The organism is Pseudomonas sp. Irchel s3b6, assembly GCF_900187415.1.
Taxonomy (GTDB): Bacteria; Pseudomonadota; Gammaproteobacteria; order Pseudomonadales; family Pseudomonadaceae; genus Aquipseudomonas.
This window is the reverse complement of record NZ_FYDM01000002.1, coordinates 283,229-336,921: the sequence shown is the minus strand read 5'-3', so window position 1 is coordinate 336,921 and position 53,693 is coordinate 283,229. Positions and strand designations below refer to the sequence as shown.

The following is a 53,693-nucleotide window of genomic DNA, read 5'->3' as shown; positions in this document are numbered from 1 at the left end:
TCAGCAATTACCCCGCCAGGCGCTGGATATCGATCAACTGTGCTGGATCGATGCCGGCGATAACGGTGGGGTGGTGGAGCGTTATCAGGTCTTTCATTTGCCGGCGCTGTTTGTGGTGCGCGACGGTGAGTTTTATGGGGCGCTACAGTCGCGCTTGACCCGCACCGAATTGAACACGGCGGTGGGGCTGGCGCTGAGTCGGGATCCAGAGGAGTTACCGTGATGAGTGCAACGATTCAAAAGCCGAAAATCGGCATTATCGGTACCGGGGCGATTGGTGGCTTCTACGGCGTAATGCTGGCGAAAGCCGGGTTCGACGTGCATTTTCTACTGCGCAGCGAGTTTTCGGCGGTGGCTGAGCACGGCCTGCAACTCAACAGTGCGCCGTACGGTGCCGTGACCCTGAACCCGGTCCAGGCCTATTCCTCGGCTGAGGACATGCCACCCTGTGACTGGTTGCTGGTCGGTACCAAGACCACCGGCAATGCCGCGTTGGCACCGACGATCATCAAGGCCGCCGCAGCCGATGCCAAGGTGCTGTTGCTGCAAAACGGCCTGGAGGTCGAAGACAGTCTGCGGGAGGTGCTGCCGGACAGCCTGCACCTGTTGGGCGGCCTGTGTTTTATCTGTGTGCATCGCGCAGGTCCCGGCGTGATCGAGCACCAGGCGCTGGGTGCGGTACACCTGGGTTACCACAGTGGCCCGGCGCAGGCGGAGGAGCCTGCGCGTCAGCAGATTGTGGAACAGGGCGCGGGCTTGTTCCGTGCCGCCGGTCTTGATTCCCAGGCCATGGCCAATCTTGCGCAGGCGCGTTGGCAGAAACTGGTCTGGAATGTCCCATACAACGGTTTGTCGGTATTGCTCGGTGCGAGCACCACGCCATTGATGGCGGATGAAAACAGCCGTCAGCTGATCCAGGCATTGATGGCCGAAGTGGTGCAGGGGGCGCAGGCGTGTGGCTACAGCATGCCAGCGGGGTACGCCGAGCATTTGTTCAAGGTCACCGAGCACATGCCCGATTACTGGCCGAGCATGTACCACGATTACCTGAATAAACGACCGCTGGAACTGGCCGCCATCTATGAAAGGCCCTTGGCGGCGGCCAAGGCTGCCGGTTGTTCGCTACCGAAAATCGAAGCCTTGTATCAGGCCCTGAGCTTTATCGACGGGCGTAACGGCTGAGTCTTTCAGCCAGGGGGAGTACGCATGGCAAACGGGATAGACAACAGACTGGTGTTGGCGATTTCTTCGCGGGCGCTGTTCGACCTGAGTGACAGCCATCAGGTCTATCTGGCCAGTGGCGTCGAGGCGTACCGGCAATATCAGATCGAACACGAAGACGAAATCCTCGAGCCGGGCGATGCCTTCCCCCTGGTGCAAAAGCTGCTCAACCTCAATGCCAGCCTGGGCAAGGCGCGGGTCGAGGTGGTGCTGGTGTCGCGCAACAGTGCCGACACCGGTCTGCGCGTGTTCAATTCGATCCACCATTACGGGCTGGCGATTTCCCGGGCGGCGTTTGTCGGTGGGCGAAGCCCGTACCCGTATCTCAAGGCGTTCGGCTGCGACCTGTTTCTCTCCACGCATGCCGACGATGTGCGCAGTGCACTGGACGCGGGGTTTGCCGCGGCGACCATTCTGTCCGGGGGTGCCAGCCGTGCCGCCAGCGAGGAATTGCGCATCGCCTTCGATGGTGACGCGGTGCTGTTTTCCGATGAGTCGGAGCGGGTCTATCAGGCCGGTGGCCTGGAAGCCTTTCAGGCCAGTGAACGTCAGGCAGCACGAGAACCGTTGCGCGGTGGTCCGTTCAAGGGGTTTCTGGCTGCACTCAATGCCTTGCAACGGGAGTTTCCCGAAGACCGTTGCCCGATCCGCACGGCCTTGGTGACAGCCCGTTCGGCGCCGGCCCATGAGCGAGTGATTCGTACGCTGCGCGAGTGGGATATCCGACTCGATGAATCGCTGTTTCTCGGCGGCCTGACCAAGTCGGCCTTTCTCGAGGCCTTTGCCGCCGATGTGTTTTTCGACGATCAGGCGGGTCATTGCGAGCTGGCACGCGAGGTGGTGGCCACCGGTCATGTGCCCCATGGCATCAGCAATGAACTGAAGGTTTAAGCCCTTTGTTCAACGCTTTACCCGGAATGTCGTACTCGCTGTGGCACTGCTAAGCTGAATCAAGCTCCGCCATCTTGGCATTCGAGGAGGCCACATGATTCATTCGATTCTGTATGCCACTGACCTCGGCCTATACGCTCCCTTTGTGATGCAACATGCACTGGCGCTGGCTCGGACATTCAGAGCCGATCTGTATGTAGTGCACGCCGTTGAACCCATGGGTCTGTTTGCCGAATCGGTGTTGCAGAGCTATCTGGATGAGCAGGCCCTGAACGAATTTCACAGCCAGGGCTTGAGTACAGTGATGGCCAATATCGAGCAGCGCGTACTCGACAGTTTTCGCGAAGAGTTGGGGGAGGGGCAGCAGGACCTGGCGCTGATTCAATCGGTCAGAGTGTTTCAGGGCGACCCGTCGCAGGTCATTCTCGAGCAGGCACAGAAGCTCTCGGTGGACTTGTTGATCCTGGGTAGCCACAGCCATGGGGCAGGGGGCGAAACGCCGTTGGGGCGCACGGCCGCGCGGGTCTTGCAACTGTCCCAGGTCCCGGTTTACCTGGTGCCCTTGTCGCAACGCCGACGCCACGGAGATATTTGAGGCGAGAACGCTGGCCTTTTGATGAAAAAGTTCTAGATTTATTCTTCAGGCCATTCATATAGTTATATATCGTCGCTGATGCCCGTGGCGTCTATCTGCTTTGAGGGATTCATATGAAGCTTCAACAATTGCGCTACATCTGGGAAGTGGCGCACCACGACCTCAACGTTTCCGCTACCGCCCAAAGCCTGTACACCTCGCAGCCGGGCATCAGCAAGCAGATCCGTCTGCTGGAAGACGAATTGGGCGTCGAGGTCTTCGCACGCAGCGGCAAGCACCTGACCCGAGTGACCCCTGCCGGTGAGCGCATCATCACCACCGCTGGCGAGATACTGCGCAAGGTCGAAAGCATCAAGCAGATTGCCCAGGAGTTCTCCAACGAGAAGAAAGGCACCCTGTCGATCGCCACCACCCACACCCAGGCACGTTACGCGCTGCCGCCGGTCATCAGTAATTTCATCAAGCAATACCCTGACGTTGCCCTGCACATGCACCAGGGCTCGCCGATGCAGATCGCCGAAATGGCCGCCGACGGCACCGTGGATTTCGCCATCGCCACCGAAGCCCTGGAGCTGTTCGGTGACCTGGTGATGATGCCGTGCTACCGCTGGAACCGTTGCGTGGTCGTGCCCCAGGGGCACCCGTTGACCAAGCTGCCGAAGCTGAGCCTCGAAGCCCTGGCCGAGTACCCGATCGTGACGTACGTGTTCGGTTTCACTGGCCGCTCGAAGCTCGACGAAGCGTTCAGTCACCGTGGCCTGACCCCGAAAGTGGTGTTCACCGCGGCCGACGCCGACGTGATCAAGACCTATGTCCGCCTGGGCCTGGGCGTCGGTATCGTGGCCAAGATGGCGGTCGACACCAAGCTCGACAACGACCTGGTGGTGCTCGATGCCAGCGAACTGTTCGAATCCAGCGTGACCAAGATCGGTTTCCGCCGCGGGACATTCCTGCGTGGGTTCATGTGCGATTTCATCGAGAAGTTCGCCCCGCATCTGACCCGTGACGTCATGGCCAAAGCCATCCAGTGCCACAACAAACAGGAACTGGAAGAGCTGTTCGCCGACGTTGAGCTACCGGTTCACTAAAGCACCTCGGTGACAGTGAACTGTTGCCGAGTGCCCGCCACCACAATTTCTACCTCATCATCCTCGAACTTGCCCACCAGGCTTTTGCCCAGCGGTGAGTGCGGGGTGATGACGGTAATCGGCTGCCCCACCAGGCAGACCTTCAACCCCGCCCCGTCAGGAGCCAGAAACAGCCATTGCTGGCGCCCGTTTTCGTCTTCAAGACCGAGCAGGGTGCCGACCTGGATGCCTTGTTGAGCGTTATAGGCCCCCAGGTTCATGTTCTGGCAAAGCACCAGCGCCTGGCGAATTTCCTCCACGCGCTTGGCCTGGCCTGCCGCCAGGTAGGACGCCTCCAGGCCCAGGGTGTCGTACTTGTTTTCGGCTATGTTTTCTTCATGGGTGGCGGTTTCGTAGGCGGTTTGTGCCGCGCGCCGGGCAATCTCGAGATCGGCTGAGAGCTTTTCCAGAATCAGTTGGTGGACCGTTTGTTTATTCATGATCAATCGCAGAATTGCAGGACATTGGCACGACTTTTTTCGTTGGGGGCCGTCTGGTCTTGTTGCAGCCAGAACTGGCATTTGGGGTTGGACAGGTTGCGGGTGTTGCTGCGAGCCTGATCGAGCGACTGCTGCTGCGCCTGTTTACGCAGATTTTCCTGGTACTGCTCGAACAGCGCGGGCGCAGGTTCGACCGCCGATGGTTTGGGCTGCGTCAGTTGCCGGGTCGCTTCGGCCAAAGGAGCCAGTTGCTCGCCGGGCAAGACCATCGACAATAGCCAGCAGGTCAGTGCGATGGCCAGGAATCCCAGCCATAGACCCAGCGCGATGCTGACAATCAATTGCCGTGGATCGAGCGTGATGGCCAGCGTGCGACGAGCGGGTGGGCGGTAGGGCATGACGGCCTCCTGGCGCGGATGTCGGGCAATCGATGATTGTCGCATGAAGATTAATCGACCTTGGCACTTCTGCGCACGACGATTTATGCGGACAATTGAGGTCTTTGCCCCACGGAGCCCGGAATGAAAGTCGACTGGGATATTTTTTGCACGGTTGTCGATAACTACGGCGACATCGGCGTGACCTGGCGCCTGGCCCGACAGTTGGTGGCCGAGCATCATTGTTCGGTGCGTCTGTGGGTCGACGACTTGCGTGCGTTCGAACGCCTGTGCCCAGAGCTGGACATTAACATGGCGCGGCAATGGCAGCAGGGCGTCGAAGTGTGTCATTGGCCGTCGCACTGGCAGCCGACGGATGCCGCCGACGTGGTGATCGCGGCATTTGCCTGTCAGTTGCCCGGTGCTTATATGGAGGCAATGGCGGCCCGTGAAACCACCCCGCTGTGGATGAACCTGGATTACCTGAGTGCCGAGGACTGGATCGTCGGTTGCCATGGCCTGCCGTCGGTGAAGCACAAGCATGTGCAAAAGTACTTTTTCTTCCCGGGCTTCCAGGCCGGTACTGGAGGCCTGCTGCGCGAGCGCGATCTACTGCTGCGCCGCGAGCAATTCCAGGCCGACCCGCACGCCCGGCAGGCGTTCTTGCAAGGGCTGGGTGTCGAGCGTGCCGAAGGGGCAGAGTTGATCTCGCTCTTTGCTTATGAGAACGCTGGTCTGGCCGATTGGCTGGATGTCATGGCGGCCGGCGCAAGAGCCACTCATCTGCTGGTGCCCGAAGGACGAATCCTCGGCGATGTGTCGCGCTGGCTGGGTGTCGACGGATTGTCGGTCGGGGCCCGGGAGGTACGGGGTGCCCTGACCGTGCAAGTGCTGCCGTTCGTCCGGCAGGATCAGTATGACCTGCTGCTGTGGAGCTGTGATTTCAACGCGGTGCGTGGAGAGGACTCATTCGTCCGGGCGCAGTGGGCCGCTCGTCCGATGTTGTGGCATATTTATCAGCAGGAAGAAGACATCCACCTCGACAAGCTTGAAGCTTTTCTGGCGCTCTATACCCAACGCCTGTCGCCCGCGGCGCGCACGGCGCTAGAGGGGTTGTGGCGAGCGTGGAACACGGGTGAAGGAATGGCCCCGGCATGGGCTGCGGCACGGGAGCACTGGCCAGAACTGCAAAATCACGCCCAGGCATGGTGTCTGGAACAGGCTTTGCAAGCCGATCTTGCTGCGGCGCTGGTGCAGTTTTACCTAAATTGGATATGATACGCGGCCTAGATTTTTGTAAATCCCATCCAAATTCGGATATTCGCAATGAAAACTGGTAAAGAACTGAAACCCGGTACGGTGATCCGTCTCGAAAACGACCCTTGGCTGGTTCAGAAAGCTGAATTCACCAAGTCCGGTCGTAACAGCGCGATCATGAAGACCAAGCTGAAAAACCTGCTGACCGGTTACAAGACCGAGATCGTTTACAGCGCTGACGACAAACTGGACGACGTGATCCTCGACCGCAAAGAAGCGACCCTGTCCTTCATCAGCGGCGACACCTACACGTTCATGGACACCACCGACTACACCATGTACGAGCTGAACGCCGAAGACATCGAAAGCGTTCTGCCATTCGTGGAAGAAGGCATGACCGACGTTTGCGAAGCCGTATTCTTCGAAGACCGTCTGGTTTCCGTAGAGCTGCCGACCACTATCGTGCGTCAGGTTGACTACACCGAAGGTTCCGCTCGCGGTGACACTTCCGGCAAGGTGATGAAGCCTGCCAAACTGAAGAACGGTACCGAGCTGTCGGTTGCTGACTTCATCGAAATCGGCGATATGATCGAGATCGATACCCGCGAAGGCGGTTCTTACAAAGGCCGTGCTAAATAAGTGCAGTTCTTGTAGGCAAGAAAAAGCCCGACCATTGAGTCGGGCTTTTTTGTGCGCGTCTGATCGGTACGAGCACTTAAACGGTGACGTGCAGGCGAACGTCGACGTTGCCGCGAGTGGCATTGGAGTAAGGGCAGACCTGGTGCGCGGCATCGACCAGGTTTTGGGCATCGCTCTGCTCCAGGCCTGGCAGGCTGACATGCAGGTCGATGTCCAAGCCGAAGCCACCAGGAATCTGACCGATGCCGACATGAGCTGTGATCGAGGCGTCATCGGGAATCTTGCGCTTGGTCTGGCTGGCGACGAATTTCAGTGCGCCGATGAAGCATGCCGAATAACCGGCAGCGAACAGTTGTTCGGGGTTGGTCGCCGCACCGCCGGCTCCGCCCAGTTCTTTCGGGGTGGCGAGCTTGACGTCGAGGATGTTGTCACTGGAAACGGCGCGGCCATCACGGCCACCGGTAGCGGTTGCAACAGCGGTATAGAGCGTTTGCATGGTATGAGCCTCTTCGGAGTTTACGTTTTTTGCGCTAAAGGTTTGCGCGCTAAGTAACCGCCAAATAAATGTATCGCTCAAATATCTTGCGCGCAAGATATTTTTTCGATTGGCTCGAGCGAAATGGTATCTACCGATCTGCGCGGTTTTTGGGGGGAGGCTGGTTTGGCAGTACAGGCGGTGTATCAGGAGCACCGCATGACTGTGTTCGCCTGCTAGACCGCTGCCAGGCAGCGGGGGTGTCAGAGGCTGTCTTGCAGATGGCTGCGCAGGTTCTGCAGATCGGCCTGCAGCTTGCGCATTTGCTCCAGGGTCTGGCCGCTGGCGCCGAGAATGCAGGGCGGAATGTCACGGGCTTGGTCTCGCAACGCCCGGCCTTGTTCGGTGAGCTCGACGATGACCACCCGCTCATCTTCACGACTGCGGGTGCGGCTCAGCAGGCCCTCTGCTTCCAGGCGCTTGAGCAAGGGCGTCAGCGAACCGGGGTCGGTCAGCAGGCGGTGACTGATTTCGCCGACGGTCAGCCCGTCCCGTTCCCACAACACCATCATTGCCAGATATTGCGGGTAGGTCAGGCCAAGCGCTTGCAGCAGGGGTTTGTAGACCTTGGTCATCAGCAGTGACGTGGAGTGCAGGGCAAAGCACAGCTGGTTATCCAGCAGTAGGTTGTCGCAGTTGTCCGGGGTGTTGCGAGGAGGGGTCATGTCTTGGCCTTGATCGGTGATCGTCATGAATCTAGCGGGCGAGTGTTTAATGCGCCAGATAATTTTCAGCTAGAGCCGGCCGAAGTCTCGTTGCAGCGCCATATCCCAGGGGGGCACCGGGCTGAAGCGGCTCTTGAGGTATTCCAGCAACAAGCGACTACGCGAACTGGCCTGCTGCTCGAGGCGTAAAGCGTAGATGCCGGTGTTTTCCGGTTTCGGCAAACCGCCTTCGCAAAACAGCGGCAGCAATTCACTGCGCAACAAGTATTCGCCGCACAACCAGGTGGGCAGGTGGGCGATGCCCAGGCCGGCGAGGGCTCCGTAGAGCAGGGCTTCGGCGTTGTTGGCGCTCAGGCGAATGCGTGACGGGCGATGCAATTGCAGTTGCCCATCCACTTCGAAGCGCCAGGCGAAGGGCGGCGCCAGGCCCGCCCAGTCGAGGCCATCGTGCTCACGCAACTCTCCCGGATGGCGGGGTGTACCGCGACGCTTGAGGTAGGCCGGGCTGGCGCAGGCAATCCGCACCATGCAGGCCAGCGGGGTGGCGACCATGCGTGTGTCTGCCATTTGCCCGGCGCGCAGTACCAGATCGACCTTGCCCAGGTTCGAGCCGTGCATGTCGACGAAGCTGTCGATCAAGTGCAATTGCACGTCCAGCCCGGGGTACAGCCCCAGGAAATCGGCGATCACCGGTGCCAGGTGCCGACGTCCGAATGCAGCGGGCGCGTCGACCCGGATCAGGCCTTCCGGCGCGCTGCTCATGGATGCGGCCTCGGCGCGGGCCAGGCGCAATTCGCTGACGATCCGCCGTGCCCGCTCGGCAAACGCCAGCCCGGCGGGCGTGGCACGCACGGCGTGGGTACTGCGTACGAACAACTGGCTGCCGAGGGCGTTCTCCAGGCTGTCTATGCGCCTGGCCACGGCTGAAGGTGTCAGCGGATGGCGGCGAGAGGCGGCCGAAAAGCTGCCGGTTTCCAGTACGTCGAGAAAAAGCCCCAGTTGATCGGTGAGTGCGTTCGGATTCATGGTGCTGTGCTTGTGCTAAGTTGGCATAGCCATTGTGCGTTGCTGTGCGTTTCCCCGCCAGAGCTGACTGCGTAGCATGTATTGCCTGATGCGAGAGGAAATCGCCCGTGATTGAATTAATGATCTATCTGGCACTAGGGGCCGCACTCGGCACCGTGGGTGGCTTGTTCGGAATTGGCGGTGGCTTGATCGCCATTCCTGTGCTCGGAGTGCTGTTCGGTCTGGACCAGCAGTTGGCACAAGGTACCGCGCTGGTGATGGTGGTGCCGAATGTCATGCTGGCGCTGTGGCGCTATCACCAACGCAATCGTATCGAACTGCGTCATGCGTTGCCGCTGGCCTCGATGGGGTTCTGCTTCGCCTGGCTCGGCTCGATCTGGGCGGTCGGGATTGATGCCCAGGTGATGCGTATCGGGTTTGTCGCCTTTCTAGTGGCCTTGTCGGCGTACAACCTGCTGCGAATGTTCATGGCCAGCACCCCGGCCACTGGACAGATGCGTTACGGCTGGCCGTGGTTGGGCGTACTGGGCGCAGCTTCCGGAGCCATGGGTGGATTGTTCGGCGTGGGCGGTGCGGTGGTGGCGACACCGGTGCTCACCAGCCTGTTCGGCACTACCCAGGTGGTCGCCCAAGGGTTGTCGCTGGCGTTGGCCTTGCCCAGTACCGGCGTGACCCTGGTGACCTATGCGGTTCACCAGCAAGTGAACTGGAGCATCGCACTGCCGATGGCGCTCGGTGGTTTGCTGAGCATCAGCTGGGGCGTGAGGATCGCCCATGCCCTGCCGGAGCGATGGCTGCGCGGGCTGTTCTGCGGTTTTCTCGTGCTGTGTGCGGTGATGCTCGCCTTTAAAGTTTGAAGCCCTCGACGATGTGTTCCGCCAGGCACTCGGTGATCGGCGAAGGGTGATGCAGGTTGCGCACCAGCATGATGCTGGCCTCGGGTAGCTGGGGCAGCCCTTCAGCCTCGCCGAGGATGCGCATGTCTTGAGGAATGAGGCTCTCCAGTTGCGCGGTGATCGCCAGGCCTGCGCTGACCACCGCCATGATCGCCGACAGGCTCGAACTGTTGTAGGCGATCCGGTACTCGCGTCCGGAAGCGTCCAGCGCATTGCAGGCCCAGAGACGGCAGAAGCAATCACTGTTGAACATCGCCAGCGGCAAGGGGGTTTGTTCGATGGGGTTGTAGCACTGCGCCTGGGCCCAGACGAAGCGCTCCTTGCGTAGCAATTGGCCGATCTCGCTGCCGGGTTCGCGGGTAACGATCGACAAGTCGAGGTCTTGGCGCAGCAGGAGCTGTTTGGACGACTCGCAATGCACTTCGATCTGAATCAGTGGGTAGGACTGGGCAAAGCGCGAAAGGATGCCGGGTAAAAACCGCATCACGTAGTCATCGGGCGTGCCGATGCGCACGGTGCCAACCATGTGCGGCTCGCGCAGGGTGTTGAACACTTCGCTGTGCAGTTTGAGGATGCGCCGGGCATATCCCAGTAGCACCTGGCCCTCGGCGGTCAGTTTGACCTGGCGGCCGTCTCGTTGAAACAGCTGGCGCTGCAACACGTCTTCTTCCAGGCGCTTCATCTGCATGCTCACCGCCGATTGCGTGCGGTTGACCAGCTCGCCAGCACGGGTGAACCCGCCTTGGTCGGCGATGGCGACGAAGGTGCGCAGGACGTCGGTATCGATACTGGGGTAGGCCAATTGATCAATCTCCGAGATGTGTTTCATTAGAAACATTCGTTGGATTGATCTTAGTCCTGGCGCGAGACTTGAGCCATCCACAACGGAGGGCAAGACGATGAAAGGTCAAAAAGGTTACGTGCAGCTGGACCATTTTTCACACCATGGCTTCTCTCTGCACCACCTGCTGGACAAGCTCACCCGCTGGCATCAGCTCTACCGTGAGCGCACGCTGTTGGCCAGCCTGAGCGATGAAGCGCTAAAAGACATCGGCTTGAGCCGGGCGGATGTCGAGCAGGAATCCGAGCGGCATTTCTGGGAGGATCCCATGGGTCTGGGCAAGTAACCGCCAGCGTCTGTTGAAATGTTCGGTCACTGCTTCATCGCACCGTGCGAAAGCCCTTGCCATGGAGCTTGTGCCGATCAGGAAACAGGCAGTCATAGACATTCCCTAGGCCCGATTCTGCACCTGTACAAGACTGCGCCCTCAATTCTGAGGAGTACCGTCATGGAGCGACAGCAGAAGCTAATGAGTGTGGGAACCCGGGCACTGCGATTGACGCTGGGTGCGTCCAGCCAGGGGCTGTGCAGGGCTTTGGCGCAGTTGGGGCGCTGGCGACAGCTGAGCCAGGATCGTGCCGAGCTGGCTCGCATGAGTGATGATCGGCTGCGGGACATTGGCCTGAGCCGGGCGGATGTGCTCAAGGAGTATGCTCGTCCTTTCTGGGATGATCCGTTGCAGCGATGACCGGGCTCATTGGCGTTTTGTGAACCTGGCACTAAGGTGGAGGGAGCCTTCATCACGAGTTATCGAATGAACGGTTCTCTCTGCTTTTCCTTGAAACAGGCCCGGCGCCTGGCGCTGACCGCCCAAGGGTTCTCCGGGCGCCAGCCGCCAGCGGCGGTCAAGTCAACCCGGCTCAATCAGTCGATCGAGCGGCTGGGCGTCCTGCAGATCGATTCGGTCAACGCCCTGGTGCGCTCGCATTACCTTCCCTTGTTCTCTCGCCTGGGCCATTACTCAACCGACTTGCTTGACCAGGCCGCCTGGAGTCAGGGGCGGCGACGGACGTTGTTCGAGTATTGGGGGCATGAGGCCTCCTTGCTGCCGTTATCGATGTATCCCCTGATGCGCTGGCGCATGCAACGGGCAGCGCAAGGGCAGGGCATTTATCAGCAACTGGCGGTCTTCGGCCGGGAGCAACAGGTGACCATTCGTAGAGTGCTGGCCCTGGTTGAGGAGCGCGGGGCGCTCGGTGCCGGCAGCTTGTCCACTCGCCAGGAACGAGCTGGCCCTTGGTGGGACTGGAGTGCCGAGAAGCATGCGCTGGAATGGTTATTTGCCGCCGGTGAAGTGACAGTGGCGGGGCGCCGGGGCTTTGAGCGTCTTTATGATTTGCCGGAGCGGGTCATTCCCGCACAGATCCTGCAGCACCCCCTGCTCGGGGAAGCTGAAGCCCAGAAGGGGCTGTTGTTGCGCGCAGCCAGCGCCTTGGGAGTCAGTACGGAAAAGGACTTGCGCGACTATTTTCGCCTGGAGTTGGCGCCGTGTCGGCATGCGCTGGGCGAACTGGTCGAGAATGGCCAGTTGCAGGTGTGCCAGGTGCAGGGCTGGAAGCAACCGGCCTATTGCCTGCCCGATCCTTCGGTGCCGCGCACTGTGGTTGCCAGTGCATTGCTGTCGCCGTTTGATTCGTTGATCTGGGAGCGCAGTCGAACCGAGCGGTTGTTCGATTTTCGCTATCGGCTGGAAATCTACACGCCGCCAGCCAAGCGAGTTTATGGCTATTACGTGCTGCCGTTCCTGCACCGTGAGCGGATTGCCGCGCGGGTTGATCTTCGGGCAGAGCGGGCATTCGGCTGCCTGGCGGTGCATGGGGTCCATGAAGAGCAGCAAGGCCTGGACGAGGAGGGGATGCTGGCGTTGGCGCTGCACCTGAGGCAGCTGGCGAATTGGCTGGGGCTGGCGCGGATTCAGCTCAATTGCCCGCGCGCCAGTGCGGCGCGGTTGCGGGTGGCGTTGGCCGGCATGGGCGGTGACTGATCCGGCGCTCGTGGCGAATCAGTTAGCCCGGGACCGCCTGACTCAGCGCCGAACCTGCTTCAGGGTTTCAGCAATCAGGAACGCCAACTCCAGCGACTGATCGGCATTCATCCGTGGATCGCAGTGGGTGTGGTAGCGATCCGACAAACCGTCTTCGGTGATCGGTCGTGCGCCGCCGATGCATTCGGTGACGTTCTGCCCGGTCATCTCGATGTGAATGCCACCGGCGTAAGTGCCTTCTGCTTCGTGAACCTGGAAGAACTGCTTCACCTCACCAAGGATCTGCGCAAAATCCCGGGTCTTGTAACCGCTGCTGGCCTTGATGGTGTTGCCGTGCATCGGGTCGCAGCTCCAGAGTACGTTCTTGCCCTCGCGCTCCACGGCGCGGATCAATGGCGGGAGATGGTCGCCGACCTTGTTTGCGCCCATGCGGGCGATCAGGTTCAGGCGGCCCGGGTCGTTGTCCGGGTTAAGCACATCGATCAGGCGAATCAGATCGTCGGTGTTCATGCTTGGGCCGACCTTGACCCCGATCGGGTTGTTCACCCCGCGCAGGAATTCGACATGGGCACCGTCGAGCTGGCGGGTGCGGTCACCGATCCACAACATGTGGGCCGAGCAGTCGTAATAGTCGTTGGTCAGGCTGTCGCGGCGTACAAAGGCTTCTTCGTAGTTGAGCAACAACGCTTCATGAGCGGTGAAAAAACTGGTTTCGCGCAATTGCGGCGAGCTGTCCATGCCGCAGGCGCGCATGAAGGCCAGGGTTTCATCGATGCGGTCGGCCAAGTGGCTGTATTTCTCGGCCAGCGCCGAGTTGGCGATGAAGTCCAGGTTCCATTTGTGCACTTGATGCAGGTCGGCAAAACCGCCCTGGGCAAAGGCGCGCAGCAGGTTCAGGGTGGCGGTGGACTGGTGGTAGGACTGCAGCAGGCGTTCCGGATCCGGTACGCGGCTCTTTGCGTCGAAGCCGATGCCATTGACGATGTCGCCACGGTAGGCCGGCAGGGTGATGCCGTTGATGGTTTCGTCATTGGCCGAGCGCGGCTTGGCGAACTGTCCGGCCATGCGCCCGACCTTGACCACCGGGCAACCGGCGGCGAAGGTCATGACGATCGCCATTTGCAGCAAGACTTTGAACGTGTCGCGGATCTTCGCTGCCGAAAACTCGGCAAAGCTCTCCGCACAATCACCGCCCTGCAACAAGAATGCCCGCCCTTGGGTGACTTCGGCGAACTGACGACGCAACTCCCGGGCCTCACCGGCAAACACCAACGGCGGATAACTGGCCAGGCTTTGCTCGACGGCCTGCAAATGCGCCGCGTCAGGGTAGTGGGGTTGTTGCTGGATCGGCAGGGCGCGCCAGCTGTCAGGACTCCAGGGTTGGCTCATCACGGTCTCTAGTGTTTACGCTCGGGACCTCATGTTATCAGTAATTAGTGCGTGACCTGTTCCCGAAGCTTGGCGGACAATCGCGCCTTTGCCGCGCTGAGCGCAATGAATGATTGCGTTGCCGTGGATCCGTCCGATAACGACCAGGAGATGAAATGACTGAGGAGCGCGTCGAGCATCTGCTCGCCGAGGTGCATGATGAATTCGGCATGATCCGGGTGCTGGAAGTGGCGGATTATCGCTTTCTCGAATTTGGCGATGCGATCGAGCAGAGCTGCGTGTTCACGGCTGATCCGAGCTGGCTCGAATATGACTACACCCGCGCCATGCTGATTGGCGCCCTGTGCCATGAGCAGCCGGAAAGCGCGCTGTTTCTTGGGTTGGGGGCCGGTACGCTGACCCAGGCGTGCCTGAAGTTCCTGCCGCTGGAAGACGTCGAGGCCATTGAACTGCGCCCGGACGTGCCGCGTCTGGCCATCCAATACCTGGGGCTGGATGACGATCCCCGTCTGTACATTCGTATCGGCGATGCGCTCGAGCTGCTGGAGACGGCCGAGTCGGCCGACCTGATTTTTGTCGACCTCTACACCGATGTCGGGCCGGGTGTTGGGCATCTGGCCTGGGGCTTTCTGGAAAACTGCCAGAAGCGCCTCAATCCGGGCGGCTGGCTGGTGATCAACCAGTGGGCCACCGATGACGGCAAGCCCTTGGGCGCTGCGCTGCTGCGCGGGCTTTATCACCGGCATTACTGGGAATTGCCGGTGAAGGAGGGCAACGTGATCCTGCTCGTGCCGTCCGACCTTGATCAGGCACTGGACATGCAAGGGCTGACGGCCCGTGCCGAAGCCCTGGCGCCGCGTCTGGGTTACTCGTTGCAGTCGTTGATCAAATGCATTCGCCCGGCGACCTGAGTGATCTGTGAGTGCTGTCGCGAGCAAGCTTGCGACAGCACTCTGACTGGCAACTGCCAAACTAAACCCCTTTGAAGTTACCGGGGCGCTTTTCGATCAGCGATCGTATGCCTTCCTTTGCGTCTTCACTGTTCAGTAGCTTCCTGGCCAGCGCCGGCAGGCCGAGCGCCGCCGCCGCTTCACCTTCCAGGTGGGCCTGGCGCGCCGACTGCAAGGTGGCCTGGACGCCCAGCGGTGCCTGGCGGGCAATGCGCTCTGCCAGCTCGATGGCGCGGGGCAACAGCTCTTCGCTGGCCATGACCTCCTGCACCAGCCCTAGGCGCAGCGCTTCGTGGGCATCGAATTCGTCGCCCGTCAGCAACCAGCGCATGGCGTTGCCCCATCCGGCTACCCGGTGCAGGCGCAAGGTGGCACCGCCAAAGGGGAAGATACCGCGCTGCACTTCCATCTGCGCAAAACGTGTATTGCTGGCGCACAGGTTGATATCGGCTGCCAGCATCAGTTCGATACCGATGGTCAGGCAATAACCCTGCGCCGCAACAATCACCGGCTTGCTGACCCTGGGTCCGATGAAAATACCCCAGGGATCGCAACCGCCGGTCGGAACTTTCCAGCTTCCGGTCAATGTGGCGCTGGCACTCATCAGGTCCAGTCCGGCGGTAAAGTGTTCGCCGTGGGCAAACACCACCGCGACCCGAGCCTCGCTGTCGGCCTCGAACTCACCATAGGCCAGGCTCAGGGCGTTCAGCAGTTCCAGGTCGAACGCGTTGCGCTTGGCCACCCGGTCCAGCCCTATCAGCTGGACATGACCGCGCCGTTCACGGCTGACACGACTGCAATCGGGTTGATTCATGGGGTACGTCCTCGGGCGGGGAAGGGGGGTATCAGGCGCAAGGCCGCAGCCTGAAAGATGAACCGTTTAAGCGTCGTGACCAGCAGGGCCGGGCCTTTGAAAAATAGACCGTGACGCGATTATCCGCAAAACCTGTGACACTCCTGCGTTCATGGGGTTTTGGCGATAAAAAAAGCTCCCTTTTTTGGCAAATTCCGGTATAGTGCGCGCCGGCCTTTAGCCGGGCCGCGTTTAGGTTGCGCAATTCCCCGAAGTCAGCTTCGGCTGCACGTCCGCACAGCGGACTCTTCCTTGACGATTCTTTTCATTCATTCGTTTTCGCAAATCCCCGCCGACAAAGCTGCCAGGGCGACTCTTGAGTCTCAACACGGCATGCGCAGCTTTGGAGCATGGGTCTTTGCGGATGCACTTAGAGGCAGACCCATGACCCAGGAAACCGGCGGCTTCGCCGCTTTTAATCTTAATCCGAATATTCTTGCAGCCGTCACCGCGACTGGCTACGAAGAGCCATCGGCTATTCAGCAGCAATCGATCCCGATCATCATGGCCGGTCACGACATGATTGGTCAGGCGCAAACCGGTACGGGTAAAACCGCTGCGTTCGCCCTGCCGATCCTGCATCGCATCGATCCTGCAAAGCGCGAACCGCAAGCCCTGATCCTGGCCCCAACTCGTGAGTTGGCGCTACAAGTTGCAACCGCTTTCGAAACCTACGCCAAGCAAATGCCGGGCGTAACTGTTGTGGCTGTCTACGGCGGCGCGCCGATGGGCCCACAATTGAAAGCAATCCGTAATGGTGCACAGATTGTTGTCGCCACTCCGGGTCGTCTCTGCGACCACCTGCGTCGTGACGAAAAAGTCCTGGCTACCGTGAACCACCTGGTTCTCGACGAAGCGGACGAAATGCTCAAACTGGGTTTCATGGACGACCTCGAAGTTATCTTCAAGGCCTTGCCTGCAACCCGTCAGACCGTGTTGTTCTCGGCTACCCTGCCGCAGTCGATCCGTGCCATCGCCGAGCGCCATCTGCGCGATCCGCAGCACGTGAAGATCCAGACCAAGACTCAGACCGTTACCGCGATCGAACAGGCTCACCTGTTGGTTCACGCTGACCAGAAGACCTCGGCTGTATTGAGCCTGCTGGAAGTCGAAGACTTCGACGCGCTGATCATGTTCGTGCGTACCAAGCAAGCGACCCTGGACCTGGCCAGCGCCCTGGAAGCCAAAGGCTACAAAGCCGCTGCGCTGAACGGTGACATTGCCCAGAACCAGCGTGAGCGTGTGATCGACTCCCTCAAGGATGGCCGTCTGGACATCGTTGTGGCGACCGACGTTGCCGCTCGTGGCCTGGACGTACCGCGCATCACTCACGTGTTCAACGTTGACATGCCGTACGACCCGGAATCCTACGTTCACCGTATCGGCCGTACTGGCCGTGCCGGTCGCGAAGGTCGCGCGCTGCTGCTGGTGACTCCTCGTGAGCGCCGTATGCTGCAAGTGATCGAGCGTGTAACCGGTCAAAAGGTTGCTGAAGTTCGCCTGCCGGATGCACAAGCTGTTCTCGATGCTCGCATCAAGAAATTGACCAACAGCCTGTCGCCGCTGGTGGCTGATGCTGAGTCGACTCACGGTGATCTGCTGGATCGTCTGACTGCCGACATCGGTTGCACCCCGCGTGCCCTGGCCGCAGCCCTGCTGCGCAAGGCTACCAACGCTCAAGCGCTGACCCTGGCCGCGATCGAGAAAGAACGTCCACTGGTGCCGAACAATGCACCGCGTGGCGACCGTCCAGAGCGTTCCGGTGATCGTCCGGACCGTGGTGATCGTGAGCGTCGTGCCCCGATCCCGCTGGCCGAAGGTCGTGCACGTTGCCGTACCGCGCTGGGTGCGCGTGATGGTATCGCTGCCAAGAACCTGCTGGGCGCCATCCTCAACGAAGGTGGCCTGGCTCGCGAAGCAATCGGTCGTATCCAGGTGCGTGACAGCTTCAGCCTGGTCGAGTTGCCGGAAGATGGTCTGGAGCGTCTGCTGACCAAGCTGAAGGACACTCGCGTTGCCGGTAAGCAGCTGAAACTGCGTCGCTACCGCGAAGATTGATCCGCTCTCGAGCTGATTGATCCTTCATGAAAAAATCCCCGACTGGTTCGGGGATTTTTTTTGCCTGCCGTTAGCCGAAGCGGTAAATGTCCATGCCGAGTGCGCCCAGGGTGAATCCCTGGTGGGCGATGCTGAAATCGCCACCGGCGCCACGGGCGAAGTACAGCGGCAACAAGTGTTCGTCGCTGGGATGGCTGCGAACTGCATGGGGTGCTTGCTGGCGATAATCGTGCAGCGCGGCTTCGTCGTTGGCAGCGAGTTTTTCGATCATCCAGTCCCTGAAGGCCTTGGCCCAGGGTTCGACGCTCTCGGGGCCGGCATGCCAATCCAATTCCTGCAGGTTATGGGTGATGCTGCCGGAACCGATCAGCAGCACGCCTTGTTCGCGCAGACTCGACAACACATGGCCGACGCGGGTTTGCAGGGCCGGGCCAAGGCGGCTGGGGAGCGAGACTTGCACCACGGGAATGTCGGCGCGGGGATACATCAGTGACAGAGGCACCCAGACGCCGTGATCGAACGGGCGTTCGCTGTCGAGTTGCGCGGGCAGGCCATCGGCCTTGAGCCGGTCGGCAACCTGTGTCGCGAGCGCTGGCTGGCCAGGTGCTGGGTATTGCACCGCGAACAGCGCAGCGGGAAAACCGCCGAAATCGTGCCAGGTGCGCGGTTGTTCGCCGCTGCTGACGCGCAGGTCCTGGCTTTCCCAGTGCGCGGAAACGATCACGATGGCGCGGGGTGTCGGCAACTCGGCCGCCAGGCGGGCCAATGCAGGGCCGCTGGCACCTGGCTCCAGTGCCAGCATGGGGGAACCGTGGGAGATAAACAGGCTGGGGAGCATGAAGGGTGTCCTGAGGGTTAAGATGACCTCATCTTCAGTCAGGTCAATGATCTAAATCTAATATAAGTTTTAGTGCAAATTGATCGAATTTTCAGGTGATTTATGCAGTCGGAGTTTTGGCAAAAGCGCTGGGCGCTCAATCAGATCGGTTTCCACCAGGCTGATGTGAATCCTTATCTGCAGCGCTACTGGCCACAGCTGAACTTAAAGGACGAGGCGCGGGTGCTGGTGCCGCTATGTGGGAAAAGTCTGGACCTTGTGTGGTTGGCAGGGCAGGGCTATCGGGTGTTGGGCGTCGAGCTGTCGGAAAAGGCAGTGGAAGACTTCTTCGCTGAGCAACAACTGATGCCGCGTATCACCGAGCATGGCGTGTTCAAGGTCTATGAGGCAGGGCTGGTCACGCTGTGGTGTGGCGATTTTTTCGCACTGACAGCAGCCGATGCCGCGGATTGCGCGGCGCTCTATGACCGGGCGGCATTGATTGCCTTGCCACCCTCGATGCGTGAGCAGTACGTCGCCCACCTGATGCGGATAGTGCCTGCGGCCAGTGAAGGCCTGCTGATTACCATGGACTATGACCAGGCGCAGTTGGCGGGTCCGCCCTTTGCGGTAAAGGATGATGAGGTCCAGGCGCTGCTGGGTGATCGCTGGCAGCTCGAAGTTCTTGAGGTGCGGGATATCCTGGGTGAGAGCTGGAAGTTCCTTCAGGGCGGCGTCACGCGCCTTGACGAGCGGGTTTACCGCCTGAGTACGGCAGACGCCTGAAGCGGGCGGGCACAAAAAAGGGCGACCGTGGTCGCCCTTTTTTGTGGTTGTGGCACTTAGCCGCGACGACGCAGTGCGTCAATGCGCTCTTCCAGCGGCGGGTGGCTCATGAACATGCGAGCCAGCCCTTGCTTGATGCCGCCGTTGATGCCGAAGGCGTTCAAGGTGTCCGGCATGTGCACCGGCAGGCCTTGTTCCGAGCGCAGGCGCTGCAGGGCGCCGATCATCGCGCTGGTGCCGGCCAGACGGGCACCGGCCTCGTCTGCACGGAATTCGCGCTTGCGCGAGAACCACATGACGATGGAGCTGGCCAGGAAACCCAGTACCAGTTCGGCGAAGATGGTCGCTACGTAGTAGGCGATACCCTGGCCTTCTTCGTTCTTGAAGATCACCTTGTCGACAAAGTTGCCGATGATCCGCGCGAAGAACATCACGAAGGTGTTCACGACCCCCTGGATCAGGGCCAGTGTCACCATGTCGCCATTGGCGACGTGACCGATTTCGTGCGCCAGGACCGCTTTCACTTCATCGGGCGAGAAACGTTCGAGCAGGCCCTGGCTGACCGCGACCAGTGCGTCGTTCTTGTTCCAGCCGGTGGCGAAGGCATTCGCCTCGTAGGCCGGGAAAATCCCGACTTCGGGCATCTTGATGCCGGCTTCACGGGACAGCTCTTCAACGGTTTGCAGCAGCCATTGTTCATGGCGAGTGCGCGGTTGGCTGATGATTTGAGTGCTGGTGCTCATCTTCGCCATCCACTTGGAGATGAACAGCGAGAACAGAGAGCCGGCGAAACCAAAGACCGCACAGAAGATCAGCAGCTGATTGAGGTTGAGATCAACCCCGTTGGCCGCCATGAACCCGTTGAAGCCGAAAAGGCTCAGGGTGATGCTGGCAATCAGCACGACCGCCAGGTTAGTGGCCAAAAACAGCAGGATGCGCATCATGGTTGTAGAAATCTCCTCATGCTAAAGATGTAGCGTACTGCGGGGTATATAAGGTGATGCACCGGGCTATTCAACCGGGTGACTATTTCAAACTGTGTCCTACAGCCGGATTCCTGTTCGTTGCAGGGCGATTCTGATTTTTTTCGAGCCCCTGTCCGGCTGCCATTTACTATCGCAACTACCGCCATCATTGGGTGTAACGCGCGCTCAGGTGTCTGCGCGAGCAATCAAGGCGCGGTCACGATGAAGAATGTTTAATCTGTTGCTGAGTTGATCGCCGAGGGCATTGAAATGACGCCTCGGCGTGGCAGGGCTTATTGGCGATAGGACTTCAGGAAGTTGCCGATTCGGCCGATGGCCATGTCCAGGTCATCCACCCGTGGCAGGGTCACGACACGGAAGTGATCCGGCCATGGCCAGTTGAACGCCGTACCCTGGACCACCAGCAGTTTTTCCGAGAGCAGCAGGTCGAGCACGAATTTTTCGTCGTTGTGGATCGGGCAGACTTTCGGGTCGATCCGCGGGAAGGCGTAGAGAGCACCCATCGGCTTGACGCAGCTAACGCCCGGAATGTCGTTGAGCAGTTCCCAGGTGCGGTTGCGTTGTTCCAGCAGGCGGCCAGGAGGCAATACCAGGTCATTGATGCTCTGGTAGCCGCCCAAGGCGGTCTGGATGGCGTGCTGGCTCGGCACGTTGGCACACAGGCGCATGTTGGCCAGCATGTCGATGCCCTCGATGTAGCTCTGGGCGTGGTGCTTGGGGCCGGAAATGGCGATCCAGCCGGAGCGGAAGCCAGCCACCCGGTAGGACTTGGACAGGCCGTTGAACGTCAGGCACAGCAGGTCCGGTGCAAGCGAGGCGGTGCAGATGTGCACGGCGTCGTCGTACAGGATCTTGTCGTAGATCTCGTCCGAGAACACCACCAGGTTGTGCTGGCGTGCCAGTTCCAGCATGCCCAGCAGGACTTCGCGGGAATACACCGCGCCGGTCGGGTTGTTCGGGTTGATGATGACCAGGGCTTTGGTATTGGGGGTGATCTTGGCCTTGATGTCGGCCAGGTCAGGGAACCAGTTGGCTTGCTCGTCGCACAGGTAATGCACCGGGTTGCCGCCCGACAGGCTGACGGCGGCGGTCCACAGTGGATAATCCGGTGCCGGGACCAGCACTTCGTCACCGTTGTTGAGCAGGGCCTGCATCGACATCACGATCAGCTCGGAAACACCGTTGCCCAGGTAGATGTCTTCGATGCCGACACCTTCCACCTGCTTTTGCTGGTAGTACTGCATGACGGCCTTGCGCGCACTGAACAGGCCTTTGGAGTCGCTGTAGCCCTGGGCGGTCGGCAGGTTGCGGATCACGTCCTGGAGGATTTCATCGGGTGCTTCGAAACCAAAGGGTGCCGGGTTGCCGATATTCAGCTTGAGGATGCGATGGCCTTCCTCTTCCAGGCGTTTGGCGTGCTTGAGCACTGGGCCGCGAATGTCATAACAGACGTTGGCGAGCTTGTTCGATTTGCTGACCTGCATGGCGATGTGTTCCCGAAAATGAACGATCCAGACGTCGTATGAACTACCGTACTGGGAATCCTGCGTTCTCACACCAGCCTGGCACCTGGGTTGCGCGCAGCAAAATCCGTTTGAGTGCGTGTAACGCGGCTGCCAGACTGGCGTCAAATGAGGCGCAATCATACGTGCCACCCGATCCGTGGAAAAGGTACAGATCGGGCTTTTTCATATGCCGAGGTGTAACGATGGAAAAACTCGAAAAAACCCTGGAAGAATGGCGTGCGATGCTCGACCCGGAGCAGTACAACGTTTGCCGTCTGAAGGGTACCGAACGACCGTTCTCGGGCAAATACAATGGCACCAAAACCGACGGTGTTTACCACTGCATCTGTTGCAATGAGCCATTGTTCGACGCGAAGGCCAAGTTCGACTCCGGTTGCGGCTGGCCAAGTTTTTATGAGCCGATCGGCGCAAGCGCCATGGTCGAGATCCGCGATGTCAGCCATGGCATGATCCGCACCGAAGTAGTGTGCGCCAAATGTGATGCGCACCTGGGGCACGTGTTCCCGGACGGCCCGCCGCCGACCGGCTTGCGCTACTGCATCAATTCAGTGTGCCTGGACCTGGTCCCTCGCCAGTAGCATGGGAGGGGGCGGGCGACGATCCATTGTCGACGAAGGCGATGTCACACATGCCTTCGCTGGCGCGCCCGATCCCGGTGCAGTTGGTCGGTATCCAAGCATTTAAATTGCGCACAATCTAATTGCCCGCTATGTTCGTCTCTTGCCCAACCTTTGGATAAAGGAGCATCGCGCCATGAATGACAACCTGCTGAACATTCCGTGCACCACCATCAAAGGTGAGCAAAAGACCTTGGCCGACTACGCCGGCAAAGCGGTGCTGGTGGTCAATACCGCCAGTGAGTGCGGTTTCACCCCGCAATACAAAGGTCTGGAGGCGTTGTGGAAGACCTATAAGGACCAGGGGCTGGTGGTGCTCGGTTTTCCGTGCAATCAGTTCGGCAAGCAGGAGCCGGGCGATGAGAGTGCCATTTCCGAGTTCTGTGAGTTGAACTTTGGTGTGAGTTTTCCGCTGTTCAAGAAGATCGACGTCAATGGCAGTGATGCCCATCCGTTGTTTGTCCAGCTGAAGAAGCGCGCGCCGGGTGTGCTGGGCTCTCAGGGGATCAAGTGGAACTTCACCAAGTTCCTGATCGGTCAGGACGGCAAGCTGGTCAAGCGTTTCGCCCCCGCGACCAAGCCGCAGGATCTGACCCGCGAGATTGAAGCCCTGCTTAAATGAACGACCTGTCAGCCGATTCGCTGGAGCTCGACAGCCAGCTCTGCTTCAAGCTGTACGCCGCGTCGCGGGCGGTGATCCGTGGCTACAAACCGATGCTTGATCAATTGGGGCTGACTTACCCGCAATACCTGGTGATGCTGGTGTTGTGGGAGTGGCAGCAGTGCGCCCCCGAACAGCCAACCGTCAAGGCCCTGGGCGAACGCTTGTTGCTGGATTCCGGGACGCTGACGCCGTTACTCAAGCGACTGGAGCAGATGCAGTTGGTCCAGCGCCAGCGCTCGGCGCGCGATGAGCGCGAGGTGCACTTGAGTCTGTCGCAGGCCGGTGTTTCCCTGCGTGAGCAGGTCGGGCCACTCAAGGCGCGGCTGTTGTGCGACAGCGGTGTCGACTTGCAACGCTTGAGTGAGTTGCGTGCAGGCCTTGATCAGTTGCTGGGGCAGATCAAGGCGCTTTCGTAGCGGGTGCCCACAGGTCCAGCAAGGCGGCCAGTTCTTCACGGCGAAAGGGCTTGGCCAGGTAGTCGTTCATGCCCGCCGCCCGACAGCGTTCACGCTCCTCGGGCATGGCGTTGGCGGTCAGGGCGACGATCGGCAGGTCCGGCCAGCGACCGCTGCGACGGATATGCCGGCTGGCTTCATAGCCGTCCATCACGGGCATGTTGCAGTCCATGAGTATCAGGTCGAAGCGGTTCAGTTCCAGCTGATCGAGGGCTTCGGCCCCGTGTGCGGCGACTGTCACGTCGCTGCCCAGCTTGCTGAGCATGCCTTTGGCCACGAGCTGATTGACCGGGTTGTCCTCCACCAACAGGATTCGCGCTCGCTGCCGGGGTGAAAGGCCTTGTGTCGGCGTGTCGCTGACCAAGGGCGTGTCAGCTTGCAAGGCGCGGCGCAGTGTGTGGTAAAGCGCTTTGCGGGCCAGGGGCCGGGCCAGTTGTTGCAGGGGCGCCAGGGTGGCGGTTTCCTCGCCTGGCATGAAGTTGCCGTAGGCGGTAACCAGCAGGATGGGGGCGTCAAACGCCGGTCGGAAGCGAAACAGACACTCTGGGCAATCGGTGATCAACAGGTCGGGAGTGTAGCGGGTCAATGGGTCGTCAATCGTGCGCTGTTCATAGGCAAGACCCCAACCGGGGAGCAGGTTACGCAGCAATTCGGCCAGGCCACTACCGGTCGATGTAACGGCCAGGACCTTGCCTGTCAGTGGGGCGGGGGGAGCGGCGAGCGCGTGTGTGGGGAGTGGAAGGTCGGCACAGAACTGGCTGCCGAATCCGGATTCCGAGCTGATGCTCAGACGACCCTGCATGGCATTGCACAGATTGAAGGTCAGGGCCAATCCCAGCCCGGTGCCGCCGAACTGACGGGTGATACCGGCTCCCGCCTGGGTAAAGGGTTGGAAAATCTTGACCTGCGCCTCTTGCGCGATGCCGATGCCGGTATCGCACACTTCGATCCGCACACCATCCTCAAGGGTGCTCAAGCGCACATCCACCCGTCCGAACCGCGTGAATTTGAGGGCGTTCGACAGCAGGTTGCTGACGATCTGGCGAACCCGCGTCGGGTCGCCCAGCACCAGGGAGGGAAACTGCGGGTCAATCAGGCATGTCAGCTCGACGCTGGGTGCCGCGTTCTGTGACAACAGGTTGGCCGTGTCTTCGATCAGTGAGCCGAGATCGAAGGGAATATGCTCGAGTTCAAGTTGCCCGGCGTCGAATTTCGACAAGTCCAGGATGTCGTTCAGCAGTTCCACCAGTACTTTGCCGGAGTCGTGGGCAATCGACAGCTGCTGGCGTTGCTCGGCATTCAATGGACTGTCCAGCGACAGCGCGATCATTCCCAGCAGGCCATTGAGCGGTGTGCGGATTTCATGGCTCATGTTGGCGAGAAAATCCGAGCGTGCCTGAGCCATGTCCAGCGCTGTCTGTCGCGCGACTTCCAGTTCCCCATTGGTTGACGTCAGGCGGGTGTTGATGGCTTTCAACTCGGAGGTACGCGAGGAGACGATATGTTCCAGCTGGCCGAGGTAGTCGGTCAGCCGGTTTTCCGCGGCGCGTCGCTGCTGGATTTCAATGGCCATGGTCTCGATGTGTTGGTTGGCGACCTTGACCAGTACGCCGATTTCGTCATTTTCGTGGTCTGCGGGACAGTCCAGCGGTGGCTGGTCCGCGCTGCGTGGATCTCGCAGGCTCAGCTCGCGAATGACCCGGACCAGCGGCTGGGTGAGCATGACGTAGAACAATGCCAGGAGAATCCCGCTGAGTATCAGGCTACGGAAAAAACCGTTGAGCAAGGTGACTCCTGCTCGATTCAAAAAGCGGGTGCCGAAGGTGTAAGTGTCGATCTCCAGTTGCAGGGTGCCGAGGGATTCGTTGGGCAAGTGTTCGAGGAACAGGCGTTCCTTGAATTGGCGATTGGCGCCAAACAGGAAGTCACTGATCACCCGGTAGGCGTTTTGTGAGCGCGGTCGCTGTACGTTGGCCAGCACGGTATTGTTGTTGTCTATCAGTTGCGCGCCGATCACGGCCGGCGAGCGCAACAGGCCGAGCGTCAGCTCTTGGGCCAGTTCGGCATCGATGTTGTAGGCGATCCGTGAGGCGGGGCTGTGGCTGATTTCCAGCAGCGACAGTATTTCCCGATTGATGGAGGCGTCTTCACTGGCATAATCGATGCCTATTTGCAGCAGGCTCAGCAGCATGCCGAGAATGAAACCAACCAGCACAGTTAGCCTGGCTTGTTTGTAAGACAGGCGGTTGGTGAATTTGATATCCATTGGGTGCTGAACCACTTTCGTTTCCCTTCTGGGCGAAGCATAGCTGATCATTGCCGGGTTTCGGGCGGTCTGTCGGGTGCGCCATTATCCCGAACGGTCCGGCATAACGCGCTGTTTTTACTTTTCTGTCCCCATCATTACTGTGAACGAGCCTGAGGAGAAGTCGTGGACTCTCGATTGAATGCCTTTCTTGAACGCGCCGATGCGGTTCTGGCTCGTATCGAGCCTCTGCTGCCTGCGCAGCGCACCGCCATCGACTGGACACAGTGCCTGGCTGCGCGCTGGCAACGTGAGGGGCGCAGCGGTTTTCTATTGCCGCTCGAGGTCAGCCTGGACATGCGTTTGTCCGACCTGATCGGCGTGGACAAACAGCTGGAGCAGTTGAACCGCAACACCCGGCAATTTCTCGATGGCATGCCTGCCAACCATGCATTGCTCTGGGGTTCGCGAGGCACCGGCAAGTCGTCGCTGGTGCGGGCGTTGTTGGCCGAGCACGCCAAGGGCGGTCTGCGCCTGATCGAGATCGAGCGCGATCACCTGGCGGACCTGCCCCGGGTGGTCGAACAGATTGCCAGGCTGCCTCAGCGCTTTGTGCTGTTTTGCGATGACCTGTCGTTCGAGGCGGGCGAGGGCGATTACCGGGTACTCAAAAGCGTACTCGACGGCTCGTTGGAGCAGGCGCCGGATAACGTGCTGCTCTATGCCACCTCCAATCGCCGCCACCTGGTGCCGGAAAAAGAGAGCGATAACGAAAACTGGAAAAGGGTCGACGGTGAACTGCACCCCAATGAGGCGGTGGAGGACAAGATCGCGCTGTCGGACCGATTTGGCTTGTGGTTGTCGTTTTATCCCTTTACCCAGGAACACTTTCTCGATGTGGTCGAGCATTGGGTGGGGCAACTGGCAGCCAAGGCCGGCCTTGAGTGGCAGCGTGATGAACAGCTCGACATCCTCGCGGTGCGCTGGGCCACCGGCCGCGGTAATCGCAACGGCCGTTGCGCGTATCAATTTGCCCGGTACTGGGTAGGACTCAAATTGTTGGAGCACAAGGCATGATCGATTTGCAAAACACTGGCGCAGGCCTGGAGGGCTACGGCCTGCTGTGTGCGCAACTGGAGTCGTTGCTGGCCGATGAGCGTGATTTTATCGCCAATGCCGCGCAGTTTTCGGCGTTTGTGTTCAACCAGCTCGATGACCTGAATTGGGCCGGGTTCTACCTCAACCGCAATGAAGAGTTGGTCCTGGGGCCGTTCCAGGGGCAGATCGCCTGTGTGCGGATTCCGTTTGGCCGTGGTGTTTGCGGTGCGGCGGCGGCCACCCTGACAACGCAACGGGTCGAGGATGTACACGCGTTCGCCGGGCATATCGCCTGTGACAGCGCCTCGAACAGTGAATTGGTGGTGCCGCTGGTCAAGGACGGTCGCCTGATCGGCGTACTGGATCTGGACAGCCCGTCCCTTGCCCGCTTCAGCGTCGATGATCAGGCTGGCATTGAACAGCTGGCGGCCATCTTCCTGCGCTTGACCGACTGCTGATCAACTGGCCAGCCCTGCCTTGGCGAGCAGGGTTTCCGAGTCCACGGCATCGATTTGCTGGGGCTCGAGGAATTTGTCGGCGTATTGCTGGTAGATCTTCTCGTTGACGAACAGCGCAAACAGCTGCGGATCGATATGTGCATCGCGGCACATGAAGGCCATGATGGCCAGGGCCTCACTCAGGGTCTTGGCCTTCTTGTAGGGGCGGTCCGCCGCGGTCAGCGCCTCGAAGATGTCGGCAATTGCCATCATTCGCGCGGGCAGGCTCATCTCCTCACGCTTGAATTTTCGCGGATAGCCGGTGCCATCCATTTTTTCGTGGTGCCCACCGGCTATTTCCACCACGTTACTCAGGTGCCCGGGAAAGGGCAGGTGGCTGAGCATCAGGATCGTCTGCACGATGTGATGATTGATGATGTAGCGTTCTTCGCGGGTCAGGGTGCCTTTGGAGATGCTCAGGTTGTACAGCTCACCGCGATTGTATTTGTACGGTGGTACGTCGAGCTTGAACCCCCAGGGGTTGTCTGCCGGTATCAGTTCGGCGTCGTTGCGTTCGAACAAATGCTCGGGTCTATCCGCCAGCAGCGACTCACTGACGGGGAGTTCAGGGGCCGGGGTGCGTGCCTGACGGTGGTTCTCTTCCCAGGAAACACCCAGTCGGTCATCCAGTGTCCGGGTCCAGGTTCGCTGGGCGATGCGGTGCAGTCGTTGCAGGTCTGCATCGGCCATGGCTTCGCTCCCCAGGTTGCAGCGAGCGATGAAGGCGAAATCGTCATCGAGGGCGGTCAGGCTGGCATCACGTGCTTCACTCAGGAGTGGCTCGTGGCCGCCCAGGGCAAGTGCATGCCAGTAGTCGATCCAGGCATCGCGCTTGAGGACTTCGAAGCGCGTGCGGATCTCGTGGATGCGGTCGTTGAGGGTTTCCAGCTTGGTGGCTTTGTCGACCACGTATTCAGGGGTGGTGACTTTGCCGCAGTCGTGCAGCCAGGCGGCGATATGCAAGGTTTCCCACTCGTCGTCGGTAGGCTGGTAGGCCATGAACTCCGGGGCCTGGCTCGCGGCAGCGGCCTGGGCGAGCATCAAGGTCAGTGCAGGGACGCGCTGGCAGTGGCCACCGGTATAGGGGCTCTTGGCGTCAATCGCGCCGGCCAGTAGCTTGATGAAGGCGTCCAGCAACTGTTGTTGCCTGGCCTGCAAGCGCTGGCTTTCGATACTGACGGCAGCGGCGCCCGAGACCGCCTGGATGAATGCAATCCGGTCCGGTCGAAGCTTCTCCAGGTCTGCGTGTGCGCCCGTGTCGGTGAGCAGCAGGACCAGTGCGCCGACGGTTTCGTTATGGCGATTGTGCAGGCGAATGCCAATCAGGTGAGCGCTCGGGCAATTCATGGCGAGCAACACTGCTTGCAGGTCGGCGGCCTGTTCGAAGCCGAGTACGGTGACCAGTGAGTCCTGGCTCAGCAGTTGCCGGAACCAGGCAGGGTGCTGGGTGTCGTCAGGGTCATAGCCGCTGATGTTGAAGGCCGAGAGTGCCTGAGGCTTATCCTCGATGATCAGCCCGTGGGGCTCGAGCCGGTTTCCATCGTGCTCACGCAGATAGATCAGGCCGGCTTGCGCCTGGCCGATCTTCACCGTTTCGAAGAGCACCCGTTGCAGGAGGGGGTCGAAGCGGGTTTCCGCAGACAGGCTGTCGGTGATTTCGAAAAAGCTGGCCAGCGTGTCTTTCATACGTGCCATTGATACGCTGAGTTGGTCGACCTCCAGCACGGGGGAGCGCCGAGTGACCGGGTAGTTGAAGTCGAAGCTGCGAATGGCATCGGCTTCCTGTACCAGTGCGCGCAAAGGTTTGACCAGTATTCTGGAGGTTAGCCAGCCCAGCGGTACGCAGAGCAGCAAGGTGGCCAGGGTAATCAACGCGCCTTGCCAGCGCATTCGATAGGCGTCCACCAGTAACTCGTCTTCGGGAACCATCAGGGCCAGTTGCAAACCTCGCGGGCCACCTTCGGCAATGCTACTGCGGGCAAAGATCCATTCACGGCTGGCTACCTCCAGCCGTTGACCGCTGCTGGTGTTCTTGAACAGGGCGTCCAGCGCCGGGCTGAGGTCCTTGACCTTGGCCAGGTGCGCCTTCTGATCGTTGATGATCAGTTTGTTGCTGTCGGGGTAGGCGACGGCATTGCCATCGCCATCAAACAGGACGATTTCGGTGCCGGGTGTTACCTGGTGCCTGGCCAGGGTCGCAGACAGCTGGGCCAGTGTCAGGTCGGCGCCCATCACGGCATTGGCGCTGCTGCGTCGGGCCAGGGTCGTGCCGATATTGTGGGTCGAAAAGAAAATGTACGGCTCGGTGGTGATTTGCTCCTGGGTTGCGTTTGCACTGTTGAACCAGGCGCGAGTGCGTGGGTCGTAGGTTTCCTGCGGGTTGTCCCGGCGCTCGACCAGGGTCAGTGACGGGTCGTAGAACAGGGACTGTGAGCGGGTGTGTCCAGTGAGACTGTCACGGTCGATGCTCCAGACTTGAAAGGCGGCAGTTTCAGGTGCCTTGAGGGTGTGTTTCAGCGCTTCGCTGCGCAGTGGGCGAACCATGAAAAAGTCACCGTCAGCATAGCCTGCATAGAGTGATGCCAGTTCTGTATTGTCGTTGAGTGACTGGCTGAAGGGCCTGAGCAGCGCCAGTCGTTGTTCCAGGTTCGTCGCCTGCATCGCGGGGTTTTGCACCAACAGGCTCAGCAAGCGACGAATGGGACGGTAAGTCGTGTGCAGGTCATGCCGCACGTCCTGTTCTATTCGGTCGAACAGTTTTTCGCTGCTGGACAGGATGATCTGCGTGGTTTGCCGGTAGTTGAAAACTCCCAGCACAATGCCCGTGAACAGCAGAAGCAAAGTGAACATCACGCTGATGTGCACGTGCAGCGGAAATCGACGTTTCTCCGGGTGCAGTGGGCTGGGCATCGCGGTGTCTCTCCATCGTCATGACACACTGCTGAGCACGCAAGCATAGTAAATGAAGGACCAATCCGCCTTGGATCCCCAGGGGCTGTTGAGCAAGCCTTGGACGAACAACCTGGCAAGCATGGGACGGTTGTTCGCAGGCCCGCAAGCGCCCGAACTCACCCGGTCGGTGCCGGGGAGCCTTGACTCAAGAAACGGCTTGCAGGCTGAGCTGTTGTTGCAGGGCCTGATCCAGCTCAAGGATGGCGTACCGCATCCGGTTTTTGTGGGCTTGGAGCCTGTCCTGAGAGAAGTCCTCGTGGCACATGCGTTCGAGCGCCTCACAACTGTCTATCAGGGTTGAAGCCTGGATGAGGCGCGCCGCACCTTTGATTTTGTGTGCGACATCGATGAAGGCCTGCCGCCCGCTTGCAGGTGGTAGTCCAAGTAGCTCCTCCAGGTCGAGGCGGTTACTGTTGAGTAGTTCGGCGAGCAATCGATGTGCTCGCAGGGGGTCACCTCCGGTGAGTAAATGCAGACTGTCCAGGCTGAAGACCTGGTCCTTGCTGATCGGCTCAAGTGCTTCCAGGCGTTGGCTCAGTGTCGTCAGACTGATGGGTTTGAACAGGCAATCATTCATGCCTGCCTGCAGGCATCGCTGTTTTTCCTCTGGCTGGGCGTTGGCGGTGAAACCCAGCACCGTACAACGTGGGCGCTGCTCTTCCTGCTCGTGGGTACGGATGGCACGGGTGAGCTCGTAACCATTCATCAGGGGCATGTTGCAGTCTGCAATCACCAGATCGAAATGGCTTTCTTTCCAGCTCCGCAAAGCGTCTTCGCCGTTGTTGGCCGTGATCCATCGATGGCCCAGGAAGTCGAGTTGCTGGCACATCAGTAATCGATTGGCGGGATGGTCGTCGACCACTAGCACGTTCAAAAGGGTTGTGGTCCTGGCAAGCGCCGGTTGCGGGGTGTCCTGGGCGATTGCGCCAGGCAGTGTGGTCATCGGCAGGCACACCCGTGCCTGTGTGCCAGTGCCCGGTTCACTGGTCAGCTGCAAGGTGCCGCCCATCATTTCACACAGGCTGCGGCAGATCACCAGGCCCAGGCCAGCGCCACTTCTGGCCCGGTGCCCGGTGTTGCCAGCCTGGGCAAAGGGCTCGAACAGCTGACGCTGATCGTCCTCGCTGATACCGATTCCGCTGTCACAGACCCATAGCTCGATGAGCCATCGATCGGACTGCGGCGAGGGTTGCAGACGGACCTTGATGGTGATTTCACCCTGCTCGGTAAACTTGATGGCATTGCTGATCAGGTTGGACAGTATCTGCTTGAGACGCAGCGGATCCGTCATGAAATCGGGCTGTTCGTCCGCGTCGGGAAGCGTAAGGATCAGGCTGAGGTTTTTTTGTCGTGCGAGCCCGTCGAAGACCCGCACGACTGCTTCGACGGTTTCGCCGAGGTTCACCCGTTCGGGGAAGAGGCTCAGGCGGCCGGACTCGATTCGGGCGATGTCGAGGATGTCGCCAATAAGCTCGAGCATGTCCTTGGCCGAGTTGTAGGCCACTTCGATGGCCGAACGATCAAGGTGGTTCGGATCGGCGCGCCTGAGCGTCAGTTCGAGCATGCCGATCACTGCGTTCATCGGCGTGCGGATTTCATGGCTCATGGTGGCGAGGAATGTGCTCTTGGCGTGGCTGGCCTCATCGGCCTGTTCCTTGGCAGACCTGAGTTCATCAAAAAGCTGACGCCGCTCGCTGATATCGATCCATCCTCCGATGATTCCCTGGACGTCACCCGTCGAATCCCGGTAGGGAAGAATCCAGTGGTAGATCGTCAGTTTTTGCAGGCCGATGTGCAGGGGGCGATCAAGAATCAACGGAACGCCTTCGGCCACCACGCGTCGATAATCAGCGTGGTATTGCCTGGCTTCAAGCACGTTGCTCATGGCACCTTGCATCACATCTTTGCCGATCACGTCTTCGCGTCTGGCGCTGAAGGCTTGCAGATAGCTGTCGTTGCAACTTTTCAGCAGCCCCTCGCGGTCACGCACATAGATGGGGTGAGGTGTCCCGTTGACCAGCGTCTGCATGAACTCGAACTGGTCACTCAGTGCTCGCTCCGCTTGTTGGCGTTGCTTGATCTGCCTGCGCATATGGGCATTCCAGGCCAGCAAAGTCAGTAGCAGCAGGCTGCTGCCGATGAGCAGTTGATACAGTAAGCGCTGGTAGGTGCGCCAGGTGTTGCCGGAGGTGCTCGTGTAACCACGCCAGCGACTGTTGATTATGCCCAGTTCGTCTGGTGCGATGCTCAACAGGGCTTTGTCGAGGATGGCACTCAGTTCGGGAGCGTCGCGTGCAGTCGCCAGGGACAACGCGGCCTGCCGAGTGCCAATTGTCGCGCTGATCTGCAGTCGGTCCTCGAACAGCTGCGAGTCGACGAAATAGTTGGCAGTCACCAGCGAATTGACCGCGCCCTCTACCTGGCCCTTGGCAAGTAGTTCTACCGTGCTGAAGGTGTCAGGTGTTTCGACCAGGTGGATCGTCGGGTGCTCGCGGATCAGGTAGTCGCGCAATGGATTGCCTTGAGTGATGGCGAGGCTTTTGCCTGCCAGTTGCTCCAGGCTGGTCGGGCTGGAGCCGCTTTTTCGGGTCAGCAAGACAAATGAATTCTCAAGATAGGGACGGGTGAAACTCAGAAGGGCTTCACGCTCGGTATTGGGAAGCAGGGCGGCAATCAGGTCGACCCGGTTCTCCTGGACCAGCTTGATCATTTCGTTGTCGCTTCGGCTGCGGTGAATCTCGAAGCGCAAACCGGTGCGCAGCCTGATCAGTTCGAGCAGGTCGGCAGTAATCCCTCTGAATGTTTCATCGGCGTCAAAGAACGTCAGCGGGGCGAAAGCATCGTTGACGGCCACGCGGACCACCGGATGTTGTGCAAGCCAGCGTTCTTCGCGGCGGGTCAATTGCAGTTTGTGGTCAGTCAGAAGAATGTCGCTGCCGGCGCTCCAGCGCTTGGCGATGCTTTCGCGTTCTCCCGTGGCTACCGCCTTGAGAACGGTGTTGATGATATGCAGAAGGTTCTGATTGTCCTTGCGAACGGCAAAACTGAAACCATAGGCCTCGTGTTTTCCGAAGTTGGCCATTCGCACATTCTTCAGATAGCCCTTGTTGATCATGTAGTGGGTTGAAATGGTGTCACCCAGAAAGACGTCGGCCTGGTCGAAGGCGACTGCATTTATCGCATTCAGATAGGACGGATAGGGGGTGATGACCGCCTTGGGGTAGAGCGCCTTTACCTCTTCCGGTGGCAGGTAGTGATAAACCATACTCAAGCGCATGCCGGCCAGGCCCTCGGTCAACGAACGGCTCTCGTTCTCCCGGGTCACCAGGACGGGTTGGTCAATGGCATAGGGGGCGGATAGTGCGATGTTCGAATACCGGGCCTCGAAACCATTGGCCGTTCCGAGCAGGTCGATCTCGCCGTTTTCGAGTGCCTGGATGGCAGCTTCGCGGGATGGGTAGCGACGGATCTTGATGGGCAACCCCAGGGAGGCGCCCAGGATACCGGCGTAGTCGGCGGTAAAACCCTCGTATTCATGGCCGCTGATCGTCAAGTCAAAAGGGGGGTAGTCGGGCGCCGAACTGCCCAGGACCAGTTCGCGTTGGTTGAGTACCCACTGCCGTTGTGGTTCATCCAGCTGGATGTCCATGTGGCTTGCCGTTGAACGACTGAGCAATGTGTAATGTTCGACTCCGGGTTCGGCTATGGACACTGAGGCATTCAGGTATAAACCTGCACTCAAATACAATAAATAGTCCTTTAAACACCTGGGCATCCTGTCTCTCACACTAAAGCGTTACGTTTTGCCATCTCGATAAGTTCTACCAGGGACTTGGCCTTGAGTTTTTGCATGAGTCTTTTCTTGTAGGTACTGACAGTCTTGTTACTGAGAAACATGCCCTTGGCGATTTCCTTGTTGGTGCGACCCTGGGCGAACAATTGCATCACCATCAGTTCGCGATCGTTGACGGACTTGAACAAGTCCAGTTCCGCGCAGAGTGCTTCGTCGTCGCGAGACGGGTTCAATGCCTGGCTGGGAAAATAGTTGTAACCGGACAACACGGCTTTGATGGCGCTGAGCAGTTCGCTGAGGCCTTCCTGTTTGCAGACATAGCCTGACGCACCGGACCCCATGCAGCGGATTGCAAAAAGTGTTGGCGTTTGAGCCGTCAATACCAGTGTTTTCGGTCGCGTGCTCATGGCGTTGAAGCGGGAGAGGATTTCCAGCCCGTCAAGTTTGGGAATGCTGATGTCCAGGATGATCAGGTCAGGCATGCATTCGCGAACCATCTGCATCGCATCGACCCCGTTGTCGGCTTCACCTACTACTTTGTAGTCTTCATGCTCTAGTAACATACGCAATGCAAGGCGAATGACGGGGTGATCGTCGACAATAAAAACTGAGTTCATAATCAAATCCCATATGTGCACAAATAAAGCGAGCACCTTAGCTCAGATATGGAAGCCGACATATAAACGGACAGGGTTGGGGGTGCAATATAGGACTAATCCTACAATGGAAGGGGCAGGGGATTACGTGCCAAGTAGGTGGTTGTGGGCGAAGAGTGGATGTTTGGATAATATATTAATTGATGTGACAAGGTTGGATGAGCGCTTGCCTGATTCGCTAAGTACTGGTGTGGGTCTATGTACAGTGGTGCTCTCTATGCGTCTTGGTGTTCTGTGCAATGATTGTCATGGATGGTTGATGTTGGAGCAATACAGAGTCAATAAATAAGTGAACTCGGATTGCTTCAGTGGTTTTGGCAGCAGCCCCAATAAAGGCAGGTGTTGCTCGCGGGCCTGCTTTTTTAGCCTGTCCAGTTCGATTGTATCAAGGCTGCTCAGGATAATAGCCTGTTGGATCAGGCCCTGATGGTTGGCAATAGCAATCAAGTCGAGACCTGAAAGGTCTGGCAGGCATTGGTCGCACAGCAATATCTCGAAAGGGTTATGCATCCGGTTCATCGCCTGCAGTGCGGCGTTGGCGCTGTTTGAGGTCGTTATATGGGTGAAGCCGTAACTTTCAAGCAGGTATTGGGTTGCCTTGAGTTGAAAGGGATGGTCCTCCACCAGCATGATGCGAAAGTTGTATGAGAGCATTTAGTTTTCCATGCAGGATCGCCAACTTGAGGTGATGGACAGTGGAGGATTATTTTTTCAGTCGCTAATATTTTTTTGTGTCCGAATATCTATCTGTCGTAGGAGGTCTATTTGTTGTTTCAGTATGGAACAATTGATTTGTGTGTAGAGAGAAACAGTAAGTTTGCTCGGTGTAAGATGTAGGGTGATTCGCTCATTATGTTGAACGCTGAACCTGTGCTCAGTCGCACGCCAGATGCCTGGGTGCGACGGAACCATGGGGCTTAGGGGTGGCGGGAGCGTCCAGTCATTTCCAGGGCCATTTCGCTAGCGTAGCTGTCGGTCATGCCGGCAATGAAATCGATCATGCGTAAAAACGACGCGTGCAAAGGGCCGTGCGGGTCGGGAGCATTGTTGCCGAGTAGATCGAGTATGCGACGATTCTTGAATGAGGCCGTACGACCGCCATGTTGCTCCAGCGCGGCCCCGCAAAAGCCGTTCAACAGAATCTCCAGGGTTGTATACGCACCGATTTCATGCAGGGTCTTGCGCTTGTCCTGGAAGATTTTTTTACGCGCCATGTCCTTGGCATTCAGCACGCAACGCTTGGCCGGGCCGTGCATGTGCTCCACTAGATCGCCTTGCAAGGTGCCCGCCAGCAGGGCGTCCTGTTGCTCGACGAATGCACGCGCCGCTGCATTGGTCAGGTGTTCGATGGCCTTGCCACGCAGGATCGCCAGTTTGCGTCGGCGCGAGTCGTTGGCACCCAGCAGACGGTAGGTTTCCGGCAAGTCATCACCGACCAGGCCGAGCAACAGAGCCTCCACTTCGGCGTATTCCAGCAACTCCATCTCCAGGCCGTCTTCCAGGTCGATCAAGGCGTAGCAAATGTCATCCGCGGCCTCCATCAGGTAGACCAGCGGGTGCCTGGCCCAGCGTTGTTCGTCCAGTTGTGGCAGGCCCAATTTCTGGGCGATTTGCTCCAACAGTGGCAGCTCGCTCTGGTAGCAGCCGAATTTATGCTTCTTGTAACCCAGCGAGTCGGCGTGGCGTGCTGTCCAGGGGTACTTCAAATAGGTGCCCAGTGTCGCGTAGGTCAGCCGGGTGCCACCGTCGAACTGGTGGTATTCCAGTTGTGTCAGAACCCGGAAACCCTGGGCATTACCCTCGAAGTTGAGGAAGTCATCCCGTTCGACTTCGCTCATGGCATCCAGCCAGCCCTTGCCTGCGGCTTGTTGGAACCAGTACCGGATGGCGTCTTCACCGGAGTGACCAAAGGGGGGGTTGCCGATGTCGTGAGCCAGGCAGGCAGATTGCACCACCATCCCCAGATCGCTGGGCTCGCACCAGTCGGGCAGGGCGCCGCGAATGGTTTCACCGACGCGCATACCCAGTGAGCGCCCAACGCAACTGACTTCCAGCGAATGGGTCAGGCGGGTATGGATATGGTCGTTGCTGGTGACCGGATGGACCTGGGTCTTGCGCCCCAGCCGGCGGAAAGCACCGGAGAAAATGACCCGGTCGTGGTCTTTGTGGAACGGGCTGCGGCCGAGTTCTTCCGGGCTGTGCACCGGCTTCCCGAGGCGTTCACGATTAAGCAGGGTATGCCAATCCAAGGCTGGGCTCTCCGTAGGGTGACTGATGCGTTAGCTTCCCGGTTCGTGCCGCCGGCTGCAAGCGGAACCCGAGTCCGAGCCCGTCGGTATCGATACTCGGTAAACGGGCAGACGACATCGAACCTCTCGATAAAGAGGTTCGAGCCCGCAACACTGCGGCCAATGACAGCGGACTAGTCTTTGCGTGAGGTGCCTTGCATCACCAGCTTGATCAGCGGCAACAGTGTGGTGCCCAGCCGCACCCATCGGGAGACATTGCGCAGGCCTCCACCCTTGGCGCCTTTGCCGGTGAGAAAACCCAGCAAGGTCACGGCGGCCACTCCCCAGAGTGGCGCGTGCTTGATGCCCAGGCCCTCCTGCAGGGTTTGCGACATGCCGCGTATTCGCTGCAAGGGTTGCAGCAATTGCCGGGACTCATGACGTATTTCCTGGCGATGCATTTCCATGCGCAAGCGGATCAGGGCCTTGCGCATTTCTTGCCGCGAGCTGTTCTTGGGGATCTCGGGCAGGTTCATGGCAACAGGCGCTCCCTGTCGTTGTTCAGCTCTTCAAGGGTGGCGTGGAACGGCGACGACTCGTCGAAGACCGCAGCTTTCAGGCGCATGCCACAGAACAGGGCCGCGAGCGCATAGAACACGCACAGGCCAACGATGGCCGTCAGGCGATAGGTATCCCAAAATACAATCAACACCAGTGCCGAAAGACCCACCAGCAACAGCAGGGCGAACACCAGCGCAAGGCCGGCGAACAGCAACAGGCTGACCGTACGCGCCTTTTGCTCTTGCAACTCGATGCCGAACAACTCGACATGACTGTGCAGCAACCCTAGGAACGCGGCGCCCAGGCGCCGCGATGAGGAGCCGGAGTCTGTTTCCGGCGAGCCGGATTCACCGATCGCCATATCAGCGCCGAGTCGCCAGCAGGCCAATCAGAAAGCCCACCCCAGCCGCGATACCCACCGACTGCCAGGGGTTGGCCTGGACATACTCTTCTGTCGAAGAGACAGCGGCCTTGCTGCGCTCGCTCAGGGAGTCCTGGGTCAGTTTCAGGGTCTCGCGGGCGCGCACCAGGCTTTCGTGAATCTGACTGCGCAGTTCGTCGGCTTGATCACCGGCCAGTGTCGCGGTGTGTTCCAGCAGCCGCTCGGTGTCGCTGACCAGTGTCTGAAAATCTTCCATCAGGATTTCTTGAGCAGTCTTTTCCGTTTTGCTGGCCATGGTGATCTCCATAAGTGGCGTGTGAAGTGTTCGAGTATGAGCCGTTCGCGAAGGTTCAGTGCAAATGGCTGGTACAGCTTTTGCTATGTCGTGGTGCGTCAATCGGTGCTGTGGTGCTGAAAACGGGCGTGCTTCGCGAAAACCTTAACCTAAATAATAGTAATCAGCGGAAACATCCAGGCAAGGATTGACCCCGCCGTTTTTTTTGCGCCAAAACGGTTCGCCGTAAGGCGAGTTGATGCCAGGGGAGGTGTCAACTTGGTGCGCAAAAAGGCCTGGCGAACTGCTTTGGTGCTTTTTCCGGATTGAAGGTCTGCCAACCCCATGGAAAATCTGCAAAGTGCAGTGGACAGTCTGGTCCACGGTTCCAACACGCTCTTCATCCTGATCGGCGCGGTCATGGTCCTGGCGATGCATGCCGGTTTCGCCTTCCTGGAAGTCGGTACGGTTCGTCAAAAGAATCAGGTCAATGCCTTGTCGAAAATCCTCAGCGACTTTGCCATTTCGACCCTGGCTTACTTCTTTATAGGCTACTGGATCTCATACGGCGTCCATTTCATGCAACCGGCCTCGGTGATCAGTGTCGATCACGGTTATGGGCTGGTGAAATTTTTCTTTCTGCTGACGTTCGCCGCCGCCATTCCAGCCATTATCTCCGGCGGAATTGCCGAGCGGGCGCGGTTCATACCGCAGTTGTGCGCCACCGCGCTGATCGTGGCGTTCATCTATCCGTTTTTTGAGGGCATTGTCTGGAATGGCAATTTGGGTCTGCAAGCCTGGTTGCTCGAGCGCTTTGGTGCCGGCTTCCATGACTTTGCAGGTTCGGTGGTGGTGCATGCCATGGGCGGCTGGTTGGCATTGGCGGCAGTACTGCTACTCGGACCGCGCAATGGACGGTACCGCGACGGGCGTCTGGTGGCGTTTGCTCCGTCGAGTATTCCGTTCCTGGCATTGGGTTCGTGGATTCTGATCGTCGGCTGGTTCGGCTTTAACGTAATGAGCGCACAGACTCTGCAGGGGGTCAGCGGTCTGGTGGCGGTCAATTCGTTGATGGCCATGGTTGGCGGCACCGTGGCCGCATTGATCGTTGGCCGTAACGACCCGGGGTTTCTACACAATGGACCGCTGGCCGGGCTGGTCGCGATCTGCGCGGGCTCGGACCTGATGCACCCGGTGGGGGCCCTGGTGACCGGTGCCATCGCCGGGGCCCTGTTTGTCGGGTGTTTCATTGCCGCGCAAAACCAATGGAAGATCGATGATGTGCTGGGCGTCTGGCCATTACATGGCTTGTGTGGCGCCTGGGGCGGCATTGCCTGCGGGATCTTTGGCCAGACGGCGTTGGGAGGGCTGGGTGGTGTCAGCCTGATCAGCCAATTGATCGGTACGGCGCTGGGTATTGTGGTGGCATTGATCGGGGGGCTTGTGGTGTATGGCGCAATCAAACGCTTGCATGGTCTGCGCCTGAGCCAGGAAGAGGAGTACTACGGTGCTGACCTGTCGATCCACAAGATCGGTGCCGTCAGCCAGGACTGAGGGGCGCCGGGTGCGCAATGATCTGCACCCCGATCTGCGCGCGGCCTCACCTCCTCATGGGAGTGGCTGGCGCTCGACGGTTTTTTATGTCCGGCCTAGAATGATCACCCATTCCTCAGTGATCTGTACCTCATGCCTTCTGAATGCCAGTTGTTCGGCACCCTTGGCTGCCATCTCTGTGAACTCGCCGAAGCGGAACTGATGCCGTTGGTCGAGCACGGATTGTTGGTGGAACTGGTGGACATTGCGGACAGTGACGCGTTGTTTGAAGCCTATGGCTTGCGAATTCCGGTGTTGCGCCGGGTCGATACGGGGGCCGAACTGGGCTGGCCCTTCGATGCCGAGCAAGTCGTGGCGTTTTTGCGTTGACCCCTGGCTTTTGTTGCGACACGGACTCCGTTTGTCGTGATCTGCCTGTAATGCGTTGGCGCGCGCTTGAATATTCGGTTACTGTATGTGCATACAGTTATTCGGGTGGCCGTCATGTCCCTCACCATACTCGCAAGTCGTCAGCGCTTGCAGCTGCCGGATTCCGGTGAGCTGAGCATCAGTACCCTGCATTGCGCCGCTCGAGAGCAGGCGCACTGCGACTTCTCGCTAGACCGGATCGTGGGTCTGGGGGCCGAGCAGGTGCGTGCGGTCCTGGTTGATGACGACAGCTTGCTGGGATTCGGTATTTATCCCGGTGACCGTCTGATCGTCGATCGTTCGATCCAGCCTGTTCAGGATCAATACGTGGTGGCCCATCTCGACAGCGAAAACGATTACTGCGTGCGCCTGTTGGCGGCCGATCCCAAGGGAGGGCTGCTGCTCAAGGCTGCGCGGCCCTCTATCCCCTCGGTCCCCTTTGATGAACTCGACCCGGCCCCGATCTGGGGGGTGGTGCTGTGGGTTGTCAGCTATGTGGGGCGCGGATGAGGTTGACCTCGCGGGCCCGATTGCTTTGAGCATCTGGCGCGCGCACGGGATTACGAAATGAGAGGGATGCAACATGGTCAAGGTTGAACAGTTGAAAGCCGGCGTGAACCGGATGTCGGTCGACGTGGTACGCGAGGCGGTGCGGGAGTTACGCCTGGATGGCCTGGTGACGGAAGGGAAAACACCGTTCAACAAAGTGCACTTCAATACCTGTTTTGCCGAAATCGAGGCCCTGTTTCAGCGCGCCGGGTATCACCGTCAGCTGGATGTGGTCGGTTACCAGGGCTTGTTGTATGCGCTTTATGATCCTGGCCGCTGGGAAGCCGTCGATGTGTTGCGCTGGTTGAAAGAGTTCACCGACGCGGCAGCGCTGCGCGAGTCCTTGACCGCGTGACGGACATCAGAGGGGGCCGTGTGGAATCTGTCCTAGGTCCGTTCAAGCCATTGTTGGATAATAGCCATCAGCATTAACGGCCAGAGCTTTCGTATGTCCACCTCATCGTTTTCCGCCGCACAGAACCAGGCCAGTACGCTATACCTGCCCCCAGGCAGCTGGGCGACCGTGCTTGATTGCCTGTGCGAACACTTCAGCGCCATTGGTCGTGAACAATGGCTGGACAGGATCGCCCGTGGTCGCGTGCTCGACGGTCAAGGCCAGGCGATTGCCTTGGACCTGGCGTACAAGGAGGGCCTGCGAATCCATTATTTTCGCGAAGTGCCTGATGAAAAGAATATCCCTGTTGTGGAAACGATCCTGTACGCCGACGAGCATCTGGTGGTAGCGGATAAACCCCATTTTCTGCCGGTGACCCCCGCTGGCGAGTATGTCGAGCAGACGTTGCTGCGTCGGTTGATCCGTCGCCTGGACAATCCACACCTGGTGCCACTGCACCGTATCGACCGGCACACGGCGGGGCTTGTGCTGTTTTCCGCCAATCCGCAAAGCCGTTCGGCGTATCAGTCACTGTTTCCGACTCGCACCATCGAAAAGCACTATGAAGCCATTGCCCGTGCGTTGCCGACGTTGTCGTTTCCCTTGGTACACAAAAGCCGCCTGGTCGATGGTCAGCCCTTTTTCCGTATGCAAGAGGGGCCAGGCATCAGCAATACCGAAACCGCCATCGAGGTTGTAGAAAAAAATGCTGATCTGTGGCGCTACGCGTTGTACCCGGTGACGGGCAAAAAACACCAACTGAGGGTTCACATGGCCGCGTTGGGGGCGAGTATCTGTAATGACCCCTTCTACCCCGACGTCTTGAAAGATGCAGAGGATGACTACGCCAATCCTTTGAAGCTATTGGCCAAAGGCTTGCGCTTCGTCGACCCGGTGACCGGCCAGGAGCGGGTGTTCCAAAGCACCATCAGCCTGGACTGGTGAGCCGCTCCAGACACCACCAAGCCCGCGCTGGGCGGGCTTGGTGGTGTATCCGGAACGCGTCGCGACTTACAGGTCCTTGACGGTGCGGACCTGATCCTTGTTGATGCGGGTTTGCTTGCCGTCCAGCTGTTCGAACTCATAGAAACCCGACCTGGCATCGAATTTAGGGGTGTCGACAGACTGGATTTCACGGCCGTCATTCAAGGTGATGACTGCAGGTGACGAGCAGCCCGCGAGGGTGGCCAGGCCCAAGGCAAGCATGAAAGTGGCGAGGGTCCGATGAGTCATGAGATGTCTCCGCAAATGAATTCTTGATGTCTGAACTTGAGACGTACAGCGCGCCTGCAAGTTCCAGAATAGGTCATTCTGACATGCTTGCGTGCAGACTTAACAGCTCCGGGGTATTGAGGTTGGCCAAGCGCCGATCATTCTCGGGACACTGCAGTGCAATGGCATCAAGCGTGTGCATGATCCGTCCAGGGCTGCGCTCGCCCGTACTCCAGGCCTTGTCGAACTCATCTGACAGCGCGACAGGGATAATGCACAGCAACGGCTCCCAGTGTTCACCCTGACGCACCATCAAGGGTTTTTCCGGGTGCTGGCGGGCCGCCTCACGCATGGTTTTCAGCAGTTCGGCGTCCAGGCGTGGCACATCGCACGGCAGCACCATCAGGTGGGGGTGGCGTGCGGCCTTCAGCCCGGCGCGAATACCTGCCAAAGGGCCAGGGAAATCACTGTTGTCATCGTGTACCAACTGATCGGCATAGGGCGCATAGCGGTCAAGATTGCGGTTGCAGGAAATGATCAGGTCATCGGTCAAGCCCCGGGTCCGTTGGTGCAGATGCGCAATCAGAGGCAGGCCCTGCCATTCGAGCAACCCTTTGTCCTGCCCCCCCATGCGCTGGCCACGCCCGCCCGCCAGGAGCAGGATGGAGCAGGGCGGTAACTCAGTATTCAGGGACATGACGCCTCTCCATCGGTGGGGCAAAAAAACAGGGCTCTGTGATATAACACCGGGCCGTTTCTCCTACAACTGGACGAGCCTATGAAAGCCAAGGCCGATGTACCTTTCGTTGCGCTGAACATCGCGGTGCTGACTGTCAGCGATACCCGCACGCTGGAAACCGATACCTCGGGCCAGGTCTTTGTCGACCGCTTGAGCGCTGCCGGCCACAATCTGGCTGCGCGTGTCCTGCTTAAAGATGACCTGTACAAAATACGTGCGCAAGTCGCCACCTGGATCGCCGATGACCTGGTTCAAGTGGTGCTGATTACCGGGGGGACGGGTTTCACCGGGCGTGACAGTACGCCTGAAGCGGTCAGCTGCCTGCTGGACAAGCAGGTCGACGGGTTTGGCGAGTTGTTCCGACAGATATCGGTCGCTGATATTGGCACCTCCACGGTTCAGTCGCGCGCGCTGGCGGGCCTGGCCAATGGCACACTGGTTTGTTGCCTGCCAGGTTCCACCAACGCGGTGCGAACCGGTTGGGATGGCATACTCGCCGAGCAATTGGATGCGCGTCACCGTCCCTGCAACTTCGTCACTCACCTGAAACAGGCGGCACCCTGTGAATCCCGCGGGTAAGCCAGGCAAGACGGGTAGCTTGATGCCCGTCGAAGTGGCATTGGCACGTCTGCTGGAAATGGCTGAAGCATCACCCATTGCTGAGCGTGAACGATTGCCGCTGGCTGCCGTCCAGGGGCGTGTGCTGGCCAATGACCTGGTATCGACCCTTGATCTGCCGCCGTGGCCCAACAGTGCCATGGACGGCTACGCCCTGCGGCTGGCCGACTGGACGGGCGAGCCATTGGCGGTCAGTCAGAAGGTATTCGCCGGACAAGTACCGGAGCCCTTGGCGCCCGGTACGTGCGCCAGAATCTTTACCGGCGCACCGGTGCCGGCCGGCGCGGATTGCGTCGAAATGCAGGAAAACGCCGAGGTCCTGAGTGACTTGAGGGTACGGTTCACCGAGTCGATGAAGGTCGGGCAGAACATCCGCCCACAAGGCCAGGAAACCACAGTGGGCGAGCAGGTGCTGAGTGCCGGCACCCGTTTGGGACCTATCGAGCAAGGCCTGGCAGCTTCACTGGGGTGCGCGGAGCTCGAGGTGGTGCGCAAGGTGCGCGTCGCCGTACTGTCTACCGGCGACGAACTGATCGAACCGGGGCAGGCCCTGGGGCCCGGACAGATCTACAACAGCAATCGGGTACTGCTGTGCAGCTGGCTGCAGCGCCTGGGCTGCGAAGTGGTGGATGCCGGTATTCTTCCGGACAATCTGCAGGCCACTCGCACGCGCCTCGCTGAGCTGGGTAGCGTTGACCTGATTCTTTCCACGGGAGGCGTATCGGTTGGCGAAGCCGACTTCCTGGGGGTCGCCTTGCGTGAAGAGGGTGAGCTGGCGTTGTGGAAGCTGGCCATTAAACCCGGAAAGCCGTTGACGTTCGGTCACTTTCGAGGCGTGCCGGTGATTGGGCTACCAGGGAACCCGGCCTCGACACTGGTGACGTTCGCGTTGCTGGCCCGGCCTTATCTTTTACGCCGCCAAGGCGTGCAAGCAGTGGCCCCATTGCAGTTCCAGGTCCCGGCGGGATTCGTCTGGTCCAGGGCGGGCAATCGGCGGGAGTACCTTCGCGGTCGGCTGGAGCAGGGGCGGGCGATTGTCTACGCAAACCAGAGTTCCGGGGTCTTGCGTAGCGCGGCATGGGCCGAGGGGCTGGTCGAAGTGCTTGAGGGGCGCACACTGGTCGAGGGTGATTGGGTCAACTTCATCCCGCTAAGTGAAGTACTCGGCTGAGCTTCACTGCAGCGCTACCTCGTCAGGCCCGACAGCGGGCCGCATGGGCCTGGCGCACCGTCCTGCGGCTCTGTCAGTTGAGCAGCATGACCAGTTGATCGATACGGCTGTTGGCGATCCAGCTGACGAGTCCGATGATCACGGTCATTGCGCCTGTTGAGTACGCAAGCCTGTGCTGGATGGATTTCAGGTCGCTGCGAGCCGCATCCATGTCTCTGCGGATGTACCTGAGGTGGGCCTCCAGTTCGGCAAGGCGAGGTTCCAGGGTGCTTCCTTTGCTTGAGTCGAGGCTGCACAGGCATTCAGCTCGCTGATCGTCCTTCGGGGCTGCCGTGCGGATTGCCGGGATTCGCAAGTCATGGTTTGTCATATGGATGCACATCCTTGTGTGTGGCCAATCTGTTTCTGATAACGACTGACACAAGGTGTTCCAATATCAATTGACCGTCAATTCGGCTAATTCGTCGCGGCGTGTAAGAAAAAACTCGACACGTTCAACGCTGCTGGACGCAGGCAAGGTGCAGTGCTGACAGCTTGGTGACGACGGGTTTCTGGATGTCAGCATTGCGCCGGTGCCGCTGGAGAGGGTGAGCGCCTTCAGGGGAGGCTTGCTTTCGGGGCTGATGCAGATCAGTCGTCGAGGCTGATGATCTGCTCGCGCACGGCAAACAGCACCAGGCCTGCCACATCGAAGATCTGCAAGCGTTTCATGATTTGCGAGCGATGGGTTTCAACGGTCTTGATGCTCAGGCCCAGGCCATTGGCAATCTCGCGAGTGGATTTGCCGCGTACGATCAAGCGCAGGATCTCCAGTTGGCGTGCCGTCAGGTTATGGGTCTCGATGGTTTCCGGCTGTTGTCGGTATGTCTGTACCAGTGCCTGATTGATCACCGTGTGTGCAATGGCCGGGCTCAGGTAACGTTCGTTGTTGCGCAAGGCTTCGAGCGCATGCTCCAGTTCCGTGGCGGTGGTGTCCTTGAGCAGGTAGCCGTGGGCTCCCGATTCCAGGGCACGCATGATCAACGCCGGTTCGGTGTGCATCGACAGGATCAACACTTTGCTCTGGGGGCGAACCGCCTTGAGCTTTTGCAGCGCTTCGAGCCCGCCGATGTCGCGCATGGACAGATCCAGCAGAATGATGTCTGGTCGCAGGTGCTCGACCATTTCGAGCACCTGGGCGCCATCAGTGGCTTCTCCGATGACGGAGTAACCGGGAATGTCCATGACCAGTGCGCGTACACCGGCCCTGATGAGTGAGTGGTCATCCACCAGAAGCAAGTTGCAAGTCAATGTAGAACCTTATTCGTGCTGGCCCGTTCAAGCGCGCGGGGCGCCCAGGGAAAAAGTGCGTTGATCTGCGTTCCTTTGCCAGGTTCACTGGTGACGCTCAGGGTGCCGCCCAATTGCTCGACCCGCTCTGACATCCCGGCCATCCCGCACTGCCCTTCACGGCCAGGATGGGCAGCGGGGGAGAATCCCAGTCCGTCGTCACTGATGAACAGCGCAAGCCCTTGGGGGGTACGCTGCAAGCGGACCAACAGGTTTTGGGCCTGTGCATGGCGCAGGATGTTGGTAATGGCTTCCTGGGTAATTCGAAACGCCGCCACTGCCATTTCCTCCGGGATGCCGGTCAGTCGCTGTTGGCATTCGAGGCTCCATTTCACGGCGGTGTTGGTCAGTGTCTTGAGCAAGTGCGCGCGCAAACTGGCTTCCAGGCCAAGGCTGGTCAGTTGTCTTGGGTTGAGCAGCGCGGACATATCGCGAACTTTTGTCAGTGTTTCTTCCAGGGTTTCACACAACACGGTGCATTGGCTTTGCTGGTCGTCAGGCAGGCGGCGTTTGAGCCATTCGCCTTGTAGTTTGGCGGCTGTCAGTAACTGACCGATGTCGTCGTGCAGTTCACGGCTGAGTCGATGACGTTCGTTTTCCTGCACTTGCAGCAGGCGGTCGGCAAGTTCCTGCGGCTGAAACTTGATGGACCTGCGCGAGTGGCAATACTGCTCCAGGGCACAGCCTGCAGCCACCAGGTTCAACGCTACCAATACTAGCGGCATGGGGATGGAGAGGCCATAAACCAGCACGCTGCCCACTGCCGAGCAAAGGCAAAGCAGCAGGGTGATCCGGCGAAGGTTCGTTCGGGACAGGCGCCAGGTTTGGATGGATTTCAGGCCGGCGTGCATAGCTGATGGAGCCAATGAGTGTTCGCTGCGGGCAGGCCGGTCATGGAGGTTGACGGGACTGTGTCTGGAAAAACCGGGTAAATGAATGGTCCGCTTCAAATTAGCGCAGCCTGATTGTCACAATCGGGTTTTGCACTTACCAGAAGGCAATGCCGGGCTGGATTCAGAGTGCCATTAATGTAGCGTCAATTAATTGGACGGCATGTTAACACTTAAGGCACGCCTGGTCGCGTTTGCCCTCTATTGTTCAACGGGCAGGAACAGGCTTGAGTCCGAATGCCGGTTGATGACTATTCACGGCTTTGAACGGGTTGTTCTGGCGTATTCGAAGTGCTCGCCAATCATTGGACTTACATCGGCAGTGTCGTTGCTGGATATGAGTTATTCAAAGGCGACATGATTAAATGTTACATGGCGTGTCGATAGTTGTTCGGGGAGGTGCGGAGTGTGACTCAGGCATGTCTGGCCGTGAGAGTCGCGCGCGCATAGCCTTTGGCAGGAACGCTGAACCGCAGGGGGGCACGTCCGATTTCCATCGCGAACGCTTCGAGCAACGACACCTGCTCGGCTTTGTCGAGGCTCAGTTCTCCGGTATTGACGTCGACCAGTTCCAGTTGCCAGGCCATCAATGTGTAGCATTCTTTCAAGGCACTTAGGGCCTGGGCGTGCAGGTCGATTTGCGGGGGCGCCTGGCTGAGCAGTGCGTGGATGGACGTTGCGAATTCCGACACCGTCCCCAGTGCCAGTGCGTCCGCACGGTTGGCCAGCGTGAGTAGCGTGCCGAGCATGCAATCGATGGCATCCTGATCGTTGTTGATCAGTTGCAGGTGGGCCAGGCACTCCTCTGACTTGGCCAGAAGGGTTTCCGCTTCGATCAGGAATTCAGGCAACCGTTGGCTCCAGTTTTTACGATCGTTCAGCATGCTTTTCTCCACGACATCAAGTCAGGTGGCGCAATTGGGAGTCGAGTGAACGGGCGTAAGTTACTGCCAGATAACCTGCCAAGTCTGTAAGACAGTTCCGGTTTTTCAGGATGGACGACGTAAGGTCTGAGTGTGTCTGACACGCGCTTATCCATTGCACCGATATCAACGTTGGCGTGAGGCGCTGCTACAGCACGCCCCCGTGAAGCGTGTTCCGATTGGCTGAAATAGAGGCCTGGCGTTGGTTCTGTGATCAAAAACAAAAGCCTGACTCCATTCATGCAATGAGAATGGCGTCACATTAATGGCTATTGGATATCGCGAATATCAGGTTGGTCCTGATTGTGCCTAGGGGATTCCCTTATGGCGTGGAACCTGTCGCGTATTTGTTGGTCGCGCTGCCAGGAGAGAGGGTCCATTCAGTAGAGCATGATGTTAATGTGACATCAATTTTTTTGCGGGCCTGTATTCGAGGGTCAAGAAGCGGTGGTGTCCGCCGATACGCTGTTTTAGTGAATTCATCAGAAAAGCCCAGGAGTCATTAATGGCCGGCATTCTCGACACGGTAGATCAACGCACGCAGCTGGTGGGTGAGAATCGCCTGGAAATTCTCATGTTCCGCCTGGCCGGTCGGCAATTGTTCGCGATCAACGTGTTCAAGGTGCAGGAAGTCCTGCAATTGCCCAAGCTGACCTTGATGCCGCAGCGCCATCCGTTTGTCTGTGGCGTAGTCAATCTGCGTGGCCAGACATTGCCGGTGATTGACCTGTCCCAGGCCATCGGCATGCGCCCGCTGGTACCTGGCCCCAACAGCACCATCATTGTCACCGAGTACAACCGCTCGGTGCAGGCGTTCCTGGTCGGTGGTGTGGACCGCATCGTCAACATGAACTGGGAAGCCATCCTGCCGCCGCCAACCAGTGCCGGTCGCCAGCATTACCTAACCGCCATCAGCAAGGTCGATGACCAGTTGGTGGAGATCATCGACGTCGAAAAAGTCCTGGCCGAGATCGTGCCCTACAGCGCCAAGGTCTCCCGTGAAAAGCTCGAAGATCCGGTACTCGAGCGTGCCCGTGGCCGTGAGGTGCTGCTGGTGGACGACTCCAACGTCGCGTTGTCGCAGTTGCGCGACACCCTGGGGCAGCTTGGGGTGAAAATGCACATTGCCAGCGATGGTCTCAAGGCCCTGAAGCTGCTCAAGGGCTGGGCTGATTCCGGGGTCGAGATGACCGACAAGCTGTTGATGGTCTTCACCGACGCCGAAATGCCGGAGATGGACGGTTATCGCCTGACCACCGAGATCCGTAACGACCCTCGCCTGCGCGGCTTGTATGTGGTGCTGCACACCTCACTGTCGGGTAGCTTCAACGATTCGATGGTCAAGAAGGTCGGTTGCGACAACTTCCTGTCCAAGTTCCAGCCCGACAAGCTGGTCGACGTGGTGCGTGAGCGTCTGATGCGCGACGAAGTCACTGCCTGACAACAGCGCAAAAAAGGTTGGCACCACGTCAGCCTTTGATTCGATGATCAAGCTCGTATAGGGTGGCGTTTTTGCCAATCAGGAGCTGGCCATGTTGCGTCTGAGCGCGCTGTACCGTTATCCACTCAAGTCCGGCAAGGGTGAAACCCTGCAGCGGGCGGATCTGGACAAACTGGGGCTTGCCGGTGACCGACGCTGGATGCTGGTGGATGAGGCCAGTGGACGCTTCCTGACGCAGCGCGCGGTATCGGCCATGAGTCAATTATCGGCCTTATGGAATGCCGCCGGTGGCCTGACCCTCGCGGCGCCGGGCCATTCTCCGATTGATGTTGCCTTGCCGGCAGAGGATGCCGATCTGCGCGGTGTGACTATCTGGCGCGATACCCTGCGGGTGCCGGATGCCGGTGATGCAGCGGCTGCCTGGGTCAGTGCGTTTATCGGCAAGCCGACCCGCCTGGTGCAGGTCCCCGAAGCGCTGGCCCGCACCACACAGGCCGGTTATGGCAAGGACGACGATAAAGTGGCGTTTGCCGATGGCTTCCCGCTGTTGTTGATTGGCCAGGCTTCGCTGCAGGACCTGTCGCAACGGGTGGGGCGACCCTTGGAAATGCTGAGGTTTCGGCCGAATCTGGTGATCGAGGGCAGCGAGGCATTTGCCGAGGATGGCTGGAAGCGCATTCGCATTGGCGATATCGAGTTCCGCGTGGTCAAGCCTTGTTCGCGCTGCATCCTGACCACCATCGATCCGCAGACCGGCGAGCGCAGCGAAGACCGCGAACCCTTGGCCACCCTGCAACAATACCGGGCCCAGGAAGAGGGCGCGATGTTCGGTCAGAACCTGGTCAATGATGGCAGCGGCGTGCTGGAAGTGGGCATGCCGGTGACGATTCTCGAATAAGTAGCCAGCCCTGCAAGCAAAAATGCCCGTGTCCTTGGACACGGGCATTTTTTTATCGCGAAGAATCCCTTAACCGCGGTATTCGCACAGGTAAGCGCTGTCGACGGCGACCTTGAGCTGGAACTTGCTGTTGGCCGGTACGTTGAACTGACTGCCGGCGGCGAAGGTTTCCCAGTCGCTGCTGCCAGGCAGCTTGACGGTCAGGGCGCCGGAGACCACGTGCATGATTTCACGCTGGCTGGTACCGAATTCGTATTCGCCCGCCGCCATGACGCCGATAGTGGCCGGACCTTCAGCAGTGCCGAAAGCAATCGACTTGACGGTACCGTCGAAGTACTCGTTGACTTTAAACATGGGCGATTCCTCGAAAAGGGCTAAAAAGGCCGGCCAGTATGCACAAGGCCATTTCGCCCGTCACCTGTTGCCCTCAAGGTTTCGCCGCAAGCGTCAGGGGCAGCAAGCGTGCGGTATTTCGTGCGTCTTCCAGTGCCCGGTGCTGTTGTCCGGTGAACTGCAAGCCAGCCAGTTGCAGGGCGCCATTGAGCCCCAGTGGCCGCTCCAGGCGGCGAGCCTTGGCAAACCGCTGCTTGAGATTCATGTGCGGGACACGACTCAGGGCGCTGTCGAGCTGCAGGCGTTGCCATTCCTGAAGCAACTGCTTGCGGTCGTAGTCTCCCCAACTGGCCCAGCCTTCCAGGCGGGTGTGATGCTGGCCGAGCCAGCGCTCGAACAGCGGCCAGACGTCGCTCAGGGGTTGGGCCGCGTCGATACTGGCCTGGGTGATATGGGTCAGCTCCCGGCAAAAGGGGGTCAGCAATGGCCGCCGCAATGGCCGCACGAAGCGCTGGAAGTGATCCAGCTCACGGCCCTGACGATTGACCAGCGTGGCGCCGATCTCGATGATTTCCATCTCTTCTATGGGCCAGCCACCGTCATCGGTTGTCGCTTCTAGATCAATTACCAGCCAATGAGGCATTGCAGGGTTCCTAGTATCCGCGTCCTGATAAGGCTGAGCGTAGCCAACCCCGACGGATCCGCCTAGCGGCTTACTCAACCTCCAACAAAATCTGCCGGTTTTTGACCTGGTCGCCAGGGCTGACCTGCAAGCGTGTGATCACGCCATCGATGCCAGCCTTGAGCGGGTGCTCCATTTTCATTGCCTCCAACACCAATAGCAGCTGGCCCTTACTGACTGTTGTCCCTTCACTGACCAGTACATCGACAATGGCGCCATCCATGGGGGCCTTCAGCGTACCGCTGCTGACACTGGCCTGGCCGCCGACTGCCGCCAATGTCTGGTCCTGCAACAACAGGGCACCGGGGCGGGTAAACAGCCAGAGTTGTCCATGGGCCAATTGATAGCTGTACCGTCGGCGAATGCCGTCGATATCTAGGTGGACGGAGCGAGGGTCGATGTCGAGCACGGTCAGTTGCAGCGTTTGTCCGGCCACCTGGATGCGCAATTGACCCGCGGCCAGGACCGTCACTTCGCTCGTCCAGCGGCTATCGTGCATCCCGATTTGTTGCTGCAGCGGTGCATTGGCGTTGTTGCGCCAACCCGTGAGCCCCGGTGCGTGGGCGCGGGCGGACTGCTGGTAGAAGATCGCTGCGGCAACGGCCAGTTCCTGGGCCGTGGGTGTGTGCGGGTGCAGGCTCGGGTGATCGCTGAAGTGTTGCGCGATAAAGCCGGTGCTGAAGTTCCCGGCAATGAACTGCGGGTGTTCCAGTAACCCGGCGAGCAGTCGCTGGTTGGTCTGTAATCCGAGCAAGGCACTGTCTTCGACCGCCCGCAACAGCTTGCGCCGGGCTTCTTCACGGGTTGCACCGTAGGCGATGATTTTGCCGAGCATCGGGTCATAGAACGGGCTGACCTGCTGGTCTTCCAGCAGGCCGTGGTCAATCCGTACACCTTCCTGCAGGGCTGGCTCCCAGCGAGTGATGCGCCCGGTCTGGGGCAAGAAGCCCTGGGCCGGGTCTTCGGCATAGAGCCGCACCTCCATGGCATGGCCCTTGAGCACTACCTGCTCCTGGCGCAAGGGCAGCGGCAATCCGGCGGCGACGTCGAGTTGCCAGGCCACCAGGTCGATGCCGGTGACCAACTCGGTCACCGGGTGTTCGACCTGCAAGCGGGTGTTCATCTCCAGGAAATAGAATTGCCCACGGGCGTCGAGCAGAAACTCGACGGTACCGGCACCCACGTAATGGACGGCGCGTCCTGCTTTGAGTGCCGCTTCGCCCATCGCTTGACGCAGTTCGGCCGTCATGACCGGGCATGGGGCTTCTTCAATGACTTTTTGATGGCGGCGCTGGATCGAGCAGTCGCGCTCGCCGAGGTAGATCAATTGACCGTGCTGGTCGCCGAACAATTGAATTTCAACATGACGAGGGTCGATCAACGCTTGTTCGAGAATCAGTTCGTCGCTGCCAAACGCGTGCAGGGCTTCGGAGCGTGCGGTGCGGATCTGTTCCAGCAATTGGTGGGAATTGTGTACCAGGCGCATGCCACGTCCGCCGCCGCCCGCGCTAGCCTTGATCATCAACGGGTAGCCGATGCGCTCGGCCTCGCGGCTGAGGGTGGCGTCGTCCTGTTCAGGCCCTTGATAGCCAGCGATGCACGGCACGCCGGCGGCTAGCATGGCGATCTTCGACAGGCGCTTGCTGCCCATCAGTTCGATGGCAGCAGGGCTTGGGCCGATAAAGGTCAGGCCGGCTTCGGCGCAGGCGCTGGCGAAGTCGGCGTTTTCCGAGAGAAAGCCGTAGCCCGGGTGGATGGCGTCGGCTCCACTGCGTCGTGCGGCGTCGATGATCGCCTCAGCGTTGAGGTAGGACTGGGCAACCGCGGCGGGGCCGATGTTGACCGCTTCATCGGCCATGCGCACGTGCAGGGCGTCGGCATCGGCATCACTGAACACCGCCACCGTGCGATAGCCCAGGGCCTGGGCGGTGCGCTGGATGCGGCAGGCGATTTCACCGCGGTTGGCGATGAGGATTTTGCGCAGGGTGGGCATGGTTCAATTCCCTTGGTGAGTGCGGTGTGTGTGAGGGCCCCATCGTCGGAACGCCGTCGGCTGCGGACCCGTTCGCGATGCCGTCAGGGCGCCCAGCCGGGTTTGCGCTTTTGTACGAAAGCCATCGTCCCTTCGATGCCTTCGGCACCGGTCACGGCTTCAGCGAACCACTGGGCTGCCTGATCGAGCAACGGCCCCGACAGTTGTTCGGTGCTGGCCAGTAGCAGGGCTTTGGTCGCGGCGTTGGCGCCCGGTGCGCAGCACAGTACGTGGGCGAG

At 59.4% G+C, this 53,693-nt stretch carries 58 protein-coding genes (2 of these 58 running past the window's edge); 28 read left to right on the top strand and 30 right to left on the bottom strand.

Annotated elements, in window-relative coordinates; all coding sequences use genetic code 11:
- The 5 genes from CKW07_RS05090 to cysB all read left to right on the top strand — a co-directional run.
- Positions 1-223, top strand: partial view of a thioredoxin family protein gene (locus CKW07_RS05090; protein ID WP_095143880.1) — the 3' portion only. 164 nt of this gene lie to the left of the window's left edge; the window shows 223 of its 387 coding nt (coding positions 165-387); its start codon lies beyond the left edge, outside the window; the stop codon is at positions 221-223.
- Positions 223-1,182: a putative 2-dehydropantoate 2-reductase gene (locus CKW07_RS05085; RefSeq protein WP_095143879.1), complete on the top strand. Its 960-nt coding sequence runs from the start codon at positions 223-225 to the stop codon at positions 1,180-1,182. The genes CKW07_RS05090 and CKW07_RS05085 overlap by 1 nt, the downstream gene beginning before the upstream one ends.
- Before the next feature lie 24 nt (positions 1,183-1,206).
- Positions 1,207-2,112 (top strand): 5'-nucleotidase, encoded by a 906-nt coding sequence (locus tag CKW07_RS05080; protein WP_095078660.1) that lies wholly within the window; start codon positions 1,207-1,209, stop codon positions 2,110-2,112.
- A gap of 94 nt (positions 2,113-2,206) precedes the next feature.
- A complete protein-coding gene (locus CKW07_RS05075; RefSeq protein ID WP_095078661.1) occupies positions 2,207-2,707 on the top strand; it encodes a universal stress protein in 501 nt (166 codons plus the stop codon).
- A gap of 113 nt (positions 2,708-2,820) precedes the next feature.
- On the top strand, positions 2,821-3,795 hold the full coding sequence (gene cysB / locus CKW07_RS05070; protein ID WP_095143878.1) for an HTH-type transcriptional regulator CysB: 975 nt from the start codon (positions 2,821-2,823) through the stop codon (positions 3,793-3,795).
- Here cysB and CKW07_RS05065 read toward each other — a convergent pair.
- Positions 3,792-4,274, bottom strand: a complete 483-nt coding sequence (locus CKW07_RS05065; protein WP_095143877.1) for a GreA/GreB family elongation factor — start codon at positions 4,272-4,274, stop codon at positions 3,792-3,794. The genes cysB and CKW07_RS05065 overlap by 4 nt on opposite strands.
- A 2-nt stretch (positions 4,275-4,276) precedes the next feature.
- The gene (locus CKW07_RS05060) at positions 4,277-4,672 is read right to left on the bottom strand and encodes a hypothetical protein (RefSeq protein ID WP_095143876.1); all 396 of its coding nucleotides are present in this window, start codon (positions 4,670-4,672) and stop codon (positions 4,277-4,279) included.
- A gap of 123 nt (positions 4,673-4,795) precedes the next feature.
- Between CKW07_RS05060 and earP the strand changes: the two genes are divergently transcribed.
- Together earP and CKW07_RS05050 are read left to right on the top strand one after the other, a co-directional pair.
- Entirely contained in the window at positions 4,796-5,929 is a 1,134-nt protein-coding gene (gene earP / locus CKW07_RS05055) for an elongation factor P maturation arginine rhamnosyltransferase EarP (RefSeq protein WP_095143875.1), read from the top strand.
- A gap of 48 nt (positions 5,930-5,977) precedes the next feature.
- Entirely contained in the window at positions 5,978-6,547 is a 570-nt protein-coding gene (locus CKW07_RS05050; RefSeq protein ID WP_002554550.1) for an elongation factor P, read from the top strand.
- 76 nt (positions 6,548-6,623) lie between these two features.
- Here the strand turns inward: CKW07_RS05050 and CKW07_RS05045 are convergent, their stop codons facing one another.
- From CKW07_RS05045 to CKW07_RS05035, 3 genes are all read right to left on the bottom strand, one after another.
- Positions 6,624-7,043 carry an organic hydroperoxide resistance protein gene (locus tag CKW07_RS05045; protein ID WP_095143874.1) on the bottom strand — a complete coding sequence of 140 codons (420 nt, stop codon included), beginning with the start codon at positions 7,041-7,043 and terminating at the stop codon, positions 6,624-6,626.
- Between the two features lie 242 nt (positions 7,044-7,285).
- Positions 7,286-7,747, bottom strand: a complete 462-nt coding sequence (locus CKW07_RS05040; RefSeq protein ID WP_095144067.1) for a MarR family winged helix-turn-helix transcriptional regulator — start codon at positions 7,745-7,747, stop codon at positions 7,286-7,288.
- A gap of 69 nt (positions 7,748-7,816) precedes the next feature.
- Positions 7,817-8,773 carry a LysR family transcriptional regulator gene (locus CKW07_RS05035; RefSeq protein ID WP_095143873.1) on the bottom strand — a complete coding sequence of 319 codons (957 nt, stop codon included), beginning with the start codon at positions 8,771-8,773 and terminating at the stop codon, positions 7,817-7,819.
- A 119-nt stretch (positions 8,774-8,892) separates the two neighbouring features.
- Here CKW07_RS05035 and CKW07_RS05030 point away from each other — a divergent pair, with 119 nt between their 5' ends.
- Positions 8,893-9,630 (top strand): sulfite exporter TauE/SafE family protein, encoded by a 738-nt coding sequence (locus CKW07_RS05030; RefSeq protein WP_371850641.1) that lies wholly within the window; start codon positions 8,893-8,895, stop codon positions 9,628-9,630.
- On the opposite strand, the gene CKW07_RS05025 is transcribed toward CKW07_RS05030, so the two are convergent.
- On the bottom strand, positions 9,620-10,498 hold the full coding sequence (locus CKW07_RS05025) for a LysR substrate-binding domain-containing protein (protein WP_176465272.1): 879 nt from the start codon (positions 10,496-10,498) through the stop codon (positions 9,620-9,622). The two genes, CKW07_RS05030 and CKW07_RS05025, sit on opposite strands and share 11 nt — an antisense overlap.
- A 70-nt stretch (positions 10,499-10,568) precedes the next feature.
- Between CKW07_RS05025 and CKW07_RS05020 the strand changes: the two genes are divergently transcribed.
- From CKW07_RS05020 to CKW07_RS05010, 3 genes are all read left to right on the top strand, one after another.
- Positions 10,569-10,796 carry a DUF1127 domain-containing protein gene (locus CKW07_RS05020; protein ID WP_095078670.1) on the top strand — a complete coding sequence of 76 codons (228 nt, stop codon included), beginning with the start codon at positions 10,569-10,571 and terminating at the stop codon, positions 10,794-10,796.
- Between the two features lie 162 nt (positions 10,797-10,958).
- Complete coding sequence (locus CKW07_RS05015) at positions 10,959-11,198, top strand: DUF1127 domain-containing protein (RefSeq protein ID WP_256577022.1); 240 nt, start codon at positions 10,959-10,961, stop codon at positions 11,196-11,198.
- 66 nt (positions 11,199-11,264) lie between these two features.
- Positions 11,265-12,494, top strand: coding sequence for a winged helix-turn-helix domain-containing protein (locus CKW07_RS05010; RefSeq protein ID WP_095143870.1), 1,230 nt, complete (start codon positions 11,265-11,267; stop codon positions 12,492-12,494).
- 42 nt (positions 12,495-12,536) lie between these two features.
- On the opposite strand, the gene CKW07_RS05005 is transcribed toward CKW07_RS05010, so the two are convergent.
- Positions 12,537-13,883, bottom strand: coding sequence for a class II 3-deoxy-7-phosphoheptulonate synthase (locus CKW07_RS05005; RefSeq protein WP_095143869.1), 1,347 nt, complete (start codon positions 13,881-13,883; stop codon positions 12,537-12,539).
- A gap of 155 nt (positions 13,884-14,038) precedes the next feature.
- Here CKW07_RS05005 and CKW07_RS05000 point away from each other — a divergent pair, with 155 nt between their 5' ends.
- Positions 14,039-14,794, top strand: coding sequence for a spermidine synthase (locus CKW07_RS05000; protein WP_095143868.1), 756 nt, complete (start codon positions 14,039-14,041; stop codon positions 14,792-14,794).
- A 61-nt stretch (positions 14,795-14,855) separates the two neighbouring features.
- Here the strand turns inward: CKW07_RS05000 and CKW07_RS04995 are convergent, their stop codons facing one another.
- Positions 14,856-15,647 (bottom strand): crotonase/enoyl-CoA hydratase family protein, encoded by a 792-nt coding sequence (locus CKW07_RS04995; RefSeq protein ID WP_095143867.1) that lies wholly within the window; start codon positions 15,645-15,647, stop codon positions 14,856-14,858.
- A 423-nt stretch (positions 15,648-16,070) separates the two neighbouring features.
- On the opposite strand from CKW07_RS04995, the gene CKW07_RS04990 reads away from it, so the two are divergent.
- Positions 16,071-17,744 (top strand): DEAD/DEAH box helicase, encoded by a 1,674-nt coding sequence (locus CKW07_RS04990; RefSeq protein ID WP_095143866.1) that lies wholly within the window; start codon positions 16,071-16,073, stop codon positions 17,742-17,744.
- Positions 17,745-17,814: 70 nt separating this feature from the next.
- Here CKW07_RS04990 and CKW07_RS04985 read toward each other — a convergent pair whose 3' ends face one another.
- Positions 17,815-18,582, bottom strand: coding sequence for a class III extradiol ring-cleavage dioxygenase (locus tag CKW07_RS04985; RefSeq protein WP_095143865.1), 768 nt, complete (start codon positions 18,580-18,582; stop codon positions 17,815-17,817).
- Positions 18,583-18,684: 102 nt separating this feature from the next.
- Here CKW07_RS04985 and CKW07_RS04980 point away from each other — a divergent pair, with 102 nt between their 5' ends.
- On the top strand, positions 18,685-19,347 hold the full coding sequence (locus CKW07_RS04980) for a thiopurine S-methyltransferase (RefSeq protein ID WP_095143864.1): 663 nt from the start codon (positions 18,685-18,687) through the stop codon (positions 19,345-19,347).
- 56 nt (positions 19,348-19,403) lie between these two features.
- Here the strand turns inward: CKW07_RS04980 and htpX are convergent, their stop codons facing one another.
- Both htpX and CKW07_RS04970 read right to left on the bottom strand, forming a co-directional pair.
- Complete coding sequence (gene htpX / locus CKW07_RS04975) at positions 19,404-20,291, bottom strand: protease HtpX (RefSeq protein WP_095143863.1); 888 nt, start codon at positions 20,289-20,291, stop codon at positions 19,404-19,406.
- Positions 20,292-20,605: 314 nt separating this feature from the next.
- Positions 20,606-21,817 carry a pyridoxal phosphate-dependent aminotransferase gene (locus tag CKW07_RS04970; RefSeq protein WP_095143862.1) on the bottom strand — a complete coding sequence of 404 codons (1,212 nt, stop codon included), beginning with the start codon at positions 21,815-21,817 and terminating at the stop codon, positions 20,606-20,608.
- A gap of 224 nt (positions 21,818-22,041) precedes the next feature.
- On the opposite strand from CKW07_RS04970, the gene msrB reads away from it, so the two are divergent.
- From msrB to CKW07_RS04955, 3 genes are all read left to right on the top strand, one after another.
- Positions 22,042-22,437: a peptide-methionine (R)-S-oxide reductase MsrB gene (msrB, locus tag CKW07_RS04965; RefSeq protein WP_095143861.1), complete on the top strand. Its 396-nt coding sequence runs from the start codon at positions 22,042-22,044 to the stop codon at positions 22,435-22,437.
- A gap of 175 nt (positions 22,438-22,612) precedes the next feature.
- Positions 22,613-23,098 (top strand): glutathione peroxidase, encoded by a 486-nt coding sequence (locus CKW07_RS04960; RefSeq protein ID WP_095143860.1) that lies wholly within the window; start codon positions 22,613-22,615, stop codon positions 23,096-23,098.
- Positions 23,095-23,556: a MarR family winged helix-turn-helix transcriptional regulator gene (locus CKW07_RS04955; protein ID WP_095143859.1), complete on the top strand. Its 462-nt coding sequence runs from the start codon at positions 23,095-23,097 to the stop codon at positions 23,554-23,556. The genes CKW07_RS04960 and CKW07_RS04955 overlap by 4 nt, the downstream gene beginning before the upstream one ends.
- Here CKW07_RS04955 and CKW07_RS04950 read toward each other — a convergent pair.
- Positions 23,540-25,861, bottom strand: coding sequence for a response regulator (locus CKW07_RS04950; protein ID WP_095143858.1), 2,322 nt, complete (start codon positions 25,859-25,861; stop codon positions 23,540-23,542). The genes CKW07_RS04955 and CKW07_RS04950 overlap by 17 nt on opposite strands.
- Before the next feature lie 165 nt (positions 25,862-26,026).
- Between CKW07_RS04950 and CKW07_RS04945 the strand changes: the two genes are divergently transcribed.
- A complete protein-coding gene (locus tag CKW07_RS04945) occupies positions 26,027-26,917 on the top strand; it encodes an ATP-binding protein (protein WP_095143857.1) in 891 nt (296 codons plus the stop codon).
- Positions 26,914-27,396, top strand: coding sequence for a GAF domain-containing protein (locus tag CKW07_RS04940; RefSeq protein WP_095143856.1), 483 nt, complete (start codon positions 26,914-26,916; stop codon positions 27,394-27,396). Before CKW07_RS04945 ends, CKW07_RS04940 begins: the two co-directional genes overlap by 4 nt.
- Here CKW07_RS04940 and CKW07_RS04935 read toward each other — a convergent pair whose 3' ends face one another.
- The 8 genes from CKW07_RS04935 to CKW07_RS04900 form a co-directional block, all read right to left on the bottom strand.
- Positions 27,397-30,345, bottom strand: a complete 2,949-nt coding sequence (locus CKW07_RS04935) for an HD domain-containing phosphohydrolase (RefSeq protein WP_095143855.1) — start codon at positions 30,343-30,345, stop codon at positions 27,397-27,399. It abuts the gene before it with no gap.
- 187 nt (positions 30,346-30,532) lie between these two features.
- Positions 30,533-34,162, bottom strand: coding sequence for a transporter substrate-binding domain-containing protein (locus CKW07_RS04930; protein ID WP_095143854.1), 3,630 nt, complete (start codon positions 34,160-34,162; stop codon positions 30,533-30,535).
- A gap of 8 nt (positions 34,163-34,170) precedes the next feature.
- On the bottom strand, positions 34,171-34,797 hold the full coding sequence (locus tag CKW07_RS04925) for a response regulator transcription factor (RefSeq protein ID WP_095078689.1): 627 nt from the start codon (positions 34,795-34,797) through the stop codon (positions 34,171-34,173).
- Between the two features lie 285 nt (positions 34,798-35,082).
- On the bottom strand, positions 35,083-35,490 hold the full coding sequence (locus tag CKW07_RS04920) for a response regulator transcription factor (RefSeq protein WP_095143853.1): 408 nt from the start codon (positions 35,488-35,490) through the stop codon (positions 35,083-35,085).
- 263 nt (positions 35,491-35,753) lie between these two features.
- A complete protein-coding gene (locus CKW07_RS04915) occupies positions 35,754-37,085 on the bottom strand; it encodes a deoxyguanosinetriphosphate triphosphohydrolase (RefSeq protein WP_095143852.1) in 1,332 nt (443 codons plus the stop codon).
- 173 nt (positions 37,086-37,258) lie between these two features.
- Positions 37,259-37,600, bottom strand: coding sequence for a hypothetical protein (locus CKW07_RS04910; protein ID WP_095143851.1), 342 nt, complete (start codon positions 37,598-37,600; stop codon positions 37,259-37,261).
- On the bottom strand, positions 37,597-37,986 hold the full coding sequence (locus CKW07_RS04905; RefSeq protein ID WP_095143850.1) for a phage holin family protein: 390 nt from the start codon (positions 37,984-37,986) through the stop codon (positions 37,597-37,599). Before CKW07_RS04905 ends, CKW07_RS04910 begins: the two co-directional genes overlap by 4 nt.
- Position 37,987: 1 nt before the next feature.
- Positions 37,988-38,302 carry a YqjD family protein gene (locus CKW07_RS04900; RefSeq protein WP_095143849.1) on the bottom strand — a complete coding sequence of 105 codons (315 nt, stop codon included), beginning with the start codon at positions 38,300-38,302 and terminating at the stop codon, positions 37,988-37,990.
- Between the two features lie 324 nt (positions 38,303-38,626).
- On the opposite strand from CKW07_RS04900, the gene CKW07_RS04895 reads away from it, so the two are divergent.
- The 5 genes from CKW07_RS04895 to CKW07_RS04875 all read left to right on the top strand — a co-directional run bounded on the left by CKW07_RS04895 (position 38,627) and on the right by CKW07_RS04875 (position 42,131).
- Positions 38,627-39,835, top strand: a complete 1,209-nt coding sequence (locus CKW07_RS04895) for an ammonium transporter (RefSeq protein WP_095143848.1) — start codon at positions 38,627-38,629, stop codon at positions 39,833-39,835.
- A 132-nt stretch (positions 39,836-39,967) separates the two neighbouring features.
- Entirely contained in the window at positions 39,968-40,204 is a 237-nt protein-coding gene (locus CKW07_RS04890) for a glutaredoxin family protein (protein ID WP_095078696.1), read from the top strand.
- A 114-nt stretch (positions 40,205-40,318) separates the two neighbouring features.
- Complete coding sequence (locus CKW07_RS04885) at positions 40,319-40,753, top strand: LexA family transcriptional regulator (RefSeq protein WP_095078697.1); 435 nt, start codon at positions 40,319-40,321, stop codon at positions 40,751-40,753.
- A 73-nt stretch (positions 40,754-40,826) separates the two neighbouring features.
- Positions 40,827-41,147, top strand: coding sequence for a transcriptional regulator (locus CKW07_RS04880; RefSeq protein ID WP_095143847.1), 321 nt, complete (start codon positions 40,827-40,829; stop codon positions 41,145-41,147).
- A 93-nt stretch (positions 41,148-41,240) separates the two neighbouring features.
- Positions 41,241-42,131, top strand: coding sequence for a pseudouridine synthase (locus CKW07_RS04875; RefSeq protein WP_095143846.1), 891 nt, complete (start codon positions 41,241-41,243; stop codon positions 42,129-42,131).
- A 66-nt stretch (positions 42,132-42,197) separates the two neighbouring features.
- On the opposite strand, the gene CKW07_RS04870 is transcribed toward CKW07_RS04875, so the two are convergent.
- A complete protein-coding gene (locus CKW07_RS04870; RefSeq protein ID WP_095143845.1) occupies positions 42,198-42,419 on the bottom strand; it encodes a YgdI/YgdR family lipoprotein in 222 nt (73 codons plus the stop codon).
- Positions 42,420-42,492: 73 nt separating this feature from the next.
- Positions 42,493-43,095 carry a molybdenum cofactor guanylyltransferase MobA gene (mobA, locus tag CKW07_RS04865; protein ID WP_095143844.1) on the bottom strand — a complete coding sequence of 201 codons (603 nt, stop codon included), beginning with the start codon at positions 43,093-43,095 and terminating at the stop codon, positions 42,493-42,495.
- 81 nt (positions 43,096-43,176) lie between these two features.
- Between mobA and moaB the strand changes: the two genes are divergently transcribed.
- Together moaB and glp are read left to right on the top strand one after the other, a co-directional pair.
- On the top strand, positions 43,177-43,716 hold the full coding sequence (gene moaB / locus CKW07_RS04860) for a molybdenum cofactor biosynthesis protein B (protein ID WP_095143843.1): 540 nt from the start codon (positions 43,177-43,179) through the stop codon (positions 43,714-43,716).
- Positions 43,717-43,738: 22 nt separating this feature from the next.
- On the top strand, positions 43,739-44,926 hold the full coding sequence (gene glp / locus CKW07_RS04855) for a gephyrin-like molybdotransferase Glp (protein ID WP_176465271.1): 1,188 nt from the start codon (positions 43,739-43,741) through the stop codon (positions 44,924-44,926).
- A gap of 73 nt (positions 44,927-44,999) precedes the next feature.
- On the opposite strand, the gene CKW07_RS25630 is transcribed toward glp, so the two are convergent.
- The 4 genes from CKW07_RS25630 to CKW07_RS04835 form a co-directional block, all read right to left on the bottom strand.
- Positions 45,000-45,296 (bottom strand): hypothetical protein, encoded by a 297-nt coding sequence (locus CKW07_RS25630; RefSeq protein ID WP_256577021.1) that lies wholly within the window; start codon positions 45,294-45,296, stop codon positions 45,000-45,002.
- A 260-nt stretch (positions 45,297-45,556) separates the two neighbouring features.
- Positions 45,557-46,216: a response regulator transcription factor gene (locus CKW07_RS04845; RefSeq protein ID WP_095143841.1), complete on the bottom strand. Its 660-nt coding sequence runs from the start codon at positions 46,214-46,216 to the stop codon at positions 45,557-45,559.
- Positions 46,213-47,106, bottom strand: a complete 894-nt coding sequence (locus CKW07_RS04840; RefSeq protein WP_095143840.1) for a sensor histidine kinase — start codon at positions 47,104-47,106, stop codon at positions 46,213-46,215. The genes CKW07_RS04845 and CKW07_RS04840 overlap by 4 nt, the downstream gene beginning before the upstream one ends.
- Before the next feature lie 452 nt (positions 47,107-47,558).
- Positions 47,559-48,029, bottom strand: a complete 471-nt coding sequence (locus CKW07_RS04835; RefSeq protein WP_095143839.1) for a hypothetical protein — start codon at positions 48,027-48,029, stop codon at positions 47,559-47,561.
- A 544-nt stretch (positions 48,030-48,573) separates the two neighbouring features.
- Here CKW07_RS04835 and CKW07_RS04830 point away from each other — a divergent pair.
- Positions 48,574-49,509, top strand: coding sequence for a chemotaxis protein CheV (locus CKW07_RS04830; RefSeq protein WP_095143838.1), 936 nt, complete (start codon positions 48,574-48,576; stop codon positions 49,507-49,509).
- 91 nt (positions 49,510-49,600) lie between these two features.
- Complete coding sequence (locus CKW07_RS04825) at positions 49,601-50,407, top strand: MOSC domain-containing protein (protein ID WP_095143837.1); 807 nt, start codon at positions 49,601-49,603, stop codon at positions 50,405-50,407.
- A 69-nt stretch (positions 50,408-50,476) separates the two neighbouring features.
- Here CKW07_RS04825 and CKW07_RS04820 read toward each other — a convergent pair whose 3' ends face one another.
- The 4 genes from CKW07_RS04820 to CKW07_RS04805 form a co-directional block, all read right to left on the bottom strand.
- Complete coding sequence (locus tag CKW07_RS04820) at positions 50,477-50,761, bottom strand: pyrimidine/purine nucleoside phosphorylase (RefSeq protein WP_095078709.1); 285 nt, start codon at positions 50,759-50,761, stop codon at positions 50,477-50,479.
- A 73-nt stretch (positions 50,762-50,834) separates the two neighbouring features.
- The gene (locus CKW07_RS04815; protein WP_095143836.1) at positions 50,835-51,383 is read right to left on the bottom strand and encodes an exonuclease domain-containing protein; all 549 of its coding nucleotides are present in this window, start codon (positions 51,381-51,383) and stop codon (positions 50,835-50,837) included.
- Between the two features lie 70 nt (positions 51,384-51,453).
- On the bottom strand, positions 51,454-53,415 hold the full coding sequence (locus tag CKW07_RS04810) for an acetyl/propionyl/methylcrotonyl-CoA carboxylase subunit alpha (RefSeq protein WP_095143835.1): 1,962 nt from the start codon (positions 53,413-53,415) through the stop codon (positions 51,454-51,456).
- Between the two features lie 83 nt (positions 53,416-53,498).
- On the bottom strand, positions 53,499-53,693 hold the end of the coding sequence (locus CKW07_RS04805; protein WP_095143834.1) for an enoyl-CoA hydratase/isomerase family protein. It continues 603 nt past the right edge of the window; only the last 195 of its 798 coding nucleotides appear in the window; its start codon lies beyond the right edge, outside the window — the gene reads right to left on this strand; it ends in the stop codon at positions 53,499-53,501.

What these genes read in the sequence shown, in the direction of transcription:
- CKW07_RS05085 (WP_095143879.1), top strand. Translation starts at nt 223, where the DNA reads ATGAGTGCAACGATTCAAAAGCCGAAAATCGGCATTATCGGTACCGGG.
- CKW07_RS05080 (WP_095078660.1), top strand. Translation starts at nt 1,207, where the DNA reads ATGGCAAACGGGATAGACAACAGACTGGTGTTGGCGATTTCTTCGCGG.
- CKW07_RS05075 (WP_095078661.1), top strand. Translation starts at nt 2,207, where the DNA reads ATGATTCATTCGATTCTGTATGCCACTGACCTCGGCCTATACGCTCCC.
- cysB (WP_095143878.1), top strand. Translation starts at nt 2,821, where the DNA reads ATGAAGCTTCAACAATTGCGCTACATCTGGGAAGTGGCGCACCACGAC.
- CKW07_RS05065 (WP_095143877.1), bottom strand. Translation starts at nt 4,274, where the DNA reads ATGAATAAACAAACGGTCCACCAACTGATTCTGGAAAAGCTCTCAGCC.
- CKW07_RS05060 (WP_095143876.1), bottom strand. Translation starts at nt 4,672, where the DNA reads ATGCCCTACCGCCCACCCGCTCGTCGCACGCTGGCCATCACGCTCGAT.
- earP (WP_095143875.1), top strand. Translation starts at nt 4,796, where the DNA reads ATGAAAGTCGACTGGGATATTTTTTGCACGGTTGTCGATAACTACGGC.
- CKW07_RS05050 (WP_002554550.1), top strand. Translation starts at nt 5,978, where the DNA reads ATGAAAACTGGTAAAGAACTGAAACCCGGTACGGTGATCCGTCTCGAA.
- CKW07_RS05045 (WP_095143874.1), bottom strand. Translation starts at nt 7,043, where the DNA reads ATGCAAACGCTCTATACCGCTGTTGCAACCGCTACCGGTGGCCGTGAT.
- CKW07_RS05040 (WP_095144067.1), bottom strand. Translation starts at nt 7,747, where the DNA reads ATGACCCCTCCTCGCAACACCCCGGACAACTGCGACAACCTACTGCTG.
- CKW07_RS05035 (WP_095143873.1), bottom strand. Translation starts at nt 8,773, where the DNA reads ATGAATCCGAACGCACTCACCGATCAACTGGGGCTTTTTCTCGACGTA.
- CKW07_RS05030 (WP_371850641.1), top strand. Translation starts at nt 8,893, where the DNA reads ATGATCTATCTGGCACTAGGGGCCGCACTCGGCACCGTGGGTGGCTTG.
- CKW07_RS05025 (WP_176465272.1), bottom strand. Translation starts at nt 10,498, where the DNA reads ATGAAACACATCTCGGAGATTGATCAATTGGCCTACCCCAGTATCGAT.
- CKW07_RS05020 (WP_095078670.1), top strand. Translation starts at nt 10,569, where the DNA reads ATGAAAGGTCAAAAAGGTTACGTGCAGCTGGACCATTTTTCACACCAT.
- CKW07_RS05015 (WP_256577022.1), top strand. Translation starts at nt 10,959, where the DNA reads ATGGAGCGACAGCAGAAGCTAATGAGTGTGGGAACCCGGGCACTGCGA.
- CKW07_RS05010 (WP_095143870.1), top strand. Translation starts at nt 11,265, where the DNA reads ATGAACGGTTCTCTCTGCTTTTCCTTGAAACAGGCCCGGCGCCTGGCG.
- CKW07_RS05005 (WP_095143869.1), bottom strand. Translation starts at nt 13,883, where the DNA reads ATGAGCCAACCCTGGAGTCCTGACAGCTGGCGCGCCCTGCCGATCCAG.
- CKW07_RS05000 (WP_095143868.1), top strand. Translation starts at nt 14,039, where the DNA reads ATGACTGAGGAGCGCGTCGAGCATCTGCTCGCCGAGGTGCATGATGAA.
- CKW07_RS04995 (WP_095143867.1), bottom strand. Translation starts at nt 15,647, where the DNA reads ATGAATCAACCCGATTGCAGTCGTGTCAGCCGTGAACGGCGCGGTCAT.
- CKW07_RS04990 (WP_095143866.1), top strand. Translation starts at nt 16,071, where the DNA reads ATGACCCAGGAAACCGGCGGCTTCGCCGCTTTTAATCTTAATCCGAAT.
- CKW07_RS04985 (WP_095143865.1), bottom strand. Translation starts at nt 18,582, where the DNA reads ATGCTCCCCAGCCTGTTTATCTCCCACGGTTCCCCCATGCTGGCACTG.
- CKW07_RS04980 (WP_095143864.1), top strand. Translation starts at nt 18,685, where the DNA reads ATGCAGTCGGAGTTTTGGCAAAAGCGCTGGGCGCTCAATCAGATCGGT.
- htpX (WP_095143863.1), bottom strand. Translation starts at nt 20,291, where the DNA reads ATGATGCGCATCCTGCTGTTTTTGGCCACTAACCTGGCGGTCGTGCTG.
- CKW07_RS04970 (WP_095143862.1), bottom strand. Translation starts at nt 21,817, where the DNA reads ATGCAGGTCAGCAAATCGAACAAGCTCGCCAACGTCTGTTATGACATT.
- msrB (WP_095143861.1), top strand. Translation starts at nt 22,042, where the DNA reads ATGGAAAAACTCGAAAAAACCCTGGAAGAATGGCGTGCGATGCTCGAC.
- CKW07_RS04960 (WP_095143860.1), top strand. Translation starts at nt 22,613, where the DNA reads ATGAATGACAACCTGCTGAACATTCCGTGCACCACCATCAAAGGTGAG.
- CKW07_RS04955 (WP_095143859.1), top strand. Translation starts at nt 23,095, where the DNA reads ATGAACGACCTGTCAGCCGATTCGCTGGAGCTCGACAGCCAGCTCTGC.
- CKW07_RS04950 (WP_095143858.1), bottom strand. Translation starts at nt 25,861, where the DNA reads ATGGATATCAAATTCACCAACCGCCTGTCTTACAAACAAGCCAGGCTA.
- CKW07_RS04940 (WP_095143856.1), top strand. Translation starts at nt 26,914, where the DNA reads ATGATCGATTTGCAAAACACTGGCGCAGGCCTGGAGGGCTACGGCCTG.
- CKW07_RS04935 (WP_095143855.1), bottom strand. Translation starts at nt 30,345, where the DNA reads ATGCCCAGCCCACTGCACCCGGAGAAACGTCGATTTCCGCTGCACGTG.
- CKW07_RS04930 (WP_095143854.1), bottom strand. Translation starts at nt 34,162, where the DNA reads ATGCCCAGGTGTTTAAAGGACTATTTATTGTATTTGAGTGCAGGTTTA.
- CKW07_RS04925 (WP_095078689.1), bottom strand. Translation starts at nt 34,797, where the DNA reads ATGAACTCAGTTTTTATTGTCGACGATCACCCCGTCATTCGCCTTGCA.
- CKW07_RS04920 (WP_095143853.1), bottom strand. Translation starts at nt 35,490, where the DNA reads ATGCTCTCATACAACTTTCGCATCATGCTGGTGGAGGACCATCCCTTT.
- CKW07_RS04910 (WP_095143851.1), bottom strand. Translation starts at nt 37,600, where the DNA reads ATGAACCTGCCCGAGATCCCCAAGAACAGCTCGCGGCAAGAAATGCGC.
- CKW07_RS04905 (WP_095143850.1), bottom strand. Translation starts at nt 37,986, where the DNA reads ATGGCGATCGGTGAATCCGGCTCGCCGGAAACAGACTCCGGCTCCTCA.
- CKW07_RS04900 (WP_095143849.1), bottom strand. Translation starts at nt 38,302, where the DNA reads ATGGCCAGCAAAACGGAAAAGACTGCTCAAGAAATCCTGATGGAAGAT.
- CKW07_RS04895 (WP_095143848.1), top strand. Translation starts at nt 38,627, where the DNA reads ATGGAAAATCTGCAAAGTGCAGTGGACAGTCTGGTCCACGGTTCCAAC.
- CKW07_RS04890 (WP_095078696.1), top strand. Translation starts at nt 39,968, where the DNA reads ATGCCTTCTGAATGCCAGTTGTTCGGCACCCTTGGCTGCCATCTCTGT.
- CKW07_RS04885 (WP_095078697.1), top strand. Translation starts at nt 40,319, where the DNA reads ATGTCCCTCACCATACTCGCAAGTCGTCAGCGCTTGCAGCTGCCGGAT.
- CKW07_RS04880 (WP_095143847.1), top strand. Translation starts at nt 40,827, where the DNA reads ATGGTCAAGGTTGAACAGTTGAAAGCCGGCGTGAACCGGATGTCGGTC.
- CKW07_RS04875 (WP_095143846.1), top strand. Translation starts at nt 41,241, where the DNA reads ATGTCCACCTCATCGTTTTCCGCCGCACAGAACCAGGCCAGTACGCTA.
- CKW07_RS04870 (WP_095143845.1), bottom strand. Translation starts at nt 42,419, where the DNA reads ATGACTCATCGGACCCTCGCCACTTTCATGCTTGCCTTGGGCCTGGCC.
- mobA (WP_095143844.1), bottom strand. Translation starts at nt 43,095, where the DNA reads ATGTCCCTGAATACTGAGTTACCGCCCTGCTCCATCCTGCTCCTGGCG.
- moaB (WP_095143843.1), top strand. Translation starts at nt 43,177, where the DNA reads ATGAAAGCCAAGGCCGATGTACCTTTCGTTGCGCTGAACATCGCGGTG.
- glp (WP_176465271.1), top strand. Translation starts at nt 43,739, where the DNA reads ATGCCCGTCGAAGTGGCATTGGCACGTCTGCTGGAAATGGCTGAAGCA.
- CKW07_RS25630 (WP_256577021.1), bottom strand. Translation starts at nt 45,296, where the DNA reads ATGACAAACCATGACTTGCGAATCCCGGCAATCCGCACGGCAGCCCCG.
- CKW07_RS04840 (WP_095143840.1), bottom strand. Translation starts at nt 47,106, where the DNA reads ATGCACGCCGGCCTGAAATCCATCCAAACCTGGCGCCTGTCCCGAACG.
- CKW07_RS04835 (WP_095143839.1), bottom strand. Translation starts at nt 48,029, where the DNA reads ATGCTGAACGATCGTAAAAACTGGAGCCAACGGTTGCCTGAATTCCTG.
- CKW07_RS04830 (WP_095143838.1), top strand. Translation starts at nt 48,574, where the DNA reads ATGGCCGGCATTCTCGACACGGTAGATCAACGCACGCAGCTGGTGGGT.
- CKW07_RS04825 (WP_095143837.1), top strand. Translation starts at nt 49,601, where the DNA reads ATGTTGCGTCTGAGCGCGCTGTACCGTTATCCACTCAAGTCCGGCAAG.
- CKW07_RS04820 (WP_095078709.1), bottom strand. Translation starts at nt 50,761, where the DNA reads ATGTTTAAAGTCAACGAGTACTTCGACGGTACCGTCAAGTCGATTGCT.
- CKW07_RS04815 (WP_095143836.1), bottom strand. Translation starts at nt 51,383, where the DNA reads ATGCCTCATTGGCTGGTAATTGATCTAGAAGCGACAACCGATGACGGT.
- CKW07_RS04810 (WP_095143835.1), bottom strand. Translation starts at nt 53,415, where the DNA reads ATGCCCACCCTGCGCAAAATCCTCATCGCCAACCGCGGTGAAATCGCC.